37 protein-coding genes and 1 pseudogene (1 of these 38 cut by a window edge) are annotated in these 41,373 nt (G+C 69.0%); 12 read left to right on the top strand and 26 right to left on the bottom strand.

The window, feature by feature from the left end:
- Positions 1-209 precede the first annotated feature (209 nt).
- From ACZ59A_RS41755 to ACZ59A_RS41740, 4 genes are all read left to right on the top strand, one after another.
- Complete coding sequence (locus ACZ59A_RS41755; protein WP_470970284.1) at positions 210-1,217, top strand: DUF6884 domain-containing protein; 1,008 nt, start codon at positions 210-212, stop codon at positions 1,215-1,217.
- Positions 1,218-1,347: 130 nt separating this feature from the next.
- Positions 1,348-2,829, top strand: coding sequence for a DNA phosphorothioation system sulfurtransferase DndC (gene dndC, locus ACZ59A_RS41750; RefSeq protein ID WP_470970282.1), 1,482 nt, complete (start codon positions 1,348-1,350; stop codon positions 2,827-2,829).
- Positions 2,830-2,994: 165 nt separating this feature from the next.
- Positions 2,995-3,951, top strand: coding sequence for a hypothetical protein (locus ACZ59A_RS41745; RefSeq protein ID WP_470970280.1), 957 nt, complete (start codon positions 2,995-2,997; stop codon positions 3,949-3,951).
- Between the two features lie 66 nt (positions 3,952-4,017).
- Entirely contained in the window at positions 4,018-4,608 is a 591-nt protein-coding gene (locus ACZ59A_RS41740) for an HNH endonuclease (protein WP_470970277.1), read from the top strand.
- Positions 4,609-4,694: 86 nt separating this feature from the next.
- Here the strand turns inward: ACZ59A_RS41740 and ACZ59A_RS41735 are convergent, their stop codons facing one another.
- Positions 4,695-5,276 carry a hypothetical protein gene (locus tag ACZ59A_RS41735; RefSeq protein ID WP_470970275.1) on the bottom strand — a complete coding sequence of 194 codons (582 nt, stop codon included), beginning with the start codon at positions 5,274-5,276 and terminating at the stop codon, positions 4,695-4,697.
- 810 nt (positions 5,277-6,086) lie between these two features.
- Here ACZ59A_RS41735 and mobF point away from each other — a divergent pair.
- Positions 6,087-11,573 carry a MobF family relaxase gene (gene mobF, locus ACZ59A_RS41730; RefSeq protein ID WP_470970272.1) on the top strand — a complete coding sequence of 1,829 codons (5,487 nt, stop codon included), beginning with the start codon at positions 6,087-6,089 and terminating at the stop codon, positions 11,571-11,573.
- Between the two features lie 64 nt (positions 11,574-11,637).
- On the opposite strand, the gene ACZ59A_RS41725 is transcribed toward mobF, so the two are convergent.
- Genes ACZ59A_RS41725 through ACZ59A_RS41695 form a run of 7 tightly spaced genes read right to left on the bottom strand, consistent with a single transcriptional unit; the run spans position 11,638 to position 19,837 of the window.
- The gene (locus ACZ59A_RS41725) at positions 11,638-12,177 is read right to left on the bottom strand and encodes a hypothetical protein (protein WP_470970269.1); all 540 of its coding nucleotides are present in this window, start codon (positions 12,175-12,177) and stop codon (positions 11,638-11,640) included.
- Positions 12,170-13,876 (bottom strand): type IV secretory system conjugative DNA transfer family protein, encoded by a 1,707-nt coding sequence (locus ACZ59A_RS41720; protein ID WP_470970267.1) that lies wholly within the window; start codon positions 13,874-13,876, stop codon positions 12,170-12,172. The genes ACZ59A_RS41725 and ACZ59A_RS41720 overlap by 8 nt, the downstream gene beginning before the upstream one ends.
- A 1-nt stretch (position 13,877) precedes the next feature.
- The gene (locus tag ACZ59A_RS41715) at positions 13,878-15,419 is read right to left on the bottom strand and encodes a type VI secretion protein (protein ID WP_470970265.1); all 1,542 of its coding nucleotides are present in this window, start codon (positions 15,417-15,419) and stop codon (positions 13,878-13,880) included.
- A complete protein-coding gene (locus ACZ59A_RS41710) occupies positions 15,419-16,954 on the bottom strand; it encodes an SCO6880 family protein (RefSeq protein ID WP_470970262.1) in 1,536 nt (511 codons plus the stop codon). Before ACZ59A_RS41710 ends, ACZ59A_RS41715 begins: the two co-directional genes overlap by 1 nt.
- Positions 16,951-18,678, bottom strand: coding sequence for a hypothetical protein (locus ACZ59A_RS41705; RefSeq protein ID WP_470970260.1), 1,728 nt, complete (start codon positions 18,676-18,678; stop codon positions 16,951-16,953). Before ACZ59A_RS41705 ends, ACZ59A_RS41710 begins: the two co-directional genes overlap by 4 nt.
- Positions 18,679-18,715: 37 nt before the next feature.
- Complete coding sequence (locus tag ACZ59A_RS41700; RefSeq protein WP_470970258.1) at positions 18,716-19,489, bottom strand: hypothetical protein; 774 nt, start codon at positions 19,487-19,489, stop codon at positions 18,716-18,718.
- A gap of 12 nt (positions 19,490-19,501) precedes the next feature.
- Entirely contained in the window at positions 19,502-19,837 is a 336-nt protein-coding gene (locus ACZ59A_RS41695) for a hypothetical protein (RefSeq protein ID WP_470970255.1), read from the bottom strand.
- 1,311 nt (positions 19,838-21,148) lie between these two features.
- Between ACZ59A_RS41695 and ACZ59A_RS41690 the strand changes: the two genes are divergently transcribed.
- Both ACZ59A_RS41690 and ACZ59A_RS41685 read left to right on the top strand, forming a co-directional pair.
- Positions 21,149-22,198, top strand: coding sequence for a peptidoglycan DD-metalloendopeptidase family protein (locus ACZ59A_RS41690; protein ID WP_470970253.1), 1,050 nt, complete (start codon positions 21,149-21,151; stop codon positions 22,196-22,198).
- A 244-nt stretch (positions 22,199-22,442) separates the two neighbouring features.
- Positions 22,443-22,838 (top strand): hypothetical protein, encoded by a 396-nt coding sequence (locus ACZ59A_RS41685; RefSeq protein WP_470970251.1) that lies wholly within the window; start codon positions 22,443-22,445, stop codon positions 22,836-22,838.
- A gap of 125 nt (positions 22,839-22,963) precedes the next feature.
- Here ACZ59A_RS41685 and ACZ59A_RS41680 read toward each other — a convergent pair whose 3' ends face one another.
- The 3 genes from ACZ59A_RS41680 to ACZ59A_RS41670 form a co-directional block, all read right to left on the bottom strand.
- Positions 22,964-23,419 carry a hypothetical protein gene (locus ACZ59A_RS41680; RefSeq protein WP_401989029.1) on the bottom strand — a complete coding sequence of 152 codons (456 nt, stop codon included), beginning with the start codon at positions 23,417-23,419 and terminating at the stop codon, positions 22,964-22,966.
- A gap of 232 nt (positions 23,420-23,651) precedes the next feature.
- The gene (locus ACZ59A_RS41675) at positions 23,652-24,323 is read right to left on the bottom strand and encodes a recombinase family protein (RefSeq protein ID WP_470970248.1); all 672 of its coding nucleotides are present in this window, start codon (positions 24,321-24,323) and stop codon (positions 23,652-23,654) included.
- Positions 24,324-24,433: 110 nt separating this feature from the next.
- Positions 24,434-24,883 carry a DUF4158 domain-containing protein gene (locus ACZ59A_RS41670; protein ID WP_470970246.1) on the bottom strand — a complete coding sequence of 150 codons (450 nt, stop codon included), beginning with the start codon at positions 24,881-24,883 and terminating at the stop codon, positions 24,434-24,436.
- A 150-nt stretch (positions 24,884-25,033) separates the two neighbouring features.
- Between ACZ59A_RS41670 and ACZ59A_RS41665 the strand changes: the two genes are divergently transcribed.
- The 3 genes from ACZ59A_RS41665 to ACZ59A_RS41655 all read left to right on the top strand — a co-directional run bounded on the left by ACZ59A_RS41665 (position 25,034) and on the right by ACZ59A_RS41655 (position 26,453).
- Positions 25,034-25,462: a hypothetical protein gene (locus ACZ59A_RS41665; RefSeq protein WP_470970243.1), complete on the top strand. Its 429-nt coding sequence runs from the start codon at positions 25,034-25,036 to the stop codon at positions 25,460-25,462.
- Positions 25,463-25,669: 207 nt separating this feature from the next.
- Positions 25,670-26,110 carry a hypothetical protein gene (locus tag ACZ59A_RS41660; RefSeq protein ID WP_470970241.1) on the top strand — a complete coding sequence of 147 codons (441 nt, stop codon included), beginning with the start codon at positions 25,670-25,672 and terminating at the stop codon, positions 26,108-26,110.
- A gap of 4 nt (positions 26,111-26,114) precedes the next feature.
- A complete protein-coding gene (locus tag ACZ59A_RS41655; RefSeq protein WP_470970238.1) occupies positions 26,115-26,453 on the top strand; it encodes a hypothetical protein in 339 nt (112 codons plus the stop codon).
- 405 nt (positions 26,454-26,858) lie between these two features.
- On the opposite strand, the gene ACZ59A_RS41650 is transcribed toward ACZ59A_RS41655, so the two are convergent.
- The 15 genes and pseudogenes from ACZ59A_RS41650 to ACZ59A_RS41580 form a co-directional block, all read right to left on the bottom strand.
- Entirely contained in the window at positions 26,859-28,919 is a 2,061-nt protein-coding gene (locus ACZ59A_RS41650) for a tetratricopeptide repeat protein (protein WP_470970236.1), read from the bottom strand.
- A 320-nt stretch (positions 28,920-29,239) separates the two neighbouring features.
- The gene (fxlM, locus tag ACZ59A_RS41645) at positions 29,240-30,526 is read right to left on the bottom strand and encodes a methyltransferase, FxLD system (protein WP_470970234.1); all 1,287 of its coding nucleotides are present in this window, start codon (positions 30,524-30,526) and stop codon (positions 29,240-29,242) included.
- Entirely contained in the window at positions 30,523-30,732 is a 210-nt protein-coding gene (locus ACZ59A_RS41640) for a hypothetical protein (RefSeq protein WP_470970330.1), read from the bottom strand. The genes fxlM and ACZ59A_RS41640 overlap by 4 nt, the downstream gene beginning before the upstream one ends.
- A complete protein-coding gene (locus ACZ59A_RS41635; protein WP_470970231.1) occupies positions 30,693-30,845 on the bottom strand; it encodes a DUF5999 family protein in 153 nt (50 codons plus the stop codon). Before ACZ59A_RS41635 ends, ACZ59A_RS41640 begins: the two co-directional genes overlap by 40 nt.
- A gap of 196 nt (positions 30,846-31,041) precedes the next feature.
- Positions 31,042-31,395: pseudogene (locus ACZ59A_RS41630) on the bottom strand (DUF6082 family protein); the annotation flags it as partial.
- A gap of 458 nt (positions 31,396-31,853) precedes the next feature.
- Positions 31,854-33,101 carry an acyl-CoA dehydrogenase family protein gene (locus tag ACZ59A_RS41625; protein WP_470970229.1) on the bottom strand — a complete coding sequence of 416 codons (1,248 nt, stop codon included), beginning with the start codon at positions 33,099-33,101 and terminating at the stop codon, positions 31,854-31,856.
- Positions 33,102-33,170: 69 nt separating this feature from the next.
- A complete protein-coding gene (locus tag ACZ59A_RS41620) occupies positions 33,171-33,731 on the bottom strand; it encodes a GAF domain-containing protein (RefSeq protein ID WP_470970227.1) in 561 nt (186 codons plus the stop codon).
- Positions 33,728-34,339, bottom strand: coding sequence for a GTP-binding protein (locus ACZ59A_RS41615; protein ID WP_470970224.1), 612 nt, complete (start codon positions 34,337-34,339; stop codon positions 33,728-33,730). The genes ACZ59A_RS41620 and ACZ59A_RS41615 overlap by 4 nt, the downstream gene beginning before the upstream one ends.
- Positions 34,332-34,676 (bottom strand): DUF742 domain-containing protein, encoded by a 345-nt coding sequence (locus tag ACZ59A_RS41610; RefSeq protein WP_470970222.1) that lies wholly within the window; start codon positions 34,674-34,676, stop codon positions 34,332-34,334. Before ACZ59A_RS41610 ends, ACZ59A_RS41615 begins: the two co-directional genes overlap by 8 nt.
- Before the next feature lie 29 nt (positions 34,677-34,705).
- Positions 34,706-35,230 (bottom strand): roadblock/LC7 domain-containing protein, encoded by a 525-nt coding sequence (locus ACZ59A_RS41605; protein ID WP_470970219.1) that lies wholly within the window; start codon positions 35,228-35,230, stop codon positions 34,706-34,708.
- Between the two features lie 44 nt (positions 35,231-35,274).
- On the bottom strand, positions 35,275-36,711 hold the full coding sequence (locus tag ACZ59A_RS41600; protein ID WP_470970217.1) for a sensor histidine kinase: 1,437 nt from the start codon (positions 36,709-36,711) through the stop codon (positions 35,275-35,277).
- A gap of 400 nt (positions 36,712-37,111) precedes the next feature.
- Entirely contained in the window at positions 37,112-37,750 is a 639-nt protein-coding gene (locus ACZ59A_RS41595) for a hypothetical protein (protein ID WP_470970215.1), read from the bottom strand.
- Positions 37,747-38,244 carry a hypothetical protein gene (locus tag ACZ59A_RS41590; protein WP_470970213.1) on the bottom strand — a complete coding sequence of 166 codons (498 nt, stop codon included), beginning with the start codon at positions 38,242-38,244 and terminating at the stop codon, positions 37,747-37,749. Before ACZ59A_RS41590 ends, ACZ59A_RS41595 begins: the two co-directional genes overlap by 4 nt.
- A gap of 107 nt (positions 38,245-38,351) precedes the next feature.
- Positions 38,352-39,080: an ATP-binding protein gene (locus ACZ59A_RS41585; protein WP_470970210.1), complete on the bottom strand. Its 729-nt coding sequence runs from the start codon at positions 39,078-39,080 to the stop codon at positions 38,352-38,354.
- Entirely contained in the window at positions 39,077-39,661 is a 585-nt protein-coding gene (locus ACZ59A_RS41580; RefSeq protein WP_470970208.1) for a hypothetical protein, read from the bottom strand. The genes ACZ59A_RS41585 and ACZ59A_RS41580 overlap by 4 nt, the downstream gene beginning before the upstream one ends.
- A 255-nt stretch (positions 39,662-39,916) precedes the next feature.
- Between ACZ59A_RS41580 and ACZ59A_RS41575 the strand changes: the two genes are divergently transcribed.
- Complete coding sequence (locus ACZ59A_RS41575) at positions 39,917-41,230, top strand: hypothetical protein (protein WP_470970206.1); 1,314 nt, start codon at positions 39,917-39,919, stop codon at positions 41,228-41,230.
- Positions 41,227-41,373, top strand: partial view of a GNAT family N-acetyltransferase gene (locus ACZ59A_RS41570; protein ID WP_470970203.1) — the start only. It continues 423 nt past the right edge of the window; only the first 147 of its 570 coding nucleotides appear in the window; the start codon lies at positions 41,227-41,229; its stop codon lies beyond the right edge, outside the window. Before ACZ59A_RS41575 ends, ACZ59A_RS41570 begins: the two co-directional genes overlap by 4 nt.

The following is a 41,373-nucleotide window of genomic DNA, read 5'->3' as shown; positions in this document are numbered from 1 at the left end:
ACGTCCCCCCCCCCCCCCCCCCCCCCCCCCACCCCCCCCCCCCCCCCCCCCCCCCCCCCTCCCCCCCCCCCCCCCCCCCCCCCTCCCCCCCCCCCCCCCCCCTCCCCCCCCCCCACCCCCCCCCCCCCCCCCGGCCCCGCTGGGGCGGCGGATGGCACCGCCGCCCCAGCCCGCTCGAAACCCGACCAACACCAGTAAGAGACCCCACTGTGCACACCAGCACACCACCCACCGGCAAGCACGAGACCGGCACCGTCCGATGTCCCTGCTGCGGACTCCAGCAGCCCACCGAATCCGGCGTCGTCATCGACCACAAGCCCACCCGCACCACGATGGACGACTGCCCCGGCAGCGGCCTCCGCCCCCGGACAGCCCCTCACGCACTCCCCATCGGCCCCGCCCCCGCGGCGTACGACAACCAGCTGTCGCTGTTCGACCGCACCGCCGCCATCCGGCCCGAGGACCGGCCCACGCCGCGAGCCCGGCGCCGCCGACGCACACCGGCCGAGGTCCTCGGCACCACAGCACGGTGGGCGGTCATTCACGCCCAACCCAGCCACTTCGGGGTGATCGATCACCTGTTACCCCGATCCAGCAAGGAGGAACTCGCCGCCGCCGAAGACGAAGGCGCCATCCACTTCGACCTCACCCGGCCCCGGCCGGGCAGCGAAGACAGCCCAGCACCCCCGCCCGCCGTGGGCCGCCCCATCGTGGTGATCCCTTGCAGCGCCACCAAGGCCCCCGTCCCCGAGGGCAAGAAGATCCCGGCCGCCGAGCTCTACCAAGGCCCGTACTTCACCAAGTGCCTGACCGCCGCCCGCGCCATCCCTGGCGGAAGGGTGATCATCCTCAGCGGCCTGATGGGGCTGATCACCCCGGACACCCCGATCGCCAGTTACGAGAAGCGGCTGAACCCGCGCGACGTCGACCACGCCGAACTTCGCGCTCAGGTCGGCGCCATCGGCCGGACGTGGCTCTACGCGCCCGAGGTGATCGCACTCGCGGGAAAGGACTACGCCGACGCGGTAGCCGCCGCGGTCTGGCCCCACCTGGTACGGCCCCTCGCGGGCGCCGGTATCGGTACCCAGCTCCAGCGGCTGACGCGCATCGCCGAGTCCGACGACCCCCGGGCCACCGCCCTGGCCTTCGCCGCCGCGGCGGCAGCCGACCACCAACGCGGCGCGGTCCGCGCCGACCGGCAGTGGCCCAAACCCTGACCGCGAACGCAGCATCACCCCCGCCGCCGGGCGACGACCGCCCCGTCGCGGTACCGCCCGGCGCGCACCAAACCCCCGCCCCCGCGGCCCCGGCCGCCCACCGAAAGGAGTCTCCCCCCTGCCCACCCCCGTGTTCCTTCCGCTCACCGAAGTCGCCAAGCCGCAGCCGTTCGGCGGCCGTGCCCTCGATGAGGCCCTCCAGGAGCTGCTGGCCGAGATCCGCGAGCTCTACCTGGCCGACGGCGTTCCCTGGGTCGTTGGCTATTCCGGAGGGAAGGATTCCACCCTCACGCTCCAGCTGGTGTGGATGGCCTTGACTGGCCTGCCCGTCGAACAGCGCACCAAGCCGGTACACGTCATCTCCACCGACACCCTGGTGGAGAACCCGGTGGTGGCCGCCTGGGCGAAACGGTCCCTGGAGGCCATGCGTACCGCAGCCGCCGAACAGCAGCTGCCCATCGAGCCCCACCGGCTCACCCCAGCCCTCGAAGACACCTTCTGGGTGAACCTCATCGGCCGCGGCTACGCCGCCCCGAGGCCAAAGTTCCGGTGGTGCACAGATCGCCTGAAGGTGAAGCCCTCGAACAAGTTCATCCTGGACGTGGCCAACCGGTACGGACAGGTGATCCTCGTGCTCGGCATCCGCAAGGCCGAGAGCACCACCCGGGCCCGCACGATGGAGCGGCACGAGAAGGGCCGCGTCCGCGACCGGCTCAGCCCGCACGGCAGCCTGCCCGGATCGCTGGTCTACTCGCCCATCGAGGCGTGGACCACCGACGAGGTGTGGATTGCATTGATGCAGTACCAGAACCCTTGGAATTTCTCCAACAAGGACCTTCTGGCGATGTATCGCGGCGCGTCCGAGGACAGCGAGTGTCCCCTGGTGGTGGACAACTCCACCCCCAGCTGCGGCGACAGCCGGATGGGCTGCTGGACGTGCACGATGGTCGAGTCGGACAAAAGCCTGCGCGCGATGGTTACCAACGACGAGGAACTGGAGTGGATGCGGCCCCTGCTGGCCCTGCGGGACGCGCTCGACGTCGAGGACGACCGGCACCTACGCGACTTCCGCCGCATGAACGGCCGGGTCCAGCTCCACCGCGACCGGCTGGTCCACGGCCCCTACACCCAGGCCGCACGCGAGGACTGGCTGCGACGTCTCCTGGCGGCGCAGACCAGGATTCGGGCCCGCGGACCTGAGTACGTCCGGGACCTCACCCTCATCACGCTCGACGAGCTGCACCTGATCCGCCGCATCTGGGTGTTCCACAAGCACGAGGTCGAGGACACCCTTCCCGGGATCTACCAGGAGACCACCGGGGAGCCGTTCCCGGGCCGCCCCCTGGACGAGACGATCCAGTTCAACGCCTCCCAGGCGATGATCGACGTCCTGCGTGACGTGTGCGGTGACGACGAAGAGGAGTTCCTGCGCGTGCGGGCCCTGCTCGAAGTCGAGCGACGTCACAACGCCATGACCCGCCGCGCCGGACTGTTCGACGCCTTGGAGAAGGTCCTCACCAAGCACTCGTTCCAGGATGAGGAGGACGCGCTGGCCTTCGCTCATTTCCGCCGAGCAGAGAACCCGGCCCGGGGCCAGGACGCCCTGTTCTGACCCAGCCGCGGGGTGCCGCCGATTCCTCGGCGGCACCCCGCGTCGGCGCCGACTTCGGAACCCCGCTTCCCAGGGCCACATCAGGTGCTGTATTTTTTTAGACGTTGGCTAGGGTGGCACCTGGCCGGCTCATCACTCGAAGCCCTGACCAATGGAGTACCACTGATGATCCCCTACGGAGTCACCCCCGCCGACGACCAGATCGCGGCCGACATTTTCGGTCTCGTTCGCAGCTACTGGCTGGCCGCCAAGCGCTGGGAGAAGATCCCCGGCCTGGTCATCCTGCGCCCCGCCGGCCACAAGCGGGGACGCATCTTCTCCAAGGAGCAGCTGCTGGCCGCACGCGCGGAGGAGGAGCGCGCCAAGGACCTGAACGTGCAGCCGGACTATGACCTCCCGCCGGTGCCGACCGCAGAGCACCCCCACGACCTCCTCGACCTGGAGGAGTCCCTGTACGCCCTTCCCGAGGACCGGCGGGTGTCCATGAGCGCTTGGAAGGGCTACAGGTACGGCGGCAAGACCCGACTGCCCGACCCGGACTTCACCCTCACCAGCAAAGAGAAGAAGAGCGAGGACTTCTGGTTCCGGCAGACCATCTTGGACTGGGACGCCACCCGTCCCGGCCGCGGCGGCGGTGCCGGCGGCCGAAAGCTCGGCAGCAAGGACACGCGGCCCCGCGCGGTGGCACCACGGGTGCAGGAACGGCGGGATCGCACCCGGCTGCTGCTCGACGCGAATCCCGACATCACCGCCGCGGAGCTCGCCGAGGACCTCGGAGTCCACACCGTGACCGCGGAGCGTCTGCTGAAGGCCGCAGGCCAGGAGAAGAAGAGCCTGCCTCCCGTGAGGGAGCAGGCCAAGGCGCGGCGCGAGCAGACCCGACAGCTGCTTGACGACAACCCCTCCGGGCTCACCGCGAAGAAGCTCGCCCAGGAGCTGGGCGTACACAAGAACCGCGCGGAGAGCTTGCTGAGCGACGCTCGCAAGGACAAGCTCCTCAAGCTGTTGACGAAGAAGCCGAATACGACCGTCGAGGAGGTCCAGAGCATGTTCGGACTGACCGTCACTGCCCACGCGCGCAAGCTGCTCGACGCCGCCCGCGAGACAGCCGCCCAGCAATGAGCCCCGCCCGCTGACCCCTGGCAAGATGACGAAGGCTGGGCAGCATACGAGCGGGGGAGCGCGACCGTGGGCAGGGGCGTCGAGCGAGCACTGGCGTACGTCGCCGAACGCAGCATCCTGGTGCCGCACGGGTGCAGATTCTGGACCCGGAGTCTCACCACGGACGGCTACGCCAAGGCGGTGGTAACCGAAGCCGGACGCGAACGCACCGTGCGGGTGCACCGATGGCTCATGGAGCAAATGCACGGCCCGCTCCCACCGGAGACCATCACGGCACACAGCTGCAACGAATCCCTGTGCCTGCACCTCGATCACCTGTCGAACGCGACACAGCGCACGAACATGATGCAGATGTCGAACCAGGGCCGGGCGGCAGGCCGCGCACACCTCGGCCACGCCGACACCCGCGGTTCCCTGGGGCGCGCTAAGGCCATCCAGGCCGCACTCCGCGAAGGGCTCGACCTGGATGCCCTGGCGGCCGCTATGCGGGAAGGCGAGGCGCGGCCTCTCGTACGCGCGGCCCTGGCCGCCGGATACGACGCCGATGCGTACCTGGCCGCCGTCCGAGCATCCGATCCGAGCTCCGTCCTCGTGCCGCTCTTTCCCGCCGAGGCCGCAGAGGAGCAGAACGAGGACGGGCAGATGTCGCTGTTCTGATCCGCGGTCTCACGCAGCACGTCGAAGGCCCCGGCGGTGGATGGTCACCCATCCACCGCCGGGGCCTTCGACGTGAACAGCGGCACTCAGCTCGCTGACCCTGGCGGAAGGGTGCCACCCGCCGTCTGTTCCGGCGAACCCTCCTGAGGCGGCACGGACGGCGCCGAGCCCCCGGGGGCAGGGAAGGAGTAAGCCGCCGACGTCTCATCAGCCGCCGCCGGGGGATTCTCTTCGCCGGAGGTCTCCGGCTCAGTTTCAGAGGCCGCCGGAGGTTCCGCAGCCGCCGATGCGGTGGCGTCGTCCGAGCCCTGCTCGGCGAGCGCAGCCACCGCCTGATCGAAATTGCGCTTCGCCGCGCGAACCTGCCCGACCGTCAAGCCCAGGCGCTCCGCAGCCTGCTGCGCGGGAATCTCAGTGTCCAACATGTCGACCACGAGAGACTCCAACTTCTGCCGCTTGTCCAGCAGCCGATTGCCACGCTCCTCCCGGAGCTTGGCAACAAGCCACTCGGTCTCCGCGTCGTAGTCGGCTATCTGCTCCTGGAGCAGGATCACCGCCTCCGCGATGCGGAGCCGCTCGTCTTCCCGCTCGCGGAATCGGGCGGCCCGCTCGCGCGCCGCCTGCCGGGCCTCCACTGCCTTGGAGCTACGCCGCTTCTGGGACGACATGTTCTGCTGCACCTCCGTGTCTCTGCCTCTCGGGCACACATTGTGCCCGCCCCGGTTTCGGCATGATCGCACCGGTGCCGGGGACAGCGTCCGTGGAAGGCCCCGCGCGACCGTCCTGGCGGTTGGGTGCACCGGGCACCGCCGGTGCACAGCAGCAGTTCGGTGCACGAAGGTACGCCGCCCACAGCAGCAGCTCACCGCTCGTGCTGTCTTCCGGGGCCCGTGCGAGGGCTGCACGGCCCGACCGTTGTGTAAACGGAGAGTTCTGCACCGGCCCGCGGTTGGCTTCGCGCACCGTGACCGGTGCGCGAAGACGTCAGGCTGCCGTGCGCATGGCCGCGTTCTCCCCCGCATCGGCCCCACGCGGTTTCACCGCGTGGGGCCGATGCGGGAGAGCGGTACGCGGTGGTGCGGCGGCAGGTGCACGGCCACCGCGCGTGCCGCGCGCGGTGGCCGTGCACGGCGCCGTCTGCACCAGCAGCAGGGGGCGCTGCACGTTCAACGCCGCACGCTGCGGGGCGAGGCCGGAGAAGCGCTGCGGGCCGCGACGCCACGTCGTCGCGGCTCACCATGTGACGCGTCCACAGGTGGCGCCGCAGGTACGCCTTTCCACAGCCATGTCCGGAGGACATGGCTGTGGAAAGCCGCCAGACCGAAGTCTGTGACAAGTTTGATCTTGAAGCACGCCGCCGTTCGTACGAACCGTGATCGTCGCAAGCTCCTCCACGCTTCGTACGAACGCGCATCGCGCTTCAAGATCAAACTTGTCACACCTTATGCATTATGAATTGTCCCAGGTAGGATGCCCTCGTGACCGCGACCATCCACAAGCTCAGCGCTGGGGATGGTTATGCCTACTACATCCGTGAGACTGCCAGCGCTGATAGCCAGCGCGAGCGTGGTCAGGAGCTGGGCGACTACTACACGGCCAGCGGCAACCCGCCCGGTGTGTGGATGGGATCGGGAATCGCGCTGCTGGGTGTCTCAGGCACCGTCACCGAAGCCCAGATGAAGGCGTTGTACGGCGAGGGTCTTCACCCGGATGCCGAGCGCATCATCGCCGAGCGCATCGACGCCGGAGACACCGCGAAGCAAGCCATGCGGGCCGCCAAGCTGGGCCGCCGCTACATGCAGTTCACGCAGAAGGACACCCCGTTCGGGCGGGCGCTGGACGAGGAGATGCAGCGCTTCGAGCGGCAGAACCTGCGCGAGCCGAACGTGAACGAACGCGCGGAGATCCGAGGGCGCGTCGGAGCGGTGCAGTTCCGTACGGAGCACGGACGCAGCCCTGCATCACGCGAAGAACTCGGCAGGTTCATCAAGGCGCAGGAGGGCGGCAAGCAGCGCAATGCAGTAGCCGCCTTCGACCTCACATGCAGCACACCGCCCTCCCTCAGTGCGGTGCTCGCACTTGGGGACGAGCGGGTCAAGCAGATCGTCCTTGAGGCGCACGAGCAGGCCATCGAAGAGACCCTTAGCTGGATCGAGCAGAACGCCACGATGACCCGCACGGGGGTCAACGGCATCGCTCAAGAGGAGGTCGCCGGAGGGCTGATCGCCGCGCGATTCAGGCACTACGAGAGCCGCCTCGGCGACCCTCTGCTGCACGATCACGTCGTCATTTCCACGAAGGTCCAGGGCCAGGACGGCAAGTGGCGCACCTTGGACGGGAAGCTGCTGTACGCGATGAACGTGCCAGCTTCCGAGCTCTACAACCGACGCAGCGTAGAGATCGTCTGTGAGCGCCTGGGGCTGCGCGCCGAGGCGCGGGAAGTGACGCCAGGTAAGCGGCCGGTCATGGAGATCGCGGGCATCGGCAAGGACATCATCGAGTTTCAGTCCGGCCGTTCTCAGGACATCAAGGGACGCACCGCCGAGCTGGTCGAGCAGTACCGTGAGCGACACGGCTACGACCCCAGCTCCAAGACGTTGCTGGCCCTTGCTCAGCAGGCCACGCTCGACACCCGCCCCGACAAGAAGGCTGCCCGTTCGCTGCCTGAATTGCGTGAGGAGTGGCGCCGGGCCGCTGTTGCAGAGTTCGGCGCCAAGCGGGTGGACAACCTTCTTAAGGACGCCCGGGCGGCTGCCCAGAAGGTTCGCCCAGGGCCGGAAGCGGTCGCGCATCTGGACGTCGACCGGGCTGCGCGGGAAGTGCTGGCGACCGTCTCCGACCACAACAGTGTGTGGGGCCGACGACAGGTCCTGGCCGAGGCACAGCGGTGGGTTCTCCAAGCGACCAAGGCCGCCGCTCCGGGGGGCGATCTCGCCGACCGGATCACCGCCCGAGCCCTGGAATCCGAGTGCATCAACATCACTCCGCCGGACCTGAACCCGACGTTCGCGCCTCTTACGCGCGATGACGGCAGCAGCATCTACCGGCGTCGTGAGACGGAGCTCTACACAAGCACGGCGGTCCTCGCCGCCGAGGACCGGATCGTCGCCGCGGCCCGGACTCGTGTGATCCCCGCCGTGTCCAGCGAGACGTACGCGCGCGTCGAGGCGGCCTATCAGGAAGCCAACCCGAACCGGCGCCTGGACGCCGGACAGCGTGCGCTCGCACGAACCTTCGCAACGTCCGAGCAACTCGTTGCAGCAGGTATCGGGCCCGCCGGTGCAGGCAAGACCACGGCGATGAAGGTGGCCGCCGACGCCGTCCGCGCCAGCGGCGGCCGCGTCATCGGACTGGGCCCCTCCGCCCGCGCCGCCGCAGAGCTTTCCAACGGCCTGGAAGCCCCCGCCTTCGTGCTGCACAACTGGCTCGGTGCACGCGAACGCGCCCAGGAGGGCAAGCGCATCGGACCCGAGTACGCCCTTGGACCCGGGGACGTCATCATCATCGACGAGGCCGGTATGGCGGGCAGCAAGCGCCTGGCCGCAGTCGTCGCCGAAGCCGAGCGCGCGGGCGCCGTCGTACGCCTGATCGGTGACCCCTTCCAGCTCTCCGCCGTCGAGAGCGGCGGTGCCCTGCGCCTCCTGGCGAACACCACGGACGTCGTGGAACTGGAGAGCATCCACCGCTTCCGCGCCCCGGGCGAAGCCGCCGCCTCCCTGTCCCTGCGTAACGGCGAACCGGACACCGCTTGGACCTGGTACCTGGACAATCAGCGCGTCGTGGCGGGCACCCGCGAGCAGATGGTCCACCAGATTTTCGCGGACTGGCAGAACGACATCACCGCTGGACGTACGGCGCTGATGATGGCCGACGACAACGCCAGCGTCGCCGAGCTCAACCAGCTCGCCCAGGCGTACCGCATGGGTACCGGGCGACTCGACACGAGCCGTACCGTTGCGCTCCGCGAAGGCGTCGAAGCTCACCGCGGCGACCTGATCGTCACCCGGGAGAACGCCCGTACCAACCTGGTCCGGGGTGGGAAGGACTTCGTCAAGAACGGCGATCAATGGCAGATCACCAACATCAAGCGCAACGGTGACATCGAGGTACGACACACCGACCACGGCGGGCGTACCGTCCTGCCTGCCGACTACGTCGCCAAGTCCACCGAGCTGGGTTACGCGAGCACCGGCCACCGCGGCCAGGGCGCCACCGTCGACACCGGCAGCGGCCTGCTCACGCGCCGCACCGCCCATGAATCGGCCTACGTGCAGCTCACCCGAGGCCGTCAGGAGAACCGGCTCTACGTCGTGCTCGAAGAGGGCATGACCATGCACGATGTGCTCGACACGATCGCCCACAACAGCCAAGCGTCCCTGTCTGCCACCGAGTCGATCCGGGCCGAGCAGGAGCGTGCTTGGGGGATCGGCCAGCTGGCCGCCGAGTACAACGACGTGCATACCCGAGCCATGTCGCTGCGTTACAAAAGCATGGCCCGCAACGTCCTGGGCCTCAGCGCCGAGTCGCTCATTGCCGCAGACGCCTGGCCCGGAGTTGAACGCGCACTCCGGGATGCCGAGCACACCGGCTTCGCCCCCGAGCGCATCCTGGCGGCCGCTTACGGCGAGCGGGACTTCACCGGCGCCGAGGACAACGCGGCCGTCCTGAGCTGGCGTATCGACAACCATGTGGCCGAGGCCCGGGACACCCTTCGCCGTCTGGAGGAGCAGGGCGTCACCCGTCCGCTGAAGGAGCTCACCGAGGGGCAGCTGAACCGCCTCGCCGAGCGGGCCGGTGAGCGCCGTGCCCAGGCTCTTGAGAACCTGCGCCGTGCGGACGCCCGCGTGGCCAGCCAGCCCCGGCCGGTCGTGGTGGACGGGCTGCCGGTCCCGGCCTGGCCCGCGCGCGAGCATGGAGACCTCACCCGCACCCAGCTTTCCCAGGCCATCGCCCAGGCTCGCCGAGACGGCCGAACTGCCAACCGCGAGGGTGACCGGACCGAGGCCCGCGCGGCCGCGCTGCGACTCGGAGCCCTGAAGAACGAGCAGCGCGTACGCGCCGCGATGACCTGGCGTGACCGCGCCCGGGAGGAATGGCAGCGCGAGCCCGGCGTTGGCAACGCGCACACCGCGGGCATGGACGGCGAAGCCGTCGCCGTTGAGATGCGGGCCAACCTCTACACCCAGGACGAAGCCCGGCAGAAGCTCGACCGCGCCGACGTCATCGCCCAGCGGGTCCGGGCCGAGCAGCGCCTGCGCCGACTGCTGCCCGATGGACCCGAGCTGACTTCGGACCACACCGGTCTCCTGCCGGAATGGCTCACTCCCCGAGACGCCGAGCGCGGCCAGTACACGCCCATGACATGGCTGGAGCATCTGGAGACCCGGCGCCAGGTCATCGAGGCCCGCTTGGAGCAGACCGGCCAGGCGCTGGCCGCCGAACCGCCCGCCTGGGCCAAGGCCCTGGGGCCGGTCCCGCCGACCGGCACTGAGCTGCGCGACCTGTGGGAACGCACCGCCGCACTGGCGGACGCATGGCGGACCCGGCACCAGCTCCGCGACTCCGAGAACGGGATCGGCGGCCAGCCGGTCGGCGCTGGAGACGCGGCCGCCTGGCAGATCCTCAACGACCAGGTCGCCGAGGTCGGCCGCCGGTCCCGAGCCACTGATGCCGCCGCCCGACGGGGCAAGGACCTCGCCGATACCCGGAGCACACCGGACAACTCGACCGACCGGCGGGACTTGGCGCCCGCTCCCGCACCTGCCCCGGTTGCCATTGCCGAGGAGAACGCCGAGCAGATGGCCGTGGCGGATGAGGCTGAGGAGGAACTGACCCTCGCACCCGAGTCCGAAGAAGCAGTTCAGCCGCCTACCCCGGACCCGGAGCCCGAACGCGTCGACTACGAGGAGCAGCAGCCCGAGACCGCCGCCGAGCCGGAGCAGGAGACTGTCGAAGAAGCGCGGCACGAGCAGGCTGCGGACACCCAGTCTCCTGCCGTCGGTCAGCAGACCGCGGAGCCCGAGCCCGCGCCCGTGGCCGAGCCGCCCGTGCCGGAGCTGGCCGAGCCCGAGGACCGCCGTACGGACGAGGGCCGCGCGAGCGCTGAAGACACCGCACGGGCTGCTACAGACGAACAGGAGGAGACCGAGCGGGTCGTCGCGTGGGAGACCCGGCCCTACGGCGCCCTCTCCGACGCCGCGCTCTCGGACGCTCTGGCCCAGGCGGTCGAGGCGGCGGAGGCCGCTCAGGAGCAGGCCGTCTCCCAGGAGGCGCGTGCGGCCGAACTCCTGGCTGCCATCGAGCCCGGCGGATCGGTGGAGCGGAGCGTCAACGAGCGTGCCGAACGCGTCCAGGCCATCCAGGAGCTGCGGGAGGCCCCCGCACATCTGGAGGAACTTGGCCGCCGAGCGGAACAACAGCAGGACCAGATCCGGGCCATGGAGACCCGCTTGGAGGAGAAGACCAGGCTGGGCAGGCCCACGGTGCGTGGCGACGAGCGCCAGCAGATGGAGACGAACCTCGCCCGCCTCCGTGCTGGCGCGCAGGAGACGAACGCGGCGATCGAGAGCACCCGCCGTCGGCAGGAGGAGAACCAGCGGAGAGCGGGCTACACAGCCGAGCACGATCGGGCCCTGGCCGACTGGCAGAAGGCGGGAGGCTCCCGCGAGGCGGTACTGGAGCGGACCGCTGCCGCGCGGCAGCGTCGCGCCGAGAACGCGCTCACCGAGGCAGGCTCGGCACGGAACCGGGTCGGCCAGCTCGACGGCGCCGCCGCGCAGATCCGGCAGGAGATGACCGCACGCGACGCCCAGCCGTACGCACAACGCGTCGCTGAGGAAGCCCAGCGCATCCAGGCGGCTCAGCAGCAAGCTCTGGCCGAGCAGCAGCGCCAGCAGCAACAGCAGCAGGGCCCACACACACCGGGACCCGAGCAGGGGCCGAACCGCAGTGGCCCGAAGGCGTAGAGCATGCAACGGCGGTGCCCCACCGAACTTCGGTGGGGCACCGCCGTTATGCGGGGAGCGCTGGTCAGCCCTTCTGTGGCTTCGCTGCTTCCGCGGCGTGCGCGGCAGCCATCCGGGAAAGCTCGGCTTGCGCCGGATGCCGTGGCGGGGCGGTGAGGAACTCGGGGTCGGTGTCCATCCACTCCTCCAGGGTTTCGCCGTCGGGTGCGGGCCGCGGCGGCGGCGCCTGGTGGACCTTGCTGGCCTCACAGCTGGGGCTGCCCAGGTGCGGGGTGAGCGCGTGCAGGGAGGTAATCCACTCGATCTCGGCCCGGAGCGAGAGCTTGGCCGGGTCGCCCGCGTACGTACGGACCCACCCCAGAAACAGGGCGGTGAGGTGCTCGATGATGTCCTCGTGCTCGTGCCAGCAGCGCGGGACCTTCGCGTGCACCTTGGGGTGGGCTTTGAACAGCCACTCGTCGACCCAGCCGGTGAGTTCCATCAGCCGCGTCTCGCGCTCGTTCAGACCCATGGCCCGCCACACCCAGCGGGTGACCGGCTCGGGCTTGTGCTCGTGGCCGTCGGGGGCCGCCGGGGCTTCCGCCACGTCGGTCGGGTCAGACATCGGCAGCCTCCAGCGCTTCCGGAGCGGACTTCGCCAACGACGGCCCGGGGGCGGGGCGTGCCAGCCAGTTGATCAGGTCCTCGTCGCGCCAAGTCAGGCGCATGTTCACCTTCACCGGGGGCAGGTTGCTGTACTGCGCGATGGCCGTGAACTTCTCCAGCTGCATCAGTTCGTGCACCGGGGCCAGGTCTGCCTCGACCGGTGTGGTCGATGAGGAGTTCTGCCCGCGGCCGGTCGAGGTGGTGGTCCGCTCCACGTAGGTCCGGCCGTAGATCCCGGAAAAGTGCCGCAGGGTCTCGGGGTCGCCGCAGCCCGGGAGCAGCATGCGCAGTCCTGATGCGGAGAGCACCGTGTTGGCGGCGTCGTGTCCGAAGCGGCTCCGCAGCTGAGACAGGTCGTGCCACACGGTCAGCACGGTGATGCCCATGCCGCGGCCCGTAGTCAGGACGCCGGGCAGTTGCGGATAGCGCAGCATGTTGCCGGCCTCATCGACCTTGACGCCCAGGCCGGGGTCGAGCGGCTTGCCGGTCTGGTTGTAGCGCATCTCCGCACCGTGAATGATCGACGCGATGATGGCGGTCAGCAGCGGCGCGAACCGATCGGCGTCCGACGGCGCGGCGACCAGGCAGACGGTGGCGTTGGTGTCGAGCAGCTTCTCCACCGTGAAGTCGGTGCCGGAGGCGGTCGCCCGGACCTCCTCGTCCCGGTAGACACTCGCGATCACATTCAGGGTGAACTGGATCGAGCCGATGCCGTCCTCGTGCAGGGTGACCCAGGGCCGGGCGTAGTCCAGCGCGACCTCGGGGTACGTCGGCTCAAGGATCGCCTTGACGTGCTCGACGGCGTCCTTGCCCAAGGCGAGCCACTCGCGGAAGGCGTTGATGCCGCCGCCGGTCATGTGAGCGGCGAGCAGCAGGCCCTTCAGGATGCCGCGGGCCTGGTCGATCCACGGAGCGGCCCGCTTGTCGTAGCCGGAGGTGGACGCGTTGGCCAGCCACTCCGCCATCCGGTCCGCCGACTTCGGGTCCTTGGCGTAGTCGATGGGGGACCAGCGGGCCGTCTTGCGGCCCGGGAGACCTGCGGGCGCGACGACGTACACCGGTCCGAGGTGGCGACGGCTTTCGTAGATGGCATCGAGGTCTGCGGCTTTCACCGTGGTCACCACCAGCGGGCCCTGCCATTCGGCGGCGTTGCCCAGGACGAGGCCGGTGGTCTTCGTCGAGCCCGGGGTACCGAAGACAGTGGCGGAGATGTTGGGCTCGGCGGCGAGGATCTTGCCCGTGAGCTGTCCACGGCCCGCGGTGATCTGGTTCGGCCGCTTCTCCGGGGCAGGGTCGACGGCAAGTTCCTTCTCCGTCCTCACCCCGCCCCACTGGGCACCGCCCAGGTTCTTCGTGCCCTTGAAGGTCCGCAGCAGCAGGACCGCCACGGTGATCAACACTCCGAGCAGGACGGCGACCACGAGCCAGAACAGCCACGTCGGCGGAGCGGGGTGATACACCGCTGCTGGGCCCCGGACTGCTGAGACGAGAACGGTCTCCGGCAGGCTCCTGGGCGAGGACAGCCAGCCGTGGCCGGACAGGAGTCCGGCCACGGGGCCCGCGAGGAGCAGCACGCCGCTGAGGCAGAGGGCGAAGGCGAACGCGACCGCCGCCAGCAGGGTCTGGTCATCCACCCTGTTCTCAGTGGGCTGGGACATGTCAGACCACCATCCGCTCATCCGTCTCGAACAGCCGCTTCTCGGTCTGGGAGAGGATCAGCTGCACCGCGTGGGACGCGCCCCGGCCGACCTTCCACAGCGCTCGCCCTCGCTCGCCCGCTCCCCAGGAGCCGATCAGCTGGCACTCCGAGTCGGTCAGCCCGATGGCCTCCCGGGTCAGGTTGAGCGGTTTGGTGTCCTGGGCGAGCTGGATGCGGGTCTCACACGAGGCGATCAAGTCCTTGGCCAGGGCGACCGCTTCGGAACCGGCGGCGCCGACCGCCTCGAAGTCGCTGAGCCGGTGGGTCGCCAGAAGTTGGATCGTTCCTGTTGCCCTGGACAGCCGTAGATCGGCGTCGATCTTGCGGACCATCGCGGCCCCGCCCGAGCGCATCTGCCGCCACAGCTCATCACGGACCACGATCCACGGCCGCTCTCCTGGCCGGTCAATCGCGCTCTGCGCCCAGGAGGAGACACAGGTGAGCACCATGGCCACCGTTTCGTCGCCGTACTGTTCCAGGGCGGAGATGTCGACGGACTGGATCGGGGCGTCCCAGTCCAGGCCGATCGAGGTCTCCTGGTCGAACAGGCCGCCGAGGTGACCGGTGATCATCCCGCCGAGCGCCGAGCGCAGCGACGCCATCTGCTCCCGGGCCAGCTGGACGTCATCGCCGCGCACCCGCAGTTCCCGGGCCATGGTCTCGGTGGGGTCCTTGAGCCTGTCGTAGACCAGGGGCAGGGTCGGAATCCGCAGGTGGCTCTGGCCGTACAGCTCGCCGGTGACTTCCCGCAGGGCGATGTCTAGGCACTCCTCTTCCTGCGGTTGCAGGGTGCGCCGCAGCTGGAGTTCCAAAAGCGCCTTGAGGAGGGTGAGACGGCGGCGGTGGATCTCCTTGAGCCGGGAGGCGAGTTCTGCCGCGTTGGTGATCTTGTGCAGGTCGTGGCCGAGCGGCCCGGCGTCCAGGGGGTTCAAGCGGCCAGGAAGGCCAGGCCCCAGTCGGACCGGCTCAACGCCGAGGTGATTGCACAGCGCCTGGTACTCGCCCTTGACGTCGCCCGCGATGAGCGTCCTTGCCCCCAGCGCCATCATGCGGAAGCACAGCGCCTTGATGTGCGCGGACTTCCCCGAGCCCGGGATCCCCGTCACCATGACGTTCGGATTGGTCGTCAAGCCCTCGCGTACCCACGCGGCCGGGTGGGCTGAGAACGCCTGCATGGTCATGACGTCCCATCCGATATACACCCCGATCGGTGGCAGGCTGGCGGCGTGTAGAAACGGGTAGAGCCCGCTGATCTGCATGGAGGAGCCGCGGAACACCTCGGCCTTGGCCAGCGACGCCGCGCGCCCGGCCAGAGGCTGATTCCATCCCTTGCGCGGAGCGACCCGCATCGCGGCGTCAGGGTCTTCCAGCAGCCGCGCCCTGCGCAGGTCACGGCCGCTGAGCGGTGGGGGCTCGTGCTCGGGTTCGACGGGGTCGATGAATTCGGAAAGCCGGGTGGACTTCAGTGCGCTGTCGGATCCCGACCGGCGGTTGCGCCCCATCAGATGCCCACCCTTCGGTCGGGCAGGCCCTGCCCCAGCGGCATCGTCGCGGTGGCGAACGCGTCGTCCTGGGCTCCCCATATCCGGCGGAGTTCCAGTCCGGCCTGCGAGGCATCGGCCTGCATCTCGGCGCAGGCGGTCTCCAGCTCGTCAAGGTGGGTGACGGTGACGGCGAGCAGCACGGTGGTGCGCAGAACGCCGTGGCCTGCGGCACGGGCCGCATCCTGGCCCTGGGCCACCATCTCCTCGCGGCGCTCGTCCTCCGACTCGGCCCGGCCGGTTTTGGCCCGGAGCTGCCGGGCGGCATCTCGCTTGGTCTTTTCGCGAGCCAGCTCTGAACGGGCCTTGGACGGGCCGATCGGCTCGCTGATCAGGCTGATGGAGCGGCGGGCGTTCTGCCGGGGCCGCAGCAGCGGGTGCAGGAAAGTGGCGTAGACCTCGCTCTTGGGCAGGCCGCGCACCTGATAGCTGACGGTCCACGCACCGTCGTGCCGGTACAGGCCCCAGCCCGTTTCCGCGGCCGCGGGTCCCGCCAGTTCCGGATTGACGCCGGGCTCGGTGCCGCGCCATTCCGGATCGTGCGATGCGGCCTTGAGCGCGGCCAGGGCGGGCTGCGCATCGGGATCGTAGGCCGTTCTGATCGTCTCTGCGACGCCGCGCGGGGTCAGCCACTCGGTGACCTGGAGGCCGGCACTGCTCATCGCAGGCTGCATCGCGTGGATCTCGCGCACCAGCACGGCGGCTGCCCCGACCTGCCCGCCGCCTGCTCCCTTGACCGCCAGCCGTGCGCGGGAGGAGGACAGGGTGATCGACAGGTAGGTCTCGCGGGTTGTGGCCACCGGGCCCGCAGTCTCCATCAGCTCATCCAGAGCCTGTACCGCGGCCGCCGGAGCGTCGGGCGAGGTGTGGCGCTCGGTCCAGGCCCGCAGGGCCGTTCCATCATCGGGGAGGCTACGCTGATGCACCGAGATGCGGCTGATCGCACCGTCCTCTTTGCACTGGCTGCGCAGGAACGCCTCCCACGCCTGGACACGGGAGTCCTGGCGGTCGGTGTCGACGAGGGCTAGGCCGGGGAAGGTCACGCGGCAGATGGCGGTGTAGGTGCTTTCCATCGGGTTGTGCATCACCCCGATCGTGTTGCCCATGCCGTCAGGCGCTTCGAGGAGATGCAGACGAGCCAGCGTGCCGGGCAGGTCCATCGGCTGGTCCCCGGACCGGGTGCGTGGGGCGAATACGCCGGAGACGAAGAGGTTTTTGCGTGTGGCCACGGAGACTTGGTGCCTTACTGCGAGGACGATCCATTCGCTTGCGGTGAGCCCCAGCACCCGGGCATAGGCCAGGATCAGGAGCAGGGCCGAGATCGGCAGGCAGATGAACGCTGCCGTCCAGGACCGGATGTAGATGGGGACGACGGCGACCAGGGATGCGGCGGCCACCAGGACGAATCCCAGGCCGCTGAGCGATCCCATGAAGCCCGACCGTTCGGACTGCCATCCGCTGTAGGTAGTCGGCGCCACCTCGTGTGACGTGGTCATGGGCTAGAGCCCCCCTTGGGGTTTTGCGGAGGCGCAGACTGCTGGTTCGGGGGCGGGCTGGGAGGGGAGGCCGCTCCGGAAGACCGCGCTTGTGGTTTCTCGCGCTCTCCGCCGCCAGGGCTGGGAACCACGACGTGACGGCCCCCCTGAGCGCCGTGTCCGAGTCCAGCCTGCGCACCCATGGTTCCGGCCGCGCTCTCCAAGGTGTCCTTGCCGACGGCGGCCAGCTGGAGGCCCATCCCCACGCCGGACTTGAGCTTGGAGCCGAACGAACCGCCGCCTGTGCCGGTCATCGCCTTGGACAGCAGCCCACGGCTGGACCCGCCGCCGCGGTCGTTGTCGGCTTCCGCCGCCTTGGTGTAAGCGGCACCGCCCCTGGCCATGCCGGGGCCTCCCAGAGCGGCCTGGTTGCCGCCGAACATGGACGACACGCTGGAACCGACGGAGCTGACCAGCCCGGATCCGGCTCCGCTTCCGCCACCGCTGCCGGTGAAGGTGATGAACTGCGCCACCGCGGGCCAGGACGTTCCGGCGAGAATGAAGATGATCAGCCCGACGAGTACGTTGCGCACGCCACTGCCGGCAGACATGGCGCCGAAGCCGATGGCGAAGACCATGACGATCGCGGGTTTCACGAGGATCAGCGTGATCAACGTGTTGCGGGCTTTGGGCCACCATTCCTTGGTCGCATCAGACACCTGACCCGCGAGGGCGATTGGCATGGTGGTTACCACGATCATGATGGCGGCCTGGCGGACGAGCATCTCCACCCACAGGGCGCCGACGGCCAGGATGCACAAGAGGCTGATCACGATGATGAAGCCGACGGAACCAACAGCGATGCCGGTTCCGGCGATCAGTGAGGTTGACCCGGCCCCGCCGACCAGACCGGCGAACATCTCGGTCAGCCGCTTCTGCATGATCTTCGAGGCGTCTGTATCGCCGTCCCCGCCGCCCGCGAAGGTTTGGTTGATCAAAGCGGTGCTGAAGGTGTCGGACCAGTTCAGCGCGACCTGCGTAGCGAAGAGATAGACACCCAGGATCACGCCCCACTTCGCCAGGCCCGTGATGGCCGTGACGAGAGGCCCGCCCCGCTGGCTGACAGCCAGTTTCGCGAACTGCGTCAGGAGCAGGAAGGCGGCGACCATCGCAGAGATCGCCGTCGTGATCCCCAGGATCAGACCGATGCCGGTCTTGTTCAGCGAGATGGTCGAGACATCATCGAAGGCGTACGCGAACTGGTGAAGGAGCCAGACCACCGAGCGGCCCATCTGAACGGCCGCCTCCTCCAGTGCATCGGCTGCCGCGTCCGATATCTCGTCCTTGGCCCATTCGATCAAACCCACGCGCTTGATCTTCAAGTGGGCCATACGGCCCTTTACCGCACAGTCGGCAGCTGTCCGCTTCTCCTTCTTGACGCACTTTTCGGCATCCTTGTAGATCTCATCAGTGATCAGATCAGGATGGTCCAGCCGCATCTTCTCAAGGGACTTCAGTTCCGCAGCGGGGTCAATCGACTTGCCCTTGCAGACCTGGCCTTTGATTTCGCAGTCCTTTGGCGGACGGCAGTTTCTGCGCTTCGTCGGGTTCGGGTCGGTCCTGTCGCAGTACGCACCCGACTTCTTGTCGATCCCCCAGTCCTTGGACTTCAGCGAGGCCGGGACCGGGTCAGGGGGCTTGGCGGCCGCAAGAGCTGTCGGCGAGATCGCGGTCAGCAGCACCATGAGGATGCCCAGGAGAGTGCCGATCCGGGTTCCTGCCCTAGTCACTCGCGACCTCCCGCCATCCGTCCTGGAAGGCGGACTTGCTGTTAGGGCCGTACGCACTGGGGCCTGACTTCAATTTGGTGTATTTGGGCTCGTCTGTCAGCTTCCAATCGCCGTCGTCCCACTTGACGATGAAGCAGTCGAGTTCGTTCTTCAGCGGGTTGTCGTCCCCGCCCTTGTCAGTGACCGTGGCGTATCGGTCGTAGACCATCCACACTTCGATGACGTCGCCGCTCTCGTCCAGGCTCCTGCTTCGTGATGCCTTGACCGTGGTGCTGAACGTGACGTCTGAGGGTGCTCCGCCTGACGGGGGGAGGCCGACGGCTTCGCGGGTCGCGCGGATATCGGAAATGCGCCGTTCGATGGTCTTCGGGGAGTCGCTGGACGTGATGGCGGTCAGCTGTTTGCGCGCGATCCGGTCGTCGATGATGTCCAGATCCTGCATATAGGTGACGGCGGCCGAGGTGGCGCCCAGACTTGAATGCTCAAAGCCTGTGCCGATGCCGTGCTCGTTCGTGCTGGCTTTCAATACGGGGGAACGTGGAGCGGTGGCTGGTGTGTCCTGATCACCGCTCCCGGAAGAACCCGGCTTGGGGCCGGTGGGCCTCTTGGCCGGTGTCGGTTCGGCGGATGGGCCCGCGTTCGATCCCGGATCATCGCTCAGGCTGCTCACGGCAAGGACCCCGCCACCGACGACCACGGCACCGGCCAGCACGCCGATACCGATCAGCCTCCACCGAGCGGTGCGTGCTTTGCTATTGAAGTCCATCGGGCAGGCTCCTTACTGCGTCATGTTGTAGAAGGCGAGCACTAGGCCGCTGGTCACTCCGATGCCACTGCCGGAAATGACGCTCCAGAGGATCCCCTGCTTGCCGCGGGCCGCCAGCTCACCCCTTTGGGTGTTCTGGCCGATCGCCACGCAGGCCCAGCCCACCAGCCCGCCCAGGACCGCCATGGTCAAGCCAATACCGGCCGTCCAGCCCAGGATCTGGCCCGTCGGCGTTTGCAGTGGCCCGGGAACGGAGGGGTCGTACTCCGGAACGATGGAGCCCTTGTCATCCTTCGCGGCGACGACGACTTCGCTCACGCTGTTCATGGCGTGCAGCAGCTGACTCATGTGCGGGTACCTCTCATTGGGGCACGTCGGATTGACCAGGGGGCGTGAAAAAGGGGGCGGCGTCCCGGCGGGCCGGCACGGGTGCGGCAGGCAGAGGATCGCCCCATGTGGTGTGGACGGAAGCCAGGACCGCCCGGGCGAGCTCGGCGCCAGCCTCCTGAGTGCGCGGCCGCAAGCGGCCCGGTTCCGCCATCCCATGAATGCGGATGTGCGGATCGAACGGGACCGTCACGACCGCGGAAACGCGATCTTGCAGCATCGTTACTGCGGCCCGGACCGGCGGGGGCGGTCGGCCGTCGCTGGTCCCCGCTAGGGCAACGACCATGCGTTGCAACGGCAGACCTTCAGCTGACGCGGCTTTCATGGCCATCTGGAGCGCTTGGATTCCTGGCCCGGTGGCTGCTGCACAGAGCACCGGAACGGAGAAGGGCAGAGCGCACCAGCCCGCGGTGAGGCCCGCGCGGCTCCCGCATCGCGCGGCGACGATGTCGTGGGCTACCGGGTGCGAGGTGTCACACACGACCGCCTGCCAACCCCCCGCGGCGGCCAGCTGGTACCAGGCCGCAGGATCCTGGGGGAGGACCAGGGGCGGGTGGTTCCAGTCCTGATGGTCGGTGAGCAGCTGCCAGCTCCGTCCTGCGGAACCCCGGCTCTCAGATGCTGCTGCGGAAACCTGGCTGCGGGTGATGACGTGATCGGGAGGAAGGGAAGCCAGCCCGGCCCCTGGTGTGTCAGTCCAGGACGGCCAGGGAGAAAACAGGCGAGGCACGGTGTCCAGAACGGCGGTTGTCCCGGCCGGGGCCAGAGCGGACGCCAGCAGAGCGGAAATGGTTGACCGGCCGTTGCCCCCGCTGTTTCCCATCACCGGAACGGTGAGGCGCGCGCCTGCGGACAGCATCGTAGGTTCAGATTTCTTGGCCACCATTCCCCCGAAATGCAACTCCATTTACCTCAAGCAGACCCCCGATGCGCTTGCTCGCCGAGTCTAATCTCGGGGCCCTGCGTGTCCCTGATGCCGGGGGATGCCAGGGGAGGTCAATTCACCCCAATTTTCTGCCGTGCAGCGCGATGCACACCCCGAGGTTGCATAAGCACAACGGAGCAGGGGTTAGTTGATCAGCTGCGCAGGATCGCCCGGTTTGACCGGTGAGTGCAATATGCATCTCACCATGAGGGGCGACGCTCGCGGATGTGGCAATGTGGCCCCTGCGTAGACCGGGGGGCAGGCTGTGGCGAGGCTGGCGTATAGGCGACGCGCCTTGCCTGACGGGGGATGAGGTATCGAATGAATAACAGGCTGAGGGGTCCTGGGTGAATTTCAAACTGGGGCTGAAGTTCGGGACTGCCGTCACGGCGTTCACCCTGGCTGTCGGGCTGGCGCTGATCATGTACGTCGTACAGTCCGACGACGACGGCAGCGGAGGCGACTTCCAGCTCGGCGCGAGTGCGCTGAAGGTCGGCAAAGACGGCGTGCCGCCCCAATACGCAAAGCTCATCACCACGGCAGCCGGGAACTGCACGGAGAAACTTCCGCCGTCCGTGCTCGCTGCGCAACTGAAGCGAGAATCGGACTTCAACCCGGATGCGAAAAGCCCGGGCGTCGGGGCTATCGGTATAGCCCAGTTCATGCCTGATACCTGGAAGACGGCTGGGGTCGACGGCCCGCCGCGTGACGGCAGGAAAGACCCGCGCGATCCCAACGACGCCATCCCTGCCCAGGGAAAGAAGATGTGTGAGCTGCTGAAGACAGCAAAGAAGCACCCGCAGTACAACGGTAGTCCCATCGAACTGGCGCTGGCCGGGTACAACGCCGGATGGGGAAGCGTGGACAAGTTCCACGGCGTACCGCCGAAATCCTGGGCCAACGGGGAAACGTACGACTACGTCAAGATCATCATGGCTAACATCGATTCGCTGACTGGCTCAGGCTCTGAGGACTCCGGGCCCTCTTCCTCGGCGGGCTGGCAACTCCCGGTGAAGGCCCCGCTGGGCACGCCTTACCACCAGTCCGGGTCCATGTGGTCCAGCGGCTACCACACCGGAATCGACTTCGCCGTGCCGGTCGGCACGACCATCAAGGCCGCCGGCCCCGGAAGCGTCGTGAAGGCCGGTGAGGGGGGCGCCTACGGAAACGAAGTGATCATCCGGCACAGCGACGGAAAGTTCAGCCAGTACGCCCACATGTCCTCGGTGAAGGTATCCGCTGGTCAGGCCGTGAAGGGCGGCCAGGCCATCGGGCTGTCGGGCGCCACGGGCAACGTGACTGGGCCGCACCTGCACATGGAGATCCGGACCTCGCCAGAATTCGGCTCGGACATCAGCCCCATCCCCTACCTACGCAAGCACGGCATCAACATCTGAACGGACCGCACGAGTGAGCAGCACCGAACAAGACGCGACCGCGACGCCGGACGACCCGACCTACGGACCGTGGGGGACCGCCACACCAGAGTTCTGGGACACCCGAGGCGAGACGACGCCCGAATCGGATACCCGGGAGTCCGGGAGGAGCCACGTCCCGTCACCCGCGCCCCAAGCTCAGGGGCATGGGCCGCCGCCTCCCCCCGCGGAGTACCGCCAACGCGTCGAGGCCATCACCGCTTCCTTGAGCGGGTCCCAGGGCGCCGAGTGCCTGACGCAGGCCAGCACCGAAAGCGAGCTGCTCGACCGCGAGATCAGCGCCAGATTCGGTGAAGAGCACTCGCACACCATCAACATCCGGGAACTGCGCGGACACGTGATGTACCTGATGGGCGAGTCGGCCGTCGCGACCCGCTGGTACCTCCACACCACCGGCCTCCAGGCGGCGGTCTGGGGGGCTCGGCACACGAACACCCAGGGCTCCGCCCGCCGGGCCGTGCACACCTGGATGAGCATCACGGACGCCCGGCACGCCCTCGCGCTCGGCGAGAGCCTCCTGGCCATGCTCGCTGCGGTTGTCGACGAGGACAGCGATGTCGCGCGTCAGGTCCGAGCGCGCCTGCGCGAGGTGCAACCCTGAATGGCCCCGGTGTCCTATCTCTGACCCACGGTGCAAGGTAGCCGCTACAGCTCGAAGGTCAGCTGCCCGGAGGCTTCGAGGGCGGTACGGCGGGCTTCGGCCCCGGCGCAGGAGGGCCTGGTCGATCAGCCCCTCCTGCGGCTGCTGCGCCCGCGGTGGAACCCGCTGCTCGCGGCCTGGGCTGCGCGGCCGGCGCTGCGGCGTCGTAGCTGCTCCGGCATGGCGGCCACGTCCTCGAACGCCGCGCGGAGCTCGGCGATGTCGGGGTGCGGGTGCCCGGCCTGCTGTTCGTAGTCGGCCAGCACTTGCTCCACCGCTTGGTGAAGGCGCGCGACCTGGGGGTCGGCGAGGGGATCGGCGGACACCTCGGCATATCCGGCGAGGGCCGGGGGTCCGGCCACCGTGCGCCGGCGGTGGCCAGTGGGGGAGGCCGTCCACCGACCGGTGTCCGGGTCCTGGACTGCCTCGGTGAGCGGGTAGACCCGGCGCTCCTTCTCGCGGTCGTACCAGTCCTCGCCGGTCTCGATCCAGTGCAGTCCGTCCGGCCCCCGCCAGAGCCTCGTGGGGTGCAGCGTCGTCATGGCGTCCTCCTCATCGTCGTTGCCGGACGGCCCGCGCCGTCCCGTCCTGTTATTCGCTCGGCTGACGAAAGCCGGTCTTTCTGACCACAGATGCGCAAATTCGTGACTGGTGTGATGGGTGTGACTGGGACCGTCGCATCGCCGCGACGGCGCGGACCGTGCGGATGCGGAGGCTGATCGCCTTCCAGTCGGCGGGGTACCGGTCGCGGTTTTCGGGTCGGATCGGCATGGGTCACCGCCCCGCGGCGTCGAGCTGGTGGGGGACGGCGCCGGAGCGTAGTTCGCGTAGGTCGGGGATGTGGTTGTAAAGGGTGCCTGGGGAGATGTTCAGGAGCTTGGCGATCGAGGTGATGGAGCGGCCGGGGTCGGGCAGGAGGTCGCGGGCGGCCTTGATGACTTCCTCGGTGGCGACGGTGGGGCGTCCGCCGACGCGGCCTCGGGCGCGGGCTGCGGCGAGGCCCTCCTTGGTGCCCTGGACGATGAGTTCGCGGATGAACTCCGCCAGGGCGGCGAAGACGTGGAAGACGAGCCTTCCGCCCGGGGTGGTGGTGTCGAGGCTCTCGTGGAGCGAGGTGAAGCCGATGCCGCGCTCGCGCAGTGCGGCGACCATGTTGATGAGGTCCTGGAGGCTGCGGCCGTAACGGTCGAGCGATGGGACCACGAGGGTGTCGCCGGCGTCGAGGAACGCGTGGCACGCCTTCAGCTCCGGGCGCAGGTCGGTCTTGCCGGACTTCTTGTCCGCGAAGATCTTGCGGCACCCGGCTGCGGTCAGAGCGTCGATCTGCCGTTCGAGCTTCTGTCCGCCGGTCGACACCCGTGCGTACCCGATCTTGATCTCGGTCCGCACCAGCGGCTCGGCGACGAGGAGTTCGGGGGAGCCAGACGGCTCCGGGAGGTCACTCATGACGCCAGATCATGTCAGAAAACGGTGGTTTGGAGTTCTTGAACGGCCCAGGTTTTTGAAGGGTTTTTTGAAGGCCGTGCGGGGGTGCGGAGACCCCCGCACGGTGATCTTCAGAAAACGAGCTCGATACGGCCCGGGGGCTCGACGCGGTCGCTGCGGCACTGCACGAGCAGGGCCTCGCGCAGCCGGTCCTCCACCAGCTCCACCGGGCAGACCTCATCGGCGAGCCAGCCGGTCAGCCGCTCCTCATCCGCCCGGGTCGCCGGACGGAACCCGAGAGCCTCGCGGATCTGCGTACGGTGCCCCTTCGCCGAGCGGGACGACAGGTCGTACTTCGCCAAGTCCCCCGCCGGCACCTTCACCACGTCGGCCACGTAGTCGACCACGGCCTGCGGGAACTCCTCCACGAACTGGGGGAACCGGCCCTCCAGCTCGAAGAACTTCAGCATCAGCACGAACCCGAGCCGCGTCGGCCCGGACTTGTTCGCAACCAGCTCCCAGTCAGGGCCTACCGGCGTCCAGCACGCCACCACGTCCTCGGGTGACCACTCCTGCCGCATGAACGTCCCCGCCCCTCCGCCGACAACTCGTTCGGCCTAACGAAGGGGCCGGGCGCGAAGCAACGGGGAGAGGCCGAGGGACGACGGCTACTTTGCACCGTGGGTCAGGGATAGGACGCCGGGGCCGACCAGGCGAGCGCCCGAACCCCGATGGACGCGAGCCTCTGGTTCAGCCGCCGCGGGCACGAGATGGCCGGCCGCCTCTCAGCGGATGCGAACGACGACGCCCTGAAGCGCTTCGCGGAACGGGAAGCCGCCACCGCGACGACCGAAGGGCTCAAACTGCTGGGCACAGTCGAAGCACTCAGGGAACACCGAACTGAGCTGCGGCAGCGCCTGTACGACGAACTCAACGACCTCGGAGACGTTCGCGTCAACGCCATGAACGCGTCCAAGAACGCGCAGGCGGCCGTACGTGCGCGCCTCCTTCAGGTCCACAGCTGGGACGAGCCGGGGATGAGCGACAACCAGGCCGAACTGGCCCGGCGGGCCAAGATGAGCAGGCAGGCAGTGGACAAGTTCCTGGAACCCGATGACGAGGGCGAGGCGGGGACCAGCGCCCCATCCACCGCCCGGTGACCGGCGTCACGCTCTCGGTGCACAGCGAGGGCAGACCCTCCCCCTGGGCCTGGGCCACCATCGAACCGTCCTCCACGCAGAACCGAAGCGGCCGGACCTACCTCCACAGCAGACCGGCCGCCCGGGACTCCCATCCCGAACCAAACGAAACAAGGAGCCATACCCATCATGCAGGAACACCGGGCAAGCAAGACGGCCCTCGCTTACATGACACTACGTTCAGCCGGTGCCGGAGCAGACACCTGGGGGCAGACCCACAGCCAGGCCACGACCAAGGGGTGGCACGACGGCGACCTGGACTCGGAAGGACGAGTGCGCACCTCCGCCGAGGGGCGTAAGGCATGTGCGGCCCACGTCGCGTCGTACGTCGGCCTCCAGGCTGTGACACTGCTCGCCGGGGCCGCAGCCACCGGCACCCGATACCGGCCCAGCCGGGTCTTGGCCGGACTCGCCGTGTCGGGGGCGACGCACTACTTCGCGGATCGCCGAGCCCCATTGAAGAACCTGGCTGGCCGCCTCGGGAAGAAGGCATTCTGGGACATGGGCGACGAGGTACTCGGCGGTAACTTTCAGCTTGACCAGGCGTGGCACCACGTCTGGGAACTTGTCGCTGCTCTGATCATCGCCAGTGGCGAGAAGGGACGGTAAAGGCATGGATGACCAGCTATTCGACCTGATGACCGAGACGGTGGCCGTGCGCAAGCTGGCGGATCAGCTTTGGATAAGTGACCTCGCCGGTACCACTCGACCGGAGCGGGAGCGTGAGTACCGCCTGCGCCTGGCTGCGGTCAATCAGCGACACCTGGCCTACGTGCCCGAGGACACCGCAGCGACCGCAGAGGCCCAGCAGGCGGCGGTGATGCTCCTTGCACACGACGCTCAACACGGCACCCACCGCGGTGAAATCCCGGCCACCGACCCTCGATGGATGAGTCTTGACGGCGCCGCCGCGTACGTTCGCCAGGAGACCGACGCAGCCGATCACGGCTAGAGCACAGCGAACCCAGATAGGGCCGACCGCAGAATCCAGCTTCTCCGATGAAGTCCCGGGGGTTCGGCGTGCGTAGAGGCGCCGAACCCCCGGACCTCTCAGTGGCTGGGCGGCGTGGAGGTCGCGACGGGTTTGGTGCGGTACACCGCTCCCGTGGTGAGGTACACCGTCACGTCGTCGGCCAGGGTTGCGCTGTGCCAAGGTAGGGCAGCCGCTCGCGCGGCTCCGGCAGCTGGAAGCTGGCGCCGATCACCTCCCGCGCAGAGTTGCCGCGGGGGCGTTGATGCGCTGCTCGTGATCGTCGGACACCTGTCTCAGCAGAGCGAGGTAGGCCGCTTCGAGGCCCGGATATCTGGTGGCTGTGAGCACGGGTCTCCCTCCAGGTTGAAGGACTAGGACTCAGGGTTACGAGCATTCACCGGTGGTGGGGAGCAGGGCGCGGATGCGTTCGGCGTCATGGGGGCTTCCCGGCTCGGCAAAGGTGAGGGCGAGGGCGAACTTCTCCCGGGCCCGACCGTGCTGGCCCTGGTCGGCGGCGGTGTGCCCCCACATCTCCAGTGCGCGGGCGTACCAGACGGACGATTCCACGGCGCGGAACTCGCCGCATGCCTGGTCGAGAAGTGCCTCGGCGTGGTCGTACTCCCCCGCCGCCGCGAAGACCCGGCCGAGGTACGCCAGCGCCCGCGCGCTGTCGAGCATGTCGCCCTCGGCCCGCAGGCCCCGGCGGGCCCGCTCCAGCTCGCGCAGAGCGGTCTTCGTATCGCCACCATCGAGGGCCACTTGCCCCAGCACGAGCTGGGAGAGGGCCACCCCGCGGGCATAGCCGATCGTCGTACGGATGGCGATGGCGTCGGTCAGGGCCTCGACGGCCGCCGCGCCGTCGCCCAGCGCACGGTGGCACACCCCCAGCTCGTGCAGGGCCTGCGCCTCGCTGCGTGGATCCTCATCCGCCCGGGCCAGCACGAGCGCATCGTGCGACCACTTCAGCGCCTCGGGGTACCGGTCCAAGCCGCGCAGGGCGATGACGCCGGTGGTGAGCATCTCCCGCTCGGCGGCGCGGTGCCCGCAGCGGCGGGCGGCGTCCCGGCCCCGCCGGTGCAGGTCCAGCATGAGTTCCAGCGGCCGTACGGAGCGCCACAGCGGCCAGCCAGCGTGCGGGAGCTGCCAGACCAGCGTGTCCCATTCGTGGGCCTCGGCGGCCGTCACGGCGGGCTCGAAGTCGCCCAGGTGGGCGGCCAGCCACCCGCGAGCCCCCTCCTCTTCCCCAAACGGCGCCGGGTTCTGCGGCCGGTGGACCACGTCACGGTCGAGCTGGCGGTGCGAGGGGGTGAGCAGGCGCTCGGCCCGGCTGGTGGTCTCCAGCAGCCAGTCCAGCCACCGCCGCAATGCCTCCTCGTTCTCCTCCTCGTTCTCCTCCTGCTGCGCGGCGGCCCGTACGTCGCGGCGCACGGTGTCGGGGAGACGGTAGACAGCGCGGCCGTGGTGGTCGCCGCGTTCCTCCAGCAGCCGCAGCTCGGCGAGTGCCGTCAGCTCGAAGGCCGCTGCTTGCCACCTCAAGCCGAGCGCGGCGGCGGCGCCGTCGATGTCGATGTCGTTCACCGGGAGGCAGGTGAGCAGCCGGATGGTGCGCGCCGTGCTCTCGGGCAGGGCGGCGTAGGAGTCCTCGATGACGGAGATCCCTTCGTGTTGGGCCGTGGCCGTCGCCACGGGCAGATGGGGGTGCCCGGCCAGCCGGGCGGCGGCCACGCACAGTTCCAGCGGACGGTGTCCGCACCGGATGGCCAGGGCCCGGACGGCGTCGGGCTCGGCACGGACGCGGTCGGCGCCCAGGAGCCGGGCCAGCAGATCCGCGGACGCGTCCGGGGTGAAGCACTGGAGCGGGTGCAGGCGCGCGCCGTCGCCGACAAGATCGGTCACCGGGCGGCGGGCGGTGACCGCGATCAGGTGGCCTTCGCCGCCGGGGAGCAGCGTGCGGATCTGCTCGGCGTCCCGGGCGTTGTCCAGCAGCACCGCCAGACGTCGGGCAGCGGTCAGCGTGCGCCACCAGCTGGTCAGCTCGGCCGCGGTCGCATCCGCCGCGGGAGGGTGCCCGAGCGCACGCAGAAACTGCCGCAGCAGCATCGGAGCGGCATACGCGCTGTCGGTCGCGGTCAGGTCGGCGTACAGCTGGCCGTCGGGGGTGTCCGCGCTGCGTGCGGCCAGCCAGCGGGTCGCCAGCGCCGATTTGCCGACGCCGCCGCGTCCGGAGATCACCACCAGGACGGAGGTATGGGGTAGGCGGTCCTCGATGGCGGCGGTCAGCTGTTTCAGATCGCTCTCGCGGTCCACCCACGCGCCCGTGACTGGCGGCAGCTGACGCGGCACCGCTGGCGCTGCCGGGGCCGCAGGGTGGAGGTGTACGGCCTGGACAGTGCCGGCCTGTACGACGTTGCCGAACCGTCCGCCCGCGATCTGGTTGGTGGTCACCCCGTCAGCCCCCGGTCGCGGCTGCTGACGCGCCCCAGCCCACGAGCGAGCGGCCCGGCGGCCCGTCGGATCGTGGGCTCACCGGAGCCCGGACAGGCGACGACGCGCGCAACCGGCTCAGGATGCCTTTGCCGCTGCCGCTCGAAGTGATCAGACATGGGCCCTTTCCCGGGCGATCGTGGTGGTGCTGATGGGTGGATAGGCCCCGGCGCGCAGGAACGGGGGTGCAGCGGGGGCGAAGCGGCTCCGGGCCTGCGCGCTGGGGGTCCTCCTGTTCCCGCGCATCGCGGTGTACGGGGACAGAGGTGCTGGGGCGGCCGCTACGCCGTGGGGCAGACGTCCAGAGCGATCCGGCAGTGCACCTTCTCGATAACCCGGTCACCACAGATCTGGTCATCGGGAGTGTGCGCCGGATAGATATCGATGGCCGGGCCCGGGCCGCCGCGCCACAGCAGCGCCCACTCCTGTACCTCCCTGGCGGCCTTCTCGGCGAGGTCCGCGGCGCCGGGGCCAAGGGCGTGGAAGCCGATCTCGGCCTCGCCGTCGCCCCGGCTGCGGCGGGTGAGGTAGCCGAAGGACTCGCCCTCGACGGCGGCGAGGGAGGAGCCCACACCAGGCGTGACGGTGCCGGAGTCGAAAGGGGCGTCGAGCGACATGGCGCAGACCCCGGGCAGGGTGATGGACAGATGCAGGTGCAGGCCGTCCAGTCCCTCACGGTCGCTCACCGTCACTCCGGTCAGTACCTCGACACCACCATCCGTCTGGGACAGGTCATCGAGCTTCACGTCGCCGGGCGGTCGCTCGTCGAAGTGCAGCTCGATCTCCGGGATGCCGCCGACGCGAACCCGCCCCCCGCCGGGCGTGCCCGCGCCCCGCATGGGCCCCAGCCCCCGTACGACGCGCACGGACTCGCTGCGCAGGTGCCCCTCTGCGCGGGTGAATGCGATGGAGCGGGTCAGGCCGCTCAGTCGCAGCGGCACCACGAGGCGGCCGCCGGGCCTGAGCTGATCGACCCACGCCCAAGGGATGTCCCAGGTTTCGACGGTGACGACGATGACGTCGACCGGGCCGAGGAAGGGGACGGGTCCGCCGTACGCGTCCTCGTGGAGCACCCGCACCTTGGGGTAGCCGGTCCCGACCAGCAGGCAGCCGGTCACATCGGCCACCTCCTGATCGATGTCGCAAGTCGTCACCTGCCCGTCCACACCGGCGAGTTCGGCGAGATACGCGGCGCCCAGCCCGCCCGCCCCGATCTCCAGCACCCTCGTGCCGGGATCGACCTGCGCCTGCTCCAGCATCACCGCATGGACACGCGGCGAGGACACCGAGCTGAGCTGCACCCCGGCCCCATCGACCTGGAAAACACTCGTCGCGTCGGCGTCGTAGGCCAACTCCAGAGAGACCCCGGGCAGGAAACCGTGCCGTGGCACCTTGCGCATCACCGTCTCGACCGCAGGCGAGACGATCGTGCCGTCCGCGCACAGCTCGTCAACCAGGCGGGCGCGCAGCTTCTCGGCGTGGTCCGAATCGGCGATCCGGCCCCGCCGCAGCCGGTCCATCAGGCGGAGCAGCCCCGGCGTCGCGGAGGCTGGTGGAGTGCTGCTCATGCGGCGGCCTGCCCGGGGCGCTGCGGTGCGATGATCCGCCCGTACTCCGGCAGGCACACGATGTCGGCGTTGAGGTCGTGCAGGATCTCCGCCTGCGCCTTGAGGCGTTTCTCCGAGGCGCCATCTACGCCGCCGAGGAACAGGTTCCAGGTCACGGCCAGCAGGGTCATGCGGCGGCCCCCCTGCGGCAGGTAGCCGATCCGCATGGAAGATTGGTGCAGTTAACACACCAGCCCTGCTGCAGGTGGTACGCCACGGTCGCGGCGGCATCCCGGTCGGAGGAATCCGCTGACGGGCAGGGTGGTTGGCGGTCACACATCCGGGGCTCCTGGGCGGGGTCTTCGTATCGTGGGCATTAGGCCGACGCGGGGCGCTCCTCTACGGGGGATTTCGAGGAGGCCCCGCGCCGGGGCGCTTGGGCCGTCCGATCGGTCCGGGCACGGGCACCGGTCCGCCGGACGGCGGTCTACGTGGCGGGCACGCGCTGCGGCGTGTGGAGCCCGCCGTCTCGCGGGTCAGACACCCGCGGGCTCGGTGACTGGGAGGGCCTTCCGCGCGTTCTCTAGGGCCTGGCAGAATTGCTCGGCGTTCGTGTCGCCCGCCGCCTCTCCTAGGCGGTAAGCGCTGCACTTGTCCCAGTAGTCCTGGCCGATCTGGGTCCGCATGAACGCGGCCGCGACGAAGGGCAGCCGCGGCCCGGGGAGGAGACCCAACCGGTACCGCAGGCCCAGGGCGGAGACCTGCTGATTGGCGCTGAGGATCCGCACCATCTCCTCTTTGTCTGTCCCCTCCAGACCCCACTCCACCGCGAGGTCCGGGCGCTCGATCAGCTGGGTCAGCCAGTCCTGGTGGAGCTGGGTTCGGCCTGCTGCCGCTGGTGCGCCTGCCTCTGTGCGATGTGGGCGACTCCTACGGCGGCGAGAACGAGGACAGCGTGGGCGGTCTTCATCTGTTGATGCCTTTCATCGTGGTGTGTCTGTCGGCGCGTACGCGCCTGTTCCTGGCCGACCTCTTCGACTGCGCGGAGCAGTTCCGTGATGAGGCGGGCCAGATGCTGGGCCCGGGCCGCCCGTGGCGGGCTGGCTGGGGGCGAGGGGGCGCAGCCGCCGCGGCGCTTCGCCGAGCGTGGTCATCGCGCCCCGTCCGGCGTGCGAGTCCGCGGGGAATGCTCGGCTGGGACCCGTCAGGTTCCAGCCGAGCGCCGTTTCGACGTTCGCGAGGATCTCGGTCTTGTCGGGGCTGGCGGCCGCGATCGACGTCGAGCCGGGTTCCGGCGGTGGCGGGGCCGGTTGCCCGTTCCGGGTGGTCGGTGAGGTGGCGGGGTTGTTCATGTCGACGCTCTGCGGCTGGGCGCCGACGATGCCAGCTCGCCCCGTCGGCGACGGCGGCGCGCGGTGTGCTGTGCGGACCACTCGGGGCGGGAGGGGTCCAGTACGTACTGGGCGAGGCGCTTGAGCTGGATGTCGGTGGGCCCGGCGGGGGCGTTGATGAGGTCGATGTCGCGTCGCAGTTGCTCGCAGGGGTTGCCGATGCGTCCGGCGTGGCCGCCGTGGAGTTGCTTGGCGTCCTCCGCGGAGTCGACGCCTGCGCGGGTGTTGGTGAGCTTGCTGTTGATCAGCCATGCGTCGCACGGTTGGCCCTGCTCAAGCAGGTGCGATGCGTGGTAGGCGACCAGTTCGGCGTTCATCAGCCGATGCTTCATCTCGGCTAGCCGGTGCCGGACCGGTTCCAGGTCCGAGAGGTGTCCTTGGTAGCGCTCCCGAGTGGATATCCACCGGGTGGTCGTGTCCAGGATGTGCTGGTGGATGCCCAGTGCGACGGCGGCGAGGTTGAGCTGTCCCCAGACGACCGAGGAGAGGAGCGCGATGTCCAGGCCGTCGCCGAGTTCACCGATGATGTGGGTCCTGGGGACGTGGACCCGGTTCAGACGGAGGCCGTCGACGGAGAACCCGTACAAGCCGTTGACGGGCCGGTGGATGACCTCCAGGCCGGGTGTGCCCTTCTCGACGAGGAAGGCCGTCAGCCCCTTGCGGTCGCCGGGCTCGCCCGTGCGGGCGACCACACAGTGGACATCGCCGATCGCCGCGTTGCCGACGAAGTCCTTCTCACCTTCGAGGACGTAGCCCTTGCCTTTGGGGCTGGCGGTGGTAGTCATCCCCTGCAGGTGGCTGCCTGTCTCGGGTTCGGTCACCGCGATGGTCGGCCAGATCCGGCAGGTCGCGATCTCGGGCAGCCACGTCTTCCGCATTTCGTCGCTGCCGAACTCGTCGATCGGGGCAGAGCCGAGGATGGATGCCTGGAGCTGGGCAGCGGCGGCGGCGCTGGCCCGGGCTATCGCGCTGAGCAGCACGGTCTTGGCGACGTGCCCTTTGCCCATGCCGCCCCACTCCGTATCGATGAGCACACCGAGCCACCCCGTTTCGCTGAAAATGCGCCGCATCTCGCGGTCGGTGTGGGGACCGCGGGCCTCCATCTGCGGTACGAGCGGTGCGATGCCGGCGGCGGCGAAATCCTCGGCCTGCTGCTGGAGGCGCTGGTGGTCGTCGGTCAGGTAGGGGTGGGAGGAAGCGGGCATGTTCGTTCCCTTCCTGGGGGTGGAGGCGGAGCAGGAGGGATGAGCGGGTGCGGATAACCGCCCGGTGCTCTACGGCGTGGTGCGGACCGGCCGCGCGAGGATGTCGTCCATGACCTCGGCCGCGTAGTCCTCGACGAACCCCATGATCAGGTCGGCGTCTTCCAGTGGGTGTTTGACCGTGTCGATCACGCATACGGTGCCCAAGACGATGCCGGTTTTCGGGTAGATGAGCGGCTCGCCGAAGTAGGAGTTGATGCCGATGGCATCAGCTACGTGGTTGCCGGAGTAGCGATGGTTCGCGTGGACGTTGTGCAGCGGGAGTCCGAGCTTGCGGCGCACGACGTGGGGACACCAGCCGTGCCGGATGTCCATGTCCCGGCCCACGATGGGCAGACCGCTGTCGGGCGGCGGATTGTGCAGACCGGCGAAGTGCTGCTTATTCAGCGCGAAGTTCACCATGGCGTAGGGGAACGCCGTCACGCGGGCCAGCCGGGTGGCGATGGCGTCGAAGCGGGCGTCGGCGGCAGTGGTCACACCGTGGCGGCCGAGCAGGTACTCCCGGTCCCGCAGCTGGGTGAGGTCCTGGCCCGGGCTGGCCATGAGGATGTCGGGGTCATCGGTGGTGGTCACGAGTGCATGTCCAATGCGGCAGGGGCGGCGATCGGGTTGATCAGGGCGTGCTCGACGAGGATCTTGAGCACGCGGGCGGCTGAGCGGTCATAGCGGGCATCGCAGGAGACGACGGGGACCTCGGGGTCGATTTTCAGCGCGTCACGGATCTCGTCTTCGCCGTAGCGCTCGGCCCCGTCGAACTCGTTGACGGCGATGACGAACGGGAGGTGGCGTCTCTCGAAGTGGTCGACAGCGGCGAAGCTGCTGTGCAGGCGGCTGGTGTCGATCAGCACCACGGCGCCGATCGCCCCTGACGTCAGGTCATCCCAGAAATGCTGAAAACGGGACTGGCCCGGCGTGCCGAAGAGGAGCAGTTCCAGGGGTGGGACGATGTCGAAGGTGATGCGGCCGAAATCCAGGGACACGGTGGTGCTGTGCTTGGCCTCCACACCCCGCACGCTGTCCGTGGCGGCGCTGGCTTCGGTCAGGTGCTCCTCGGTGCTCAGCGGGGTGATCTCGCTGACCGCACCGACGAAGGTGGTCTTGCCGACGCCGAATCCTCCTGCGATCACGATCTTCTGAACGTGCTGGCTCACACCACCGGCAGCATCAGCCGTCCTAGTCATCGGGGAAGAGCCTTTCCAGTCCGTCGCGCACGGCTTGTAGGACCTGGGGGTCGGTGCTGAAGAAGTCGGTGGCGGGGATCAGCAGCACGTGCGCGTCCAGGAGATCGGAGACCAGGACCTTCACGACCGGGAGCGGCTGTTGCAGTTCCCCGGCCAGCTCGGCGACCGAGCGCCGCTGGATGCGGCAGAGCGCGACGATGCGTTTCGGCTCGGGCGGAAGATGGCCGGTCGGGTGTTCGGCCCCGGGTTCGAGCACCGTCTCCATCCTCAAGGGGTGGCGGGGTTGGGTGCGGCCGCCCGCCACCGCATACGGCCGCACGCTCACGCGGTCGACCACGCACCACGGTCCCCCGTCGGCGGGAGACATCACGGAGTGCCGGCCGCGGTGGCGCCGTATGGCTCCTGGCGGACCGGCGTCTGCATGTAGTGGGCGAAGCCCTTGATCAGCTGGTCCATCTCGTAGCCGATGACGGAGGCGTCCGCGTCGGGAGCGGCTACGACGCCGAGCACGGTGTCGACCGTGCCTTCGTGGTAGGGCTCAGTGGAGACCGCGGAGCGCTGGGCCTGGCCAGCGACCATGATGAAGAAGAGGGAGTCCGGGCGATCGATCACGATCGCCGAGGAGTGACACGTCTCGCCGTTGGGCCCGGGGAGACCGCGGGCCAGCGAGGCGAGTGAGGAGATGGCCGCGCTCATCTGGTCCGCCCAGTCCTTGCTCATGAAGGTGCTGCGGAGCAGGAGAATCCCGTCCTTCGTGGAAAGAAGGGCGTGCGTGATGCCGGGCACTTGCTCGACGCAGCGGTCCAGCAACCACCCCATCTGCTCGTAAGGCGTCTCCAGCTCGTGCGGCGGGTTGTCCGGGGCCGTGTTGGGCAAGGACGTATGGGTCATGAATGGGCTCCTGAGATCGGGCGGCCCCCGGTCGGGGGCACAGGTCACTGGTCCGGCGCATGCCGCGTGCTGGGCGTGCCTTCCTGCCGGGAGAGCTGTGCGCCCCGGCGGAAGGCACCAGCGAGACCGGGGTTGTCCGTCACGGTCGGCGTGCCCTCGGCTGAAGCCCTCCCTGCGGTTTCGGAGGGGGAAGGCTCCGTGCGTTTGCGCACGGGAAGCTTCTGCCGCTGTCGGCCCGGGGCCTGCGTGCCGGGGGCCGGTGTCTGACGGTTGCGCTTGGGGAGCCCGTTGGCCGTAGACCCCACCGGCGCGGGAGCGGGTGCCGGGGAACTGACCGGCTGGCGCGAGACGGCTGATTCGGCCAGTTCCAGCACCGGGTCGGGCTCGGCCTCCACGAGCAGGGTCTCCGGGATGACGATGTGCGCGGTCGTCCCGCCAGCGGGGTTCGGAGAAAGGGAGACGTGGATGCGGTGGCGCTGGGCCGCCAGCCCCACGACCAGCAGGCCGATCCGTCCGTCTTCCAGCTGCGCACTGACGTCCACGTGCTCGGGGGCGGCTATGAGACGGTTCATCTTGTCCCGCAGGTGCGGGGGCATGGGCCGGGCCCGGTCCTCGACCGTGATAGCCAGGCCGGCAGCGACGCGTTCGGCGCGCAGCTGCACCTGTGTGCTCGGGTCGGAGAACTCGGTGGCGTTCTCCACCAGCTCCGCCAGCAGGTGGGTTGCATCGGGAGCGACATGGCCAGGCAGGGCGAGAACGGCATTCCGGGGGTTGGGCACGACCCGGGCGCGTTCGTACTGGCGGATTGCCTGGACCGCCCCGCGCAGGATGTTCGTGATCGTCACCGGACGACGTACGGTGCTGGCGGACTCGCCACCGAGAATGGCCAGGCTCTCCACCAGACGCTTCAGCCGCACGGCGTGGTTGTCGATCTCGAAGACCTCATTCAGCAGCGAGGCCGTCTTGATCTGGTTCTGCAAGTCCTCCAGCGCGTTGAGCAGATGCGACACCAGCACGTATTCACGGCGGGCGATGTGGCGGAACATGGCGTGGCGGAGTGCCAGCTGCGACCGCTCATGAGCGCGGATCACCTGCAGCACCACATGCCTCTGCAGCTGCGCGAGCGCGTGGTCGACAGCGGCGAAGGGGTCATCGTCCCGCGAAGCGACGGCACGCTCTGGCACCGGCGGCTTGCCGCCCTGCCGGAGTTCCTGCGCCGTCCAGTCCACGCAGACCTCCACAGCCTGCACCGAGGTCATCAACTGGTCCGCGGCAAGGGCCTGCCGCCGCCATACCTCCCCCGCCACCACCCGGGCCCTCCACCAGCCCACGGCCACGGCCGCCAGGACACCGCCCCCGGCCCAGGCCAGAAGTAGCCCGGCTCGGACAGGCACCGCCAGCGAGGCGATGAAGCCCGCGCCGAGGTCCACTGCGACGACCAGCAGGGGCATCATCACCGCGGTCCGCAACCGCTCGTGCACGAACTGCTCGGCTGATCGGCGGCGACGACGGCCGCGCCGGTGCGCGGCCGGGCGAGCGGGGGACCTGCGGTCAGGCATGAGGTTCCTCGGGAGACTCGACACGAAACGGGAAGGGGGGCCACCGGGGACGGTTCCGCAACCGGCGGGGGAGTCGGCTGACGGGGTCGGTCGTCCCCGGTGGCCCGGTCTAGCGGTGCGCTGTGCCTCCAGATCCGCTATCGGTCGGCGTGGCACGACGGCCAGATCCGCCTAACGGCATCGCCATCGTTGTGACCATCAAGCGCTCCCGGGACCAGTGGACCAGCACACAGTGCGCAGTGGGATCACCGCGCTGGGTCATCCAGTGCAGCGAATCGTGACCAGCGTGAACAGGTCTTCTGACCGGCCTTCTACCGGCCTTCTACCGGCCTTCTTGCGGCCCTTTTTTCGCCCGCCGCAATGCCCGCAGGTCCACGGGAGTGCACTGCCTCAGCTCGCGGATCAGCTTTTCGGCCACCACCAGGCCCGCGTCTTCGCTGTCGTAGCGCACGATGCCCCGGCGGGGATGGGGGCCTCGTCCGGGTGGCCGGTAGACCTGCCCGTACACGCCGATGATCTCCGCTTGGCGGGCGCGGACCAGCTGGTGCCCCTCGGCCAGGCGAGGGCAGAAGCGCGGGGAGGTCCGGGCGTGCCGCAGGCAGACCGGCGGCTCGTCGGTCTGAAGACCCTCCGGCCAGTCGGGCCAATCCGGGTCGCCCGCTCCGTCATCGGCCAGGAGCCACAGCACGCCGCTCTTGTCCCGGTCGGCCTTGGCCGGGCAGACCTGGCACAGGAGGTCCTCCATCGCTGTCCGTTGGCGGTCGGGATGCATGACGGCGTACTGCGGCTCTCCGGTCCGCTCGCCGGTTCTGCGACCCCACAGCACACCCTCGACATCGCGGTCCCCCGGCCGCTCGTCGGCGTATCCGATGCCGTGACGGGAGAAGACCAGCCGGGATAAGGGTTCGCGCTCTCCCTCCCATTCGATGATCTTTGGAATGGGACCGGGCAGCCGCGTCATGGATTCCTCCTGTACGCAGGCGGGATGATGGCCAGGAAGCCGAAGGAGCCGTTGAGCCGCCACAGGAGACCCTCGTACTCCGCGGCGTCTGCCGGGAGCGCCGCCCGGTCGATGACGAGGATGCTGCGGACGAACCCGGCCGCCACATGCCTGCACGCCGCCTCAAGATCCGGCCGGTCGCGGATGCTCTCGGTGGGCTGATCGCTGAAGCGTCGCCTGCTCGTTAGCCAGCCCATGCGTGGGGGGTACGGCGCGAGTTCCTCGTGGATTGCCTGGGCCGCGGCGGCGCTGTCGGCCACGGCGTAGGTCGCAACACGGATCGGGCTCTGCCCGGCTCTGTCGGTGATCGCCTCGTCGTAGAAGCGTTTACGGAGGGCCTTGAGACGGACCTCAGGGTCCTGGGTGACCTGCGGCTTCTCCTGGAACGACCAGTCGGGGCCGAACTCACAGGCTGCCCAACGGGTGCTGGTCGGTCGGGGGCTCGTCAGAGGCATCGTGGCTCTCTCGTTGATGGAGCCCGCCGCCGGGGCGGGGATCACGGCGGCGGACAGCTGGGGATCCGCGCCATCAGCGCGGGGCCGTACGGCCGACGGCACGGGGATCAGGTGACGGAGCAGCCCATGAGCCGCACGCTGCTCACGCCGCCAACGGTGCAGGGCGGAGCTGGTGGCATACGGCTCGATCCGCCCGCTGCGCCGGAGACGTTCGCGCGGCGGTTGTTGGAGGCATCGCATTCCCGGACTTCGCCGAGCAGGCGAGTCGTCCAGCCCGGAGGCTGCTGAACGCTGTGCCCGGCATCAGCACTCCGATGTGCCCGACCAGCTGGCCCGAGTCCGTTGAAGTCCTCGGGCAGAGGCAGAAGGCACCACGTGATCGTGCCGTCGCCGCTGACGCCCCACTCAGTGGCGAAGTGGTCCACCAAAGACAGCCCGCGGCCGTTCTCGTCGGTCGGACCGGCGTCGCGGAGGACAGGGCGCTGCGTGGAGCTGTCGGCAACCGTGATGTGAAGGTGCGACGCGGTCACGCACAGATGTACGGACACAGGGCCTTCGCCGTGCCGCAAAGCGTTGGTGACCAGCTCGGTGAGCGCGAGCAGAGCAGGGTCGACTACCGATTCCAGGCCCCACAACCGCAGCTTCGCCCGGCCGATACGCCGCAGTCGGCTCGGCCACACCCGGTCAGCGGCGGCCACCTCGCCCGCCGTCTTGCCGGTCCGGCCGTGGCCGATGCGCATATCCAGGCTGGCCAACACCGGGCCGCGGCACGTGATGCCGCCCTGGCTCTCGACAGACCCCTCGGCCTCCCCCGTGGCCACGAGTGCGTACGTCATCGGTCATCAGCACCCGACGTGCACTTCCCCCTCCAAGGGCCCCGGCCGATCCGCATATCGAAGACCCTGTCGCGGGATGCCGGGGGTTGTAGCTCGGTCACGGCCTGGGCCAGACACCGGGCGAGGGGAACGGGACTGGTCAGGTCCGGTGGGAGCCCTTCGGATACATCCGGCGGCTGCAACCACTGGGTGAAGGACGCTGGGCTGGGCACGGGGGCAGGCACCTGGATGGTGTGGCCCAGCCCCAGACACACGGGCCGAGGAATCCGCTCCGGCCAGTGTGTCGCGGCGATCAGCTGAGACCAGAGAGTGTTCGTACCGGGAGGAACGAAGACCACGCCGAGCTGCAGCAGCGGGAACGCGAGAGCGGGTCCGAGCGGCTGCTCGTACCGGGCGAGGATCTGATACGCCACCTCAACGAGGACCCGGCGGCACTGGACGACATCGAAGGTGACTCCGCTGTCCAGCCGCCGCGGGAGCTTGGGGCCTGCACGCCACAGTTCCAGCGCCACGTCCGGCTCAGATGCCGCCTTGGCGAGCCATGCGCTCAGGGCGTCGTTCTCGACTGACGGCATCGCCATCGGTGTGACCACAAGCGCTCCCGGGGTTCATTCGAAAGGCACGCACGGTACGCAGCGAAATCACCGCGCTGCGTAACCCAGTCCAACGAATCACGGACCGCATGGCCAGGTCTTCCGACCGGCCTTCTACCGGCCTTCTACCGGCCTTCTTGCGGCCCTTTCTGTGGCCTGCCAACCGATTTGCGCCACACCGCTCCCACTGACCGTGTCGCAACCATTACCGTGTGCCCGCAGGGAACAGGACGAGAGGCGCCCATGACCGATGTTGTAAACGTGAACGTCCAACTGCGTCAGCTGCGCGCCGAGCTGAACCGCACGCAGGAGGAAATCGTCGAAGACCTCAGAGCCTGTGCTGAGCGCATGGCCGCTGAGGGGAAGCTAAGCGGGAAGGCGGCATTCAGCACCCGGCAGTACCGCAAATGGGAGAGGGCGGCCCCTCCATGCCCCTACCCCGCCACATGCGCCGTCCTAGAGGCGTTCTTCGGCCGCTCGATGACCGAGCTGGGGTTCTCACCCCCCTCCCATGAGGAACGGCCGACCAAATCGGTGCCCCTCGCCTCAGCTGCGCCCGTCGTCCAGCTGCCGGGCCCGGTAACAAGCCCAGCTCTTCCCCGGCTCACACCCCCCACCCTGGGAAGAACAGCAGGCTCGGCCTCCTCGGAGTGGCACGTCGGAGAGACGGAGGTCGAGCTGCTGCGCGCCGCGGCGGACGACATGGACGCCCTGGACCAGCAGCAGGGCGCGAACCGGCTCTGGCGGTCCGCCCGCGCCCATCTCCTGTGGGTCCATCAGACCATCGACCGGGGTGTCTACGGCCCTGACCTCGGCCAACAGCTCCACACCGTGGCCGCGAAGCTCACCACGAGCCTCGGGTGGTACTGCTATGACGCCGGACTCCAGACCGAAGCCAGGCACTACTTCTCGCAGGCGCTGACCGCGGCCAACATCACCAGCGATGATTCACTGGCCAGCCGCACACTCAGCAACATGTCGCGCCAGGCCGTTGACCTGGGGCAGGGAAAGGACGCCACGCGCTTCGCCCGGCTCGCGCAGGCGCATGCCGCAGAATGGCACGCACCGCCGCGAGTTCTGGCACTGCTGGCCATCAGAGAAGCCCAGGGCTACGCCCAGCAGGGTGACACGTTCTCCAGCGAGGCAAGCATCCGCCGGGCGTGGGCGGAATGGGAACGCGGGCCAGACGCGAACGATCCGGACTGGACGGGCTTTCTCAACGAAGCCGAGTTGGTGTGCCTTGAGGGGATGTGCCGCCTGGACCTGGAGCAGAACGTCCGCGCGCAGAAGCTCCTCTCACGGTCAGAAGGACTACAGGACATCGCGCACTCCCGGAACCGGGGGATGTGCCTGGGCCGCCTCGCGACCGCCGCGCTGAAGAACCGGGACCTGGACCACTGCGTGAATGCCGCAAGCGAATCGCTCCGCCTCATCTCGCTGGGCATGTCCTCCACCCGCACCGTGCAGCAGCTCCAGCTCGTCCGCACCGGCCTCGCCCCACACCAGGGCACGCGCGGGGTAAGAGACCTCCTGGAACAGATCCAAACCATCGCGTGACCACGAAGGGACACCACACAGTGGACGTGCAGTATCACCGGCATGACGGGACCTCGGCCAAAGCCATCGAGAAAGACCTCGTCGAGGTGTACGCGAAGGTGTACAACACACCCCCGTACGCGGACGACCCCTTCTTCGCCGTC

It is taken from the genome of Streptomyces sp. NPDC040405 (assembly GCF_055595765.1).
This window is presented reverse-complemented; position numbering and strand designations above follow the sequence as displayed.

Excerpts from the sequence above, each read along its gene's own strand:
- ACZ59A_RS41745 (WP_470970280.1), top strand. The coding sequence starts at position 2,995 with ATGATCCCCTACGGAGTCACCCCCGCCGACGACCAGATCGCGGCCGAC.
- ACZ59A_RS41735 (WP_470970275.1), bottom strand. The coding sequence starts at position 5,276 with ATGTCGTCCCAGAAGCGGCGTAGCTCCAAGGCAGTGGAGGCCCGGCAG.
- ACZ59A_RS41725 (WP_470970269.1), bottom strand. The coding sequence starts at position 12,177 with ATGTCTGACCCGACCGACGTGGCGGAAGCCCCGGCGGCCCCCGACGGC.
- ACZ59A_RS41720 (WP_470970267.1), bottom strand. The coding sequence starts at position 13,876 with ATGTCCCAGCCCACTGAGAACAGGGTGGATGACCAGACCCTGCTGGCG.
- ACZ59A_RS41715 (WP_470970265.1), bottom strand. The coding sequence starts at position 15,419 with ATGGGGCGCAACCGCCGGTCGGGATCCGACAGCGCACTGAAGTCCACC.
- ACZ59A_RS41710 (WP_470970262.1), bottom strand. The coding sequence starts at position 16,954 with ATGACCACGTCACACGAGGTGGCGCCGACTACCTACAGCGGATGGCAG.
- ACZ59A_RS41705 (WP_470970260.1), bottom strand. The coding sequence starts at position 18,678 with ATGGTGCTGCTGACCGCGATCTCGCCGACAGCTCTTGCGGCCGCCAAG.
- ACZ59A_RS41700 (WP_470970258.1), bottom strand. The coding sequence starts at position 19,489 with ATGGACTTCAATAGCAAAGCACGCACCGCTCGGTGGAGGCTGATCGGT.
- ACZ59A_RS41695 (WP_470970255.1), bottom strand. The coding sequence starts at position 19,837 with ATGAGTCAGCTGCTGCACGCCATGAACAGCGTGAGCGAAGTCGTCGTC.
- ACZ59A_RS41680 (WP_401989029.1), bottom strand. The coding sequence starts at position 23,419 with ATGACGACGCTGCACCCCACGAGGCTCTGGCGGGGGCCGGACGGACTG.
- ACZ59A_RS41675 (WP_470970248.1), bottom strand. The coding sequence starts at position 24,323 with ATGAGTGACCTCCCGGAGCCGTCTGGCTCCCCCGAACTCCTCGTCGCC.
- ACZ59A_RS41670 (WP_470970246.1), bottom strand. The coding sequence starts at position 24,883 with ATGCGGCAGGAGTGGTCACCCGAGGACGTGGTGGCGTGCTGGACGCCG.
- ACZ59A_RS41665 (WP_470970243.1), top strand. The coding sequence starts at position 25,034 with ATGGACGCGAGCCTCTGGTTCAGCCGCCGCGGGCACGAGATGGCCGGC.
- ACZ59A_RS41660 (WP_470970241.1), top strand. The coding sequence starts at position 25,670 with ATGACACTACGTTCAGCCGGTGCCGGAGCAGACACCTGGGGGCAGACC.
- ACZ59A_RS41655 (WP_470970238.1), top strand. The coding sequence starts at position 26,115 with ATGGATGACCAGCTATTCGACCTGATGACCGAGACGGTGGCCGTGCGC.
- fxlM (WP_470970234.1), bottom strand. The coding sequence starts at position 30,526 with ATGAGCAGCACTCCACCAGCCTCCGCGACGCCGGGGCTGCTCCGCCTG.
- ACZ59A_RS41640 (WP_470970330.1), bottom strand. The coding sequence starts at position 30,732 with ATGCGGATCGGCTACCTGCCGCAGGGGGGCCGCCGCATGACCCTGCTG.
- ACZ59A_RS41635 (WP_470970231.1), bottom strand. The coding sequence starts at position 30,845 with ATGTGTGACCGCCAACCACCCTGCCCGTCAGCGGATTCCTCCGACCGG.
- ACZ59A_RS41625 (WP_470970229.1), bottom strand. The coding sequence starts at position 33,101 with ATGCCCGCTTCCTCCCACCCCTACCTGACCGACGACCACCAGCGCCTC.
- ACZ59A_RS41615 (WP_470970224.1), bottom strand. The coding sequence starts at position 34,339 with ATGACTAGGACGGCTGATGCTGCCGGTGGTGTGAGCCAGCACGTTCAG.
- ACZ59A_RS41605 (WP_470970219.1), bottom strand. The coding sequence starts at position 35,230 with ATGACCCATACGTCCTTGCCCAACACGGCCCCGGACAACCCGCCGCAC.
- ACZ59A_RS41595 (WP_470970215.1), bottom strand. The coding sequence starts at position 37,750 with ATGACGCGGCTGCCCGGTCCCATTCCAAAGATCATCGAATGGGAGGGA.
- ACZ59A_RS41590 (WP_470970213.1), bottom strand. The coding sequence starts at position 38,244 with ATGCCTCTGACGAGCCCCCGACCGACCAGCACCCGTTGGGCAGCCTGT.
- ACZ59A_RS41585 (WP_470970210.1), bottom strand. The coding sequence starts at position 39,080 with ATGACGTACGCACTCGTGGCCACGGGGGAGGCCGAGGGGTCTGTCGAG.
- ACZ59A_RS41580 (WP_470970208.1), bottom strand. The coding sequence starts at position 39,661 with ATGGCGATGCCGTCAGTCGAGAACGACGCCCTGAGCGCATGGCTCGCC.
- ACZ59A_RS41575 (WP_470970206.1), top strand. The coding sequence starts at position 39,917 with ATGACCGATGTTGTAAACGTGAACGTCCAACTGCGTCAGCTGCGCGCC.